Annotated in this window: 34 protein-coding genes (2 of these 34 running past the window's edge); 20 read left to right on the top strand and 14 right to left on the bottom strand. The window is 70.8% G+C overall.

Going from position 1 to position 57,671, the window contains the following annotated elements:
- From ACIHFD_RS06260 to ACIHFD_RS06220, 9 genes are all read left to right on the top strand, one after another.
- Window positions 1–8,814 carry the end of an SDR family NAD(P)-dependent oxidoreductase gene (locus ACIHFD_RS06260; RefSeq protein WP_397365849.1) on the top strand. 18,588 nt of this gene lie to the left of the window's left edge, so only the last 8,814 of its 27,402 coding nucleotides appear in the window; the start codon falls outside the window, past its left edge; its stop codon occupies window positions 8,812–8,814.
- 26 nt (window positions 8,815–8,840) lie between these two features.
- On the top strand, window positions 8,841–9,659 hold the full coding sequence (locus ACIHFD_RS06255; RefSeq protein ID WP_350742348.1) for a hypothetical protein: 819 nt from the start codon (window positions 8,841–8,843) through the stop codon (window positions 9,657–9,659).
- A gap of 2 nt (window positions 9,660–9,661) precedes the next feature.
- Window positions 9,662–12,739, top strand: a complete 3,078-nt coding sequence (locus ACIHFD_RS06250) for an amino acid adenylation domain-containing protein (protein ID WP_397365848.1) — start codon at window positions 9,662–9,664, stop codon at window positions 12,737–12,739.
- Window positions 12,740–12,870: 131 nt separating this feature from the next.
- Window positions 12,871–19,155, top strand: coding sequence for an amino acid adenylation domain-containing protein (locus tag ACIHFD_RS06245; RefSeq protein ID WP_397365847.1), 6,285 nt, complete (start codon window positions 12,871–12,873; stop codon window positions 19,153–19,155).
- Complete coding sequence (locus tag ACIHFD_RS06240; protein ID WP_397365846.1) at window positions 19,152–24,635, top strand: amino acid adenylation domain-containing protein; 5,484 nt, start codon at window positions 19,152–19,154, stop codon at window positions 24,633–24,635. Before ACIHFD_RS06245 ends, ACIHFD_RS06240 begins: the two co-directional genes overlap by 4 nt.
- Window positions 24,632–25,699, top strand: coding sequence for a saccharopine dehydrogenase NADP-binding domain-containing protein (locus ACIHFD_RS06235; protein WP_397365845.1), 1,068 nt, complete (start codon window positions 24,632–24,634; stop codon window positions 25,697–25,699). The genes ACIHFD_RS06240 and ACIHFD_RS06235 overlap by 4 nt, the downstream gene beginning before the upstream one ends.
- Window positions 25,696–26,730 (top strand): Gfo/Idh/MocA family oxidoreductase, encoded by a 1,035-nt coding sequence (locus ACIHFD_RS06230; RefSeq protein ID WP_397365844.1) that lies wholly within the window; start codon window positions 25,696–25,698, stop codon window positions 26,728–26,730. Before ACIHFD_RS06235 ends, ACIHFD_RS06230 begins: the two co-directional genes overlap by 4 nt.
- Window positions 26,727–27,470, top strand: a complete 744-nt coding sequence (locus ACIHFD_RS06225) for a thioesterase II family protein (RefSeq protein ID WP_397365843.1) — start codon at window positions 26,727–26,729, stop codon at window positions 27,468–27,470. The genes ACIHFD_RS06230 and ACIHFD_RS06225 overlap by 4 nt, the downstream gene beginning before the upstream one ends.
- Window positions 27,471–27,481: 11 nt before the next feature.
- On the top strand, window positions 27,482–28,456 hold the full coding sequence (locus tag ACIHFD_RS06220; RefSeq protein ID WP_397365842.1) for a methyltransferase: 975 nt from the start codon (window positions 27,482–27,484) through the stop codon (window positions 28,454–28,456).
- Between the two features lie 62 nt (window positions 28,457–28,518).
- On the opposite strand, the gene ACIHFD_RS06215 is transcribed toward ACIHFD_RS06220, so the two are convergent.
- The 5 genes from ACIHFD_RS06215 to ACIHFD_RS06195 all read right to left on the bottom strand — a co-directional run bounded on the left by ACIHFD_RS06215 (window position 28,519) and on the right by ACIHFD_RS06195 (window position 34,615).
- Window positions 28,519–31,023 carry a PEP/pyruvate-binding domain-containing protein gene (locus ACIHFD_RS06215; protein ID WP_397365841.1) on the bottom strand — a complete coding sequence of 835 codons (2,505 nt, stop codon included), beginning with the start codon at window positions 31,021–31,023 and terminating at the stop codon, window positions 28,519–28,521.
- Window positions 31,024–31,242: 219 nt separating this feature from the next.
- Entirely contained in the window at window positions 31,243–31,878 is a 636-nt protein-coding gene (locus ACIHFD_RS06210) for a response regulator (RefSeq protein WP_397365840.1), read from the bottom strand.
- Between the two features lie 3 nt (window positions 31,879–31,881).
- Window positions 31,882–33,183: a sensor histidine kinase gene (locus ACIHFD_RS06205; RefSeq protein ID WP_397365839.1), complete on the bottom strand. Its 1,302-nt coding sequence runs from the start codon at window positions 33,181–33,183 to the stop codon at window positions 31,882–31,884.
- Complete coding sequence (locus ACIHFD_RS06200) at window positions 33,180–33,902, bottom strand: ABC transporter permease (RefSeq protein WP_350728280.1); 723 nt, start codon at window positions 33,900–33,902, stop codon at window positions 33,180–33,182. Before ACIHFD_RS06200 ends, ACIHFD_RS06205 begins: the two co-directional genes overlap by 4 nt.
- A complete protein-coding gene (locus tag ACIHFD_RS06195) occupies window positions 33,899–34,615 on the bottom strand; it encodes an ABC transporter ATP-binding protein (RefSeq protein ID WP_350728279.1) in 717 nt (238 codons plus the stop codon). Before ACIHFD_RS06195 ends, ACIHFD_RS06200 begins: the two co-directional genes overlap by 4 nt.
- A 161-nt stretch (window positions 34,616–34,776) precedes the next feature.
- Here ACIHFD_RS06195 and ACIHFD_RS06190 point away from each other — a divergent pair, with 161 nt between their 5' ends.
- Entirely contained in the window at window positions 34,777–35,622 is an 846-nt protein-coding gene (locus ACIHFD_RS06190) for an ABC transporter ATP-binding protein (RefSeq protein WP_397365838.1), read from the top strand.
- The gene (locus ACIHFD_RS06185; protein WP_397365837.1) at window positions 35,619–36,470 is read left to right on the top strand and encodes an ABC transporter permease; all 852 of its coding nucleotides are present in this window, start codon (window positions 35,619–35,621) and stop codon (window positions 36,468–36,470) included. Before ACIHFD_RS06190 ends, ACIHFD_RS06185 begins: the two co-directional genes overlap by 4 nt.
- A gap of 221 nt (window positions 36,471–36,691) precedes the next feature.
- Here the strand turns inward: ACIHFD_RS06185 and ACIHFD_RS06180 are convergent, their stop codons facing one another.
- From ACIHFD_RS06180 to ACIHFD_RS06170, 3 genes are all read right to left on the bottom strand, one after another.
- A complete protein-coding gene (locus tag ACIHFD_RS06180; protein ID WP_350728276.1) occupies window positions 36,692–37,423 on the bottom strand; it encodes a 4'-phosphopantetheinyl transferase superfamily protein in 732 nt (243 codons plus the stop codon).
- Window positions 37,424–37,556: 133 nt separating this feature from the next.
- On the bottom strand, window positions 37,557–38,219 hold the full coding sequence (locus ACIHFD_RS06175; RefSeq protein ID WP_355199581.1) for a response regulator transcription factor: 663 nt from the start codon (window positions 38,217–38,219) through the stop codon (window positions 37,557–37,559).
- Entirely contained in the window at window positions 38,206–39,153 is a 948-nt protein-coding gene (locus tag ACIHFD_RS06170; protein WP_397365836.1) for a sensor histidine kinase, read from the bottom strand. Before ACIHFD_RS06170 ends, ACIHFD_RS06175 begins: the two co-directional genes overlap by 14 nt.
- Before the next feature lie 898 nt (window positions 39,154–40,051).
- On the opposite strand from ACIHFD_RS06170, the gene ACIHFD_RS06165 reads away from it, so the two are divergent.
- Window positions 40,052–42,796, top strand: coding sequence for an AAA family ATPase (locus ACIHFD_RS06165; protein ID WP_397365835.1), 2,745 nt, complete (start codon window positions 40,052–40,054; stop codon window positions 42,794–42,796).
- A 211-nt stretch (window positions 42,797–43,007) separates the two neighbouring features.
- Window positions 43,008–43,937 (top strand): aldo/keto reductase, encoded by a 930-nt coding sequence (locus ACIHFD_RS06160; protein ID WP_397365834.1) that lies wholly within the window; start codon window positions 43,008–43,010, stop codon window positions 43,935–43,937.
- Window positions 43,938–43,953: 16 nt separating this feature from the next.
- Here ACIHFD_RS06160 and ACIHFD_RS06155 read toward each other — a convergent pair whose 3' ends face one another.
- The gene (locus tag ACIHFD_RS06155; protein ID WP_397365833.1) at window positions 43,954–44,832 is read right to left on the bottom strand and encodes a UbiA family prenyltransferase; all 879 of its coding nucleotides are present in this window, start codon (window positions 44,830–44,832) and stop codon (window positions 43,954–43,956) included.
- A 209-nt stretch (window positions 44,833–45,041) separates the two neighbouring features.
- Between ACIHFD_RS06155 and ACIHFD_RS06150 the strand changes: the two genes are divergently transcribed.
- Window positions 45,042–46,709, top strand: coding sequence for a 2-isopropylmalate synthase (locus ACIHFD_RS06150; RefSeq protein WP_397365832.1), 1,668 nt, complete (start codon window positions 45,042–45,044; stop codon window positions 46,707–46,709).
- 258 nt (window positions 46,710–46,967) lie between these two features.
- On the opposite strand, the gene ACIHFD_RS06145 is transcribed toward ACIHFD_RS06150, so the two are convergent.
- Both ACIHFD_RS06145 and ACIHFD_RS06140 read right to left on the bottom strand, forming a co-directional pair.
- Window positions 46,968–47,177 carry a DUF5988 family protein gene (locus ACIHFD_RS06145; protein ID WP_350728269.1) on the bottom strand — a complete coding sequence of 70 codons (210 nt, stop codon included), beginning with the start codon at window positions 47,175–47,177 and terminating at the stop codon, window positions 46,968–46,970.
- Window positions 47,178–47,189: 12 nt separating this feature from the next.
- Complete coding sequence (locus ACIHFD_RS06140; RefSeq protein ID WP_397365831.1) at window positions 47,190–48,602, bottom strand: acyl-CoA carboxylase subunit beta; 1,413 nt, start codon at window positions 48,600–48,602, stop codon at window positions 47,190–47,192.
- A gap of 320 nt (window positions 48,603–48,922) precedes the next feature.
- On the opposite strand from ACIHFD_RS06140, the gene ACIHFD_RS06135 reads away from it, so the two are divergent.
- Window positions 48,923–50,131: an NADP-dependent malic enzyme gene (locus ACIHFD_RS06135; RefSeq protein ID WP_363979437.1), complete on the top strand. Its 1,209-nt coding sequence runs from the start codon at window positions 48,923–48,925 to the stop codon at window positions 50,129–50,131.
- An 83-nt stretch (window positions 50,132–50,214) separates the two neighbouring features.
- Here the strand turns inward: ACIHFD_RS06135 and ACIHFD_RS06130 are convergent, their stop codons facing one another.
- Window positions 50,215–50,643, bottom strand: a complete 429-nt coding sequence (locus tag ACIHFD_RS06130; protein WP_397365830.1) for a nucleoside deaminase — start codon at window positions 50,641–50,643, stop codon at window positions 50,215–50,217.
- Between the two features lie 54 nt (window positions 50,644–50,697).
- Window positions 50,698–51,555: a DUF4429 domain-containing protein gene (locus ACIHFD_RS06125; protein ID WP_397365829.1), complete on the bottom strand. Its 858-nt coding sequence runs from the start codon at window positions 51,553–51,555 to the stop codon at window positions 50,698–50,700.
- Window positions 51,556–51,592: 37 nt separating this feature from the next.
- Between ACIHFD_RS06125 and ACIHFD_RS06120 the strand changes: the two genes are divergently transcribed.
- The gene (locus tag ACIHFD_RS06120) at window positions 51,593–52,180 is read left to right on the top strand and encodes an HD domain-containing protein (protein ID WP_350728264.1); all 588 of its coding nucleotides are present in this window, start codon (window positions 51,593–51,595) and stop codon (window positions 52,178–52,180) included.
- Here ACIHFD_RS06120 and ACIHFD_RS06115 read toward each other — a convergent pair.
- Window positions 52,177–52,887: a FadR/GntR family transcriptional regulator gene (locus ACIHFD_RS06115; RefSeq protein ID WP_397365827.1), complete on the bottom strand. Its 711-nt coding sequence runs from the start codon at window positions 52,885–52,887 to the stop codon at window positions 52,177–52,179. The two genes, ACIHFD_RS06120 and ACIHFD_RS06115, sit on opposite strands and share 4 nt — an antisense overlap.
- A gap of 200 nt (window positions 52,888–53,087) precedes the next feature.
- Here ACIHFD_RS06115 and ACIHFD_RS06110 point away from each other — a divergent pair, with 200 nt between their 5' ends.
- The 4 genes in view from ACIHFD_RS06110 to ACIHFD_RS06095 are tightly spaced (each overlapping or abutting the next) and all read left to right on the top strand, a layout consistent with a single transcriptional unit that may run on beyond the window.
- Window positions 53,088–54,692: an ABC transporter substrate-binding protein gene (locus ACIHFD_RS06110; RefSeq protein ID WP_397365826.1), complete on the top strand. Its 1,605-nt coding sequence runs from the start codon at window positions 53,088–53,090 to the stop codon at window positions 54,690–54,692.
- Window positions 54,689–55,648, top strand: a complete 960-nt coding sequence (locus ACIHFD_RS06105) for an ABC transporter permease (RefSeq protein ID WP_397365825.1) — start codon at window positions 54,689–54,691, stop codon at window positions 55,646–55,648. Before ACIHFD_RS06110 ends, ACIHFD_RS06105 begins: the two co-directional genes overlap by 4 nt.
- The gene (locus ACIHFD_RS06100; protein WP_397365824.1) at window positions 55,645–57,582 is read left to right on the top strand and encodes a dipeptide/oligopeptide/nickel ABC transporter permease/ATP-binding protein; all 1,938 of its coding nucleotides are present in this window, start codon (window positions 55,645–55,647) and stop codon (window positions 57,580–57,582) included. The genes ACIHFD_RS06105 and ACIHFD_RS06100 overlap by 4 nt, the downstream gene beginning before the upstream one ends.
- Window positions 57,575–57,671: the beginning of an oligopeptide/dipeptide ABC transporter ATP-binding protein gene (locus ACIHFD_RS06095; RefSeq protein WP_397365823.1), read on the top strand. 938 nt of this gene lie beyond the right edge of the window; the window shows 97 of its 1,035 coding nt (coding positions 1–97); its start codon is at window positions 57,575–57,577; its stop codon lies off the right edge, out of view. The genes ACIHFD_RS06100 and ACIHFD_RS06095 overlap by 8 nt, the downstream gene beginning before the upstream one ends.

Here is a 57,671-nt window from a genome sequence, read left to right as displayed (position 1 = left end):
CTGTCGGCGCGGCCGTCGCTCTCGGTGTCGGACGCTGCTTGGTCGTTGGCCACGGGGCGGGCGGTCCTGGAGCAGCGTGCGGTCGTGGTGGGCGCTGACCGTGACGAACTGCTGGCCGGGTTGCGGGCGCTGGCTGAAGGTTCCCCGGAGGTGGCAACTGGAGGCAGGCTGGCGTTGCTGTTCGCCGGTCAAGGCAGCCAGCGGGTCGGCATGGGCCGACAGCTCGCTGAGGCGTTCCCGGTGTTCGCCGAGACGCTGGAGGAGATCAACCAGCTCCTGCCGGTCCGAGAGGTGATGTTCGATGACCCCGATGGGGTGTTGAACGAGACGGGGATGACTCAGCCGGCGTTGTTCGCCTTCGAGGTTGCGTTGTATCGGCTGCTGGAGTCCTTTGGCATCCGCGCGGATGTGCTGGTCGGGCATTCGATCGGGGAGATTGCCGCCGCGCACGTGGCCGGAGTGTTCTCGCTGGCCGATGCGTGTGCGCTGGTGGCGGCTCGGGCGCGGTTGATGCAGGCTCTGCCGACCGGTGGCGCGATGTTGGCGATCGCCGCACCTGAGGCGGAGGTTCTGCCCCTGCTGGAGGGCCAGGTCGGGATCGCAGCGGTCAACGGCCCCGCAGCGGTGGTGATCTCCGGAGATGCCCAAAAGATCGCTGAGATCGAGGGCCGGGTGAGCGTTCGGACGCGCAGGTTGCGGGTCTCGCACGCCTTCCATTCCCCGCTGATGGAGCCGATGCTTGCCGACTTCGAGCAGGCCATCTCCGGTCTGACCTACCACGAGCCCACTCTCGCGATCGTTTCCAACCTCACCGGCCAACTGGCCGAGCCGGGCCAGCTGACCACCCCGACCTATTGGGTGGAGCACGTGCGCCAGGCGGTGCGGTTCGCCGACGGGGTGACGGCTGCGGAGGCCGGTTGCTTCCTGGAGGTCGGCCCGGATGGGGTTCTGACGGGACTGGCTCAGCAGAGCATCGCCGATGGTGTGTTCGTTCCCGCCACGCGCAAGGACCGGGATGAGGTTCGCGCGCTGGTCGAAGCGCTCGGTCGGTTGCACACCCACGGCATTGCCGTGGACTGGACGGCGGTGCTGACCCCGGCCAGGCACGTCGATCTGCCCACCTACGCCTTCCAGCGGGAGCGGTACTGGGTGCCCGCTGCACAGGACACCGGCGATGTGGACGCCGCCGGGCTGGGTGCCATCGATCACCCCGTACTCCGTGCCGCCATCTCGGCGCCGGACTCCGACACTCACACCTTCACGGGTCGGTTGTCGCTGATAACGCAGCCCTGGCTGGCCGATCACCAGGTCAACGGCCGGGTGGTGGTGCCGGGTGCGGCGCTGGTGGAGCTGGCGGTGCGGGCCGGGCATGAGCTGGACTGCCCGCAGTTGCGAGAGCTGACCATCCAGGCGCCGTTGCTGGTGCCTGCCGAGGGCGGCGTGCACATCCAGCTGGTCGCCGGACCATCCGATGAGACAGGCGCGCGTCCGGTGAGCATCCATTCCCGCAGCAGCCAGGCGGGGGAGTGGGTGCAGCACGCGCAAGGCCTGCTCGTCGACCAGGCCGAGGAGCCGGTGTTCGACCTGGCTCAATGGCCCCCGGCCGGAGCAACTGCGATTGACGTCGAGCAGCTGTACGACGACCTGGCCGCCAGCGGACTGGAGTACGGGCCGCTCTTCCAAGGCTTGACCACCGCCTGGCAGCAGGGAAGCACGGTGTTCGCCGAGATCACGCTGCCGGAGCAGGCGCGCGCCGAGGCGGGCCGGTTCGGTTTGCACCCGGCCTTGCTGGACGCGTCCCTGCACGCGGCCGCGTTGGGCGACGTGGTGCCGAGAGCGGAAGCCGGGCGGCCGTATCTCCCGTTCGCCTGGAGCGGGGTGTCGCTGCACGCGGCCGGCGCGAGCGGCCTGCGCGTCAAGGTGAGCAAGGCCGGCGAGGCGAGCATCACGTTGAGCATCGCCGACGACACCGGCGCGCCGGTGGCCGAGGTCAACGCGCTCACCTTGCGAGCTCTGTCCGCCACCGAACTCAGCGCGTCCGAGACCCAGGGCTTGCTGCACCAGCTCGACTGGGAGGCGGTCCCGACAGCTCCCGCGCAAGAGGCGCACCGGTGGGTCGTGCTTGGGTCCGATGACCTGGGCACGGGGACCGAGACCCGGTCGGATCTGGCCTCCGTTCAGCCGCCCGAGGCGGTCCTGGTCGCGTGCCCGGCCGCCGGCCAGGACGTGCACGCCACGACCCACGCGACGCTGGAGCTGGTCCAGGAGTGGCTCGCCGACGACCGCCTGGCCTCGTCCCGGCTGGTCGTCGTCACGCGTGACGCGGTGGCGGTCGGTCCGGAGGATGCGCCGGATCCGGCCCAGGCGGCGGTGTGGGGCCTGGTACGGGCCGCGCAGGCCGAGCAGCCCGGCCGGTTCACGCTGCTGGACCTGGACGCGGAGCCGCTGCGCGCAGAGATGATCGACCAGGTCCTGGCCACGGGCGAGGCCCAACTGGCCGTCCGAGCCGGTCAACTGCTGACCCCGCGCCTCAAGCGGGCAGCAGGCCCGGTTTCGGAGCCGGAGCAACTCAGCGGACCGCTGTTCGGGGCCGAGGGGACTGTGCTGGTCACCGGTGGCACCGGCGGGTTGGGCGCGTTGGTGGCCCGGCATCTGGTGGTCGCGCACGAGGTCAGGCACCTGCTGCTGGTCAGCCGTCGGGGCTTGGAGGCGCCCGGTGCCGCCGCACTCGTGGTCGAGCTGGCCGAGCACGGCGCGAACGTGTCGGTGGCCGCCTGCGACGTCGGCGACCGAGACGCCCTCGCCCGCCTGATCACCTCGATTCCCGCCGAGCACCCGCTGATGGGTGTCGTCCACACGGCAGGTGTTCTGGATGACGGTGTCATCGCCTCCCTCACGCCGGAGCGCATCGACGCCGTCCTGCGGCCGAAGGCCGACGCGGCCTGGCACCTGCACGAGCTCACGCGGGATCTCGATCTGACCGCGTTCGTGCTGTTCTCCTCGGTCGCCGGGGTGCTGGGCAGCGCGGGCCAGGGCAACTACGGCGCGGCCAACGCATATTTGGATGCGCTGGCGCACGACCGCAGAGCGCAGGGTCTCCCGGCCACCTCGCTGGCCTGGGGTGTCTGGGCCACCGACGGTATGGCCGGCGAGCTCAAGGAATCCGACCTGCGCCGCATGGAACGCGCAGGCGTGAAGCCGCTGTCCATCGACGACGGGCTCGCACTCTTCGACACCGCAGTGTCGTCCGGGCAGGCGCTGCTGATCCCCGCACGGTTCGTACAAACCCGGACCAACGGGCGCACCCCCGTGCGTCGTGCCGGCAGCGCCAACGGCCTCGCCCAGCGTCTGACCGCGCTGGACCCGGCCGAACGCCGAGCGATGCTGACAGACCTGGTCCGCGGCAGCGCGGCCACGGTACTCGGGTTCGCAGACGGGTCCGCCATCGACCGGCAACGCCAGTTCCAGGATCTCGGCTTCGACTCGCTGACCGCGGTCGAGTTCCGCAACCAGCTCAACGCGGCCACCGGACTTCAGCTCCCGGCCACCCTCATCTTCGACTACCCGACGGCTGAGGCGGTGGCGGAGTTCCTGGCGGGTGAGCTGGTCGGCGGGCAGACCTCGCAGGTCGTGGCGGCCACCACGACGGCGACGGACGAGCCGATCGCGATCGTGGGGATGGCGTGCCGGTATCCGGGTGGCGTGACCTCGCCGGAGGGCCTGTGGGAGCTGGTGGCGCAGGCTCGGGACGCGATCGGAGACTTCCCGACCGATCGCGGCTGGGATGTTGAAGGGGTGTACGGGCCGGAGCCCGGCACGCCGGGCAAGACTTACACGCGCCTGGGCGGGTTCCTGTACGACGCCGCCGAGTTCGACCCTGTGTTCTTCGGAATTTCGCCGCGTGAGGCGTTGGCGATGGATCCGCAGCAGCGGTTGTTGCTGGAGGCCTCGTGGGAGGCGGTTGAGCGGGCGGGGATCGATCCGACGGGGTTGCGGGGGAGCCGGACGGGTGTGTTCGCCGGGGTCATGTACCACGACTACGGGTTGGGGACTCCGGCGAACAGCAGCGGTGGGAGTTTGGTGTCGGGTCGGGTCTCTTACACGTTGGGGTTGGAGGGCCCGGCGGTGACCGTGGACACCGCTTGCTCGTCGTCGTTGGTGGCGTTGCATTGGGCTGCTCAGGCGTTGCGGTCGGGGGAGTGTGATCTGGCGCTGGCCGGTGGTGTGACGGTGATGTCGACGCCGGGGATGTTCATCGAGTTTTCGCGGCAGCGGGGGCTGGCGGCGGATGGGCGGTGCAAGGCGTTCTCGGCCTCGGCGGATGGCACGGGCTGGGGTGAGGGTGTCGGTGTGCTGCTGGTGGAGCGGCTGTCGGACGCTCAGCGCAATGGGCATCAGGTGCTGGCGGTCCTCAAGGGATCGGCGATCAACCAGGACGGTGCGAGCAACGGGATCACGGCCCCGAACGGTCCTTCGCAGCAGCGGGTGATCCGGCAGGCGCTGGCGAACGCCGGGTTGTCGGCCGCCGATGTGGACGTGGTCGAGGCGCACGGGACTGGTACGACGCTGGGTGACCCGATCGAGGCTCAGGCTTTGCTCGCGACCTACGGCCAGGAACGGGACCAGCCGCTGTGGCTCGGTTCGCTGAAGTCCAACATCGGTCACACGCAGGCTGCAGCCGGTGTGGGCGGCGTGATCAAGATGGTCATGGCCATGCGGAACGGGGTTCTGCCGCAGACCTTGCATGCGGACGAGCCTTCGCCGCACGTGGACTGGACGGCGGGCGCGGTCCGGCTGCTCACCGACGCGCAGCCGTGGGAGCAGAACGGGCACGCCCGTCGTGCGGCAATCTCTTCGTTCGGGATCAGCGGTACAAACGCCCATGTCGTGCTGGAGGAGCCTCCCGCGCCGACAATCGAGACCGGTGGCGCGGAGCCACGGGTGGTGCCATGGCTGATCTCCGCGAGGAGTCGCGAAGCCCTTCAGGTTCAGGCGTCTCGACTGGCGTCGTGGCTGGAGGAGCGGCCGGAGCTGAAGACGACCGATGCCGCTTGGTCGTTGGCCACGGGGCGGGCCGTGTTGGATCAGCGTGCGGTCGTGGTGGGTGCTGACCGTGATGAGCTGCTGGCCGGGTTGCGGGCGCTGGCCTCGGATGGGGTTTCCGAGAGTGGCTCTGGTGGCAGGCTGGCGCTGTTGTTCGCCGGCCAAGGAAGCCAGCGGGTCGGCATGGGCCGTCAGCTCGCCGAAGCGTTCCCGGTCTTCGCCGAGACGCTGGAGGAGATCAACCAGCTGCTCCCGGTCCGTGAGGTGATGTTCGACGACCCGGATGGGGTGTTGAACGAGACGGGCATGACCCAGCCGGCGCTGTTCGCCTTCGAGGTCGCCTTGTATCGGCTGCTGGAGTCCTTCGGCATCCGCGCCGATGTGCTGGTCGGGCATTCGATCGGGGAGATCGCCGCCGCGCACGTGGCGGGGGTGTTCTCGCTGGCGGATGCGTGTGCGCTGGTGGCGGCTCGGGCGCGGTTGATGCAGGCCCTGCCGACCGGCGGTGCGATGCTCGCGATCGCGGCACCCGAGGCGGAGGTTCTGCCGCTGCTGGAGGGTCGGGTGGGGATCGCGGCGGTCAACGGTCCGGCTGCGGTGGTGGTCTCCGGTGATGCCGAGGCGATCGCTGAGATCGAGGGGCGGGTGAGTGTTCGGACGCGCAGGTTGCGGGTCTCGCACGCTTTCCACTCGCCGTTGATGGAGCCGATGCTGGCTTCCTTCGAGGAGGCCATCTCCGGTCTGACCTACCACGAGCCCACTCTCGCGATCGTCTCCAACCTCACCGGTCGGCTGGCCGAGCCGGGCCAGCTCACCCGTCCCGGTTACTGGGTGGAGCACGTGCGGCAGGCCGTGCGGTTCGCCGACGGGGTGACGGCTGCGGAGGCTGGCTGCTTCCTGGAAGTAGGTCCGGACGGGGTGCTGACCGGGCTGGCTCAGCAGAGCATCGCCGATGGGGTGTTCGTTCCCGCGACTCGTAAGGACCGGGATGAAGTCCGCGCCTTGATGGAGGCGCTTGGCCGGCTGCACACCCACGGCATCGCCGTGGACTGGACGGCGGTGCTGGCTCCGGGCAGGCACGTCGATCTGCCCACCTATGCCTTCCAGCACCAGCGGTACTGGGTGCCGGCCAGTCTGGAGTCCGGTGATGTGGACGCCGCCGGGCTGGGCGCCATCGAGCATCCGATGTGGAGTGCGATGACCGAGGTGGCCGGTGGCGCGTCGGTCATCCTCACCGGCCGCCTGTCTCTCACCTCCCAGCCCTGGCTGGCCGATCACCAGGTCAACGGCCGGGTGGTGGTGCCGGGTGCGGCGCTGGTGGAGCTGGCCGTGCGGGCCGGGCATGAGCTGGACTGCCCGCAACTGCGGGAGCTGACCATCCAGGCGCCGTTGCTGGTGCCGGCCGAGGGCGGCGTGCACATCCAGCTGGTCGCCGGACCATGCGACGAGTCAGGCACCCGCCCCATAAGCATCCATTCCCGCAGCAACCAGGCCGCGGAGTGGGTGCAGCACGCCCAAGGCCTGCTCGCCGACCAGGCCGAGGAGCCGATGTTCGACCTCGCTCAATGGCCTCCGGCCGGGGCGGCTCCGGTTGACGTCGAGCAGCTGTATGACGACCTGGCCGCGGATGGGTTGGAGTACGGGCCGCTGTTCCAGGGACTGACTGCGGCCTGGCGGCACGGAAGCACGGTCTTCGCCGAGATCACGCTGCCGGAGCAGGCGCACGCCGAGGCGGGCCGGTTCGGTTTGCACCCGGCTCTGCTGGACGCGTCCCTGCACGCGGCCGCGTTGGGCGACGTGGTGCCGCGACCGGAGGCAGGACGCCCGTATCTCCCGTTCGCCTGGAGCGGGGTGTCGCTGCACGCGGCAGGTGCGAGCGGCCTGCGCGTCAAGGTGAGCAAGGCCGGCGAGGCGAGCATCACGTTGAGCATCGCCGACGAGAGCGGCGCGCCGGTGGCAGAGATCGGCACCCTGGCCCTGCGTGCCCTGTCCACCACCGAGAACCGAAGCTCGCTGCACCAGCTCGACTGGATCGCGATCCCGCCCGCGGCCGGCTCGCAAGCACCGCAGTGGGCCGTGCTGGGTCCCGACGGCTTGGGCACCGGCGCGCGGACGTATCCCGACCTGGCCTCGATTCAGCCGGTGGAGGCGGTCCTGGTCGCGTGCCCGGCCGCCGGCCAGAACGTGCACGCCACGACCCACGCGACGCTGGAGCTGGTCCAGGAGTGGCTCGCCGACGACCGCCTGGCCTCGTCCCGGCTGGTCGTCGTCACCCACGGCGCGGCGGTCGCGACCGCGGACGACGTACCGGATGCGGCGCAGGCGGCGGTCTGGGGTCTGGTACGGGCCGCGCAGGCCGAGCAGCCGGGCCGGTTCGTGCTGCTGGACCTGGACGGTGACACACCTGAAGACGTGATCGGCCGGGCGCTGGCGTCGGGCGAGTCCCAACTCGCGGTGCGGGCGGGCGAGCTATGGGCACCGCGCCTGGGCCGGGCCACGGATCTGGAGGATCAGAGCCCGGTGTTCGGCCCGGAGGGCACGGTGCTGGTCACCGGTGGCACGGGCGGGCTGGGCGCATTGGTGGCCCGCCACCTCGTCACCGAACACGAGGTCAGACGCCTGCTGCTGGTCAGCCGTCGCGGCCCGGAGGCACCGGGCGCGGCCGAGCTGGTCGCCGAGCTCTCGGAACTCGGTGCCGAGGTGGAGGTGGCCGCCTGCGACGTGGCCGACCGCGAGGCGCTGTTCGGGGTGGTGGCCTCGGTGGCGGACTCGCTGACCGGGGTGGTGCACACGGCCGGCGTCCTGGACGACGGCGTGATCACCTCCCTGTCGGGCGAGCGGCTGGACGCGGTGCTGCGGCCCAAGGCCGACGCCGCCTGGCACCTGCACGAGCTCACGCGAGGGCTCGACCTGACCGCGTTCGTGCTGTTCTCCTCGCTGGCCGGCGTGCTGGGCAGCGCGGGCCAGGGCAACTACGCCGCCGCCAACGCGTACCTGGACGCCCTGGCGCACCACCGCAGAGCCCAGGGTCTCCCGGCGACCTCCCTCGCCTGGGGCCTCTGGACGACCAGCGGCATGGCGGGCGAGCTGACCGAGACCGACCTGCGCCGCATGGAACGCGCGGGCGTGCAGCCCCTGACCACTGAGGAGGGATTGGAACTCCTCGACCTCGGCGTCCGCTCCGGCCGCGCAGCTCTGGTCCCCGCGAAGTTCACCAAGGCCGGGACCCGTACCCGGCCACGCCGTGTCCGCCCGGCCCAGGGACTGGCGGAACGGCTGGCCACGATGGAGCCGGACCAGCTGCAGGACACCCTGTCGGAACTCGTCAGAGGCCAGGTCGCGGCGGTGCTCGGGTTCGCCGACGGGTCGGCGATCGAGCCGGGGCGCCAGTTCCAGGATCTCGGCTTCGACTCCCTGACCGCGGTCGAACTCCGCAACCAGCTCAACGCGGCCACCGGACTTCAGCTCCCGGCCACGCTCATCTTCGACTATCCGACTCCCCACGACCTGACGCGATTCGTACTGGAGCAGCTCTTCCCGGCCGCCGCGGCCAGGACGGCCGGGCCCGCCGCGGTCCGGAGCGACGCCGAGGTGCGGCAGCTCCTGACGACCATCCCGATCTCACGGCTACGTGAGGCCGGGCTGCTGGACAGCCTGTTCCGCCTAGCCGGCCCGGAGGAGGACGGAGAGACGAACGGCAGGACCGAGGAGATCGACAGCATGGACGCCGACCTCCTGATTCAGCTCGCCCTTGAAGGCGGGAGTTCCTAGGCAGAACTCCGATCAAAGGAATGATCATGACCCTGGTAACCACTTGGACGACGCTCAAAGCATCCAACTCGGCGGACCTCGTCCTCTGCGTCGACTTCACGGAGACCGGCCGCGCGGAGGCGGGCTTCCCCGAGCTGGTGGCGAACATTGACTATGACGCGACCTTCTGGCACGTGCGCCCGCCCGCCGTGGCGCCCGGTTGCGGGATCGACGGTGCCGCCTATGTCCGTTCCTGGGTGGAGCCCATCAAGGAGAGCGGCAGGAAGGTCCACGCGGTCATGGGCTACTGCGTGGGCGCCGTCTACGCGACCGAGCTCGTCGACCGGCTGGCCGAGCTGCAGGGCTCGACGCCCGAGCTGATCCTCTTCGACCCGGAGCCAACGAGCCTGGAGAACGTCTACTTCCAGTTCGGCAAGGTCTTCGGCATCCTCTCCTCGATCCTGAACGAGGAGGACGTCGCCCAGCTCCGGGAGACCATGGACACGACGCTCCAGGTCGAGGGGATCACGGTCGAGGGCTACGCCGCCCAGCTGTACGCCACCTTCCGCGAGGTCGGGCACCGCGCGTTCGAAAGGGCCGGGTTCGACCCGGAGTACTCCGAGGAGATGTGGGAGACGTTCAGCGCCTTCCTGGCCTTCCTCACCTACGCCGACCACCTGGACCCCTGGGAGGGGTGGCTGCGCGCCATCGCGGTGAGCTCGTCCAACCCGCGGAACGGCCTGAACCGGCTGCGTGACTCCGGTCGCACCGTCGTGGCCGAGGAGCTCAGGTTCGAGGAGGGCCACGACGTGCTGCTCACCTCGGACGAGGTCGCCAGGGCCGTCACCAAGCTGCTGGAGAGATGATCATGGAGCAGATGCTGGGTCAGCGCGCCTCGCGCAAGGAGCAGGCGCTGTGGATGCTGGAAGAGCTGGTCCCCGGTACCGGGGTGAACAACCTGGGCGTGGCGTTCAGCGTGGCGCGGCTGCCGAGCCGCACCCTCATGCTGGACGCGATCAACCACGTCCTGCGCCGGCACGAGATCCTGCGCACGGTCTTCGGGATCGAGGCCGAGGGCATGACGCGGGAGGTCCTGCCGCCCGAGTACGCCGAGCTGCGCTTCGAGGAGGGCGGCCGGGGAGCCACGCGCGAGTGGCTGACGGAGTTCGTGGCCCGGCCGTTCCGGCCGGACGGCGAGCTCCTGGTGCGCGCCGCCGTCCTGGAGGAGGAGGCGGGCGAGGTCTACTGCCTGGCGATCCACCACTCGATCTTCGACGGGCTGTCGTCCGCGCTGCTGATGAACGAGCTCGCCGCGACCTACAACGCCCTCGCGGCGGGCGAGTCGCCGCCGCGCGACACCGTGCCGGCCTGGGAGGAGCCGGCACCCGACCCGCGCAGCCGGGAGTTCTGGCACGACAAGCTGGACGGGTTCCGCGCCGACGAGTTGGACCTGTGGTGCGAGCAGCCGGAGGCCTCGCAGGTCACCCTCCTGGGCGACGTGGTCAACTGGGAGCTGTCCCCCGCCGCGCGCGACGCGGCGCGGCGGATGCAGCGCGAGCTGCGGGCGCCGGAGTCGGTCGTCCTCATGGCCGCGTACGGCGTGCTGCTCGCCGCCCATGGCGCCGGCCCCGACCTCACCATCGGCTCGCCCATCAGCGTGCGGACGCCCGAGGCCGCCACCCGGCTCGGCTACCACATCAACGTGCTCACCCTGCGCACCCGCGTGCAATGGGCGAACAACTTCCGCACGTACACGCGGCTCACCCGCCGCACGTTCATGGAGGCCATGTCGCACGCCGACCACCCGGTGGACGACCTGCTGGAGATCGTTCCGCGCGACGGCTGGCGCAACAACCTCTTCCGGCACACCTTCAACTACGTGCCCGCCGACCTGTCCGCCGAGTTCATGCTGGGCGGGCTGCGGGCCGGGCAGGTGGTGATCGAGAACGGCTTCAGCAAGTTCGACCTGGAGTTCTTCGTCACCTCCACCCCCGAGGCGATCAGGATCAGGACCGCGTTCTGCGTGGACGTCCTGGACCGGGCCGACGTGGAGCTGCTGCTGGCCCGCTTCGACGAGTTGCTCGTCACGCTCGCGGAGCAGCCCGACACGCCGCTCGCGGACCTGCCCGTCTGGTGCTACCAGGACCGGGCGGCCATCGAGCTGGCCAACGCCACCGAGCGCGCCGTGACGCCGGCGACCGTACTGGACAAGATCGCCCGCCAGGTCTCCGCCGCGCCGCCGGAGGACACCGACGCGGTGCTCGACGGCGAGCGCCGCGTCGGGTTACGCCGCCTGTGGGCCGCAGCCGAGGCCACCCGCGACGAGCTGCGGGCCGCCGGCGTGGGCAGGGGCGACGTCGTCGCGCTGCTCGCGCGGCGCGGTCCCGAGCTGGCCGCGGCCGCCGTCGGCGTGTGGCTCGCCGGGGCGGCGTACCTGCCGCTCGAACCCGACCACCCGCAGCAGCGGCTCGACTACCAGCTCGACGACGCGGGCGCCGCCGTGGTCCTCGCGGGCGAGGGGATCGTCGTCTCCGGCGACCGTACGGTCCTGCCGCTCGTGCCCGTCGACTCGGTGACGCCGGTCTCCGGCACGGTGACGGCGTTCAGCAGCGTCAGGCCGGAGGACTGCGCGTACCTCATCTACACCAGCGGCTCCACCGGGCTCCCCAAGGGCACGCTGATCGACCACTACAGCCTCGCCAACCTGATCGCGCACTTCGCGCACCAGCTGGCCGTGAGCGCGGAGGACACCGTGCTCTGGCTGACCACGTTCAGCTTCGACATCTCGGCCCTGGAGCTGTTCCTGCCCCTGACGACGGGCGCGCGGCTGGCCGTCGCGCCGGACGACGCCCGCACCCAGGGCGAACCCCTCGCGGAGGCGCTGCGGCGCTACGAGGTCACCGTCGCCCAGGCCACGCCGACCACCTGGCGGCTGGTCATCGACCAGGTGGCCGGGCAGCTGGCCGGCCGCCGCGTGCTCTGCGGCGGCGAGCCGATGCCCGCCGTCCTGGCCAAACGGCTGTCCGCGACCGGGTGCGAGCTCTACAACGTGTACGGCCCCACGGAGACCACGATCTGGTCCACCTCCGGCCGCATCGACCCGGCCGCCGACCGTGTCGACGTGGGCGTGCCCATCGCGAACACCAAGGTGTACGTCTCCGCCCCCGATGGCCGCCCGCTGCCGATCGGGACCCGGGGCGAGCTCTGCATCGCCGGCGACGGGGTGGCCATCGGCTACCACAACCGCCCGGAGCTGACCGCCGAGCGGTTCGGCGAGCACCCCGTGTACGGCCGGTCCTACCGCACGGGCGACCTGGCCCAGTGGACGTCCGACGGCCGGCTGGAGATCCTCGGCAGGCTAGACCGCCAGATCAAACTGCGCGGCAACCGGATCGAGCTCGCCGAGGTCGAGGGCGTGCTGCTGACCCACCCGGACGTCAGGGCCGCCGCGGTCGTGGTCGTCGGCGACCCCAGCGCCGACGCCGTCCTGTGGGCCTTCGTGGTGGCGCCGGAGCGCCCCGAGGTCACCTCGGAGCTGTGGGAGCACGCCAGCGCCTCCCTCCCGTACGCCGCGACCCCCCAGGAGTACGTGACCGTGGACGCGTTCCCGATGACGGGCAACGACAAGGTCGACTACCCCGCCCTCCGCCGCCTGGCCACGGAGCTGCGCGACGCCGAGAACAGCGTGGAGGAGGAACTCCCGTCCGAGAGCGGGGACGAGCTGGTCGACTCCCTGGTGGCGCTCTGGAAGGTCATGCTCAACCGCACCGATCTCGGCCCCAACAGCCACTTCTTCGCGCTCGGCGGGCACTCGCTGCTGGCGGTCAAGCTGCTGCAGGAGATCAAGAAGGAGACCCAGATCCGGCTCAAGCTCAAGGACATCTTCGAGGAGCCGACGCCGGCCGGCCTCGCCCGGCGGCTGCAGGCGGCCAACGCGAACCTCTGACGAACCCGCGGCCGGGTCCCGCACCCGGCCGCGGGCGTGATGCAGGCACTACTCGATAGGCGGGTTCTCTCGTGTCGGACAAAGCCGTCGTTCCCCATGCCCCTTCCACCTCTCCGCCGACCCTCGAATCGATGCGCGCGGACATCGCGGGCCAGCTCGACCTCGACCCCTCGGCGGTCACCGACCACGCCGACCTGATCAGCCTGGGGCTCGACTCGCTCCGCGCGATGCGGCTGGCCGGGCGGTGGCGGCGCGCCGGGGCCGGCATCGCGTTCAGCGAGCTGGCGACGGAGTTCACGCTCGCGGCCTGGTGGTCGCTGGTCGGCTCGCGACTGTCCCCGGCCGTGGAGGTCCCCGCGCCGGAGCCGGTCGTGGACGAGGCGGCGCCGTTCCCGCTCACCCCGGTCCAGCTGGCGTACTGGATCGGGCGCGGCGACGGGCAGGTCATCGGCGGTGTCGGCTGCCACGCGTACCTGGAGTTCGACGGCTCCGGCATCGACCCGGCGCGGCTGGAGCGGGCCGTACGCGCGCTGATCGGCCGGCACGGCATGCTGCGCGCGATCTTCCACGACGACGGCACCCAGCAGATCACGGACACCAGCCCCTGGCCCGGCCTGACCGTGCACGATCTGACGGAGCTCGGGGAGGAGGCCGCCGAGGCCGTCAGGGAGCGGCTGTCGCACCGCCGCTTCGACGCCTCCAGGGGCGAGGTCTTCGACGTGCGGCTGTCGCTGCTGCCGGGCGGCCGCTCCAGGGTGCACTTCGAGGTGGACTTCCTGGTCGCCGACGTGCTCGGGCTGCAGATCCTGCTGCGGGACCTGGCCATGCTCTACCTGGACCCGGACCGGCCGCTCCCTGAGCTGGCCTGCTCGTTCCCCCGATATCTCGCGGCCCGCGACGCCGAACGCGCGGCGCGGCGCGTACGGGACCAGGAGTACTGGCGCGGCCGCCTGGACGAGCTCCCCGGCGCGCCCCAGCTGCCGCTCGCCGTGGAGCCCGGCCGGGTCGCCCGGCCCCGGTTCGTCCGGCGCGAGAGGTGGCTGTCCCTCGACTCGTGGCGGCGGATCCAGGAGCAGGCCCGCGCGTACGGGCTGACCCCCGCCATGGTGCTGGCCACCGCCTACGCCGAGGTGCTCGCCGCGTGGAGCGGCGAGAAGCGCTTCCTCCTCAACCTGCCGCTGTTCGACCGGGACGAGACCGTGCATCCGGACGTGGCCCACCTGGTCGCGGACTTCACCAACCTGATCCTGGTGGCCGCCGACCTGTCCGAGGCGCAGCCGTTCGCCGAGCGCGCCAGAACCCTGCAGGCCCGCTTCCGCGCCGACGCGCGCCACACCGGGTACTCCGGCGTCGAAGTGCTCCGCGACCTCGCCCGCGGCGGCGAGCACACCGGGGCTCCGGTGGTGTTCGCCTGCAACCTGGGCACCGAGCTGATCGTCCCGGAGGTACGCGAGGCCTTCGGCGCTCCCGGCTGGATGATCACGCAGACGCCGCAGGTGTGGCTCGATCACCAGATCAACGAGTACGACCATGGGCTGCATCTGGCGTGGGACGCGGTGGAGGAGCTGTTCGCGGCGGGTGTGTTGGATGCCATGTTCGCCGCTTATGGGGGGTTGTTGGAGTGGCTGGCGGAGGGGGATTGGTCGGTTGCCGCTCCGGTGGGGTTGCCTGCTGGGCAGGTGGTGGTGCGGGAGCGGGTGAACGCTACTTCGGGGCCGTTGCCTGAGGGTGTTTTGCACGAGGGGTTCTTCGGGTGGGCCAGTCGTGAACCTGATCGTGCGGCGTTGATCGCTGACGGTCAGGTGGTCTCGTATGGCGCGCTGGCGGATCAGGCGTTGCAGGTCGCGGGGCATCTACGGGCGGCTGGGGTCTCGACAGGCGATGCGGTGGGGGTCGTGCTGCCCAAGGGACCGGACCAGATCGCCGCTGTCTTGGGTGTTCTTGCCGCTGGTGGGGTGTATGTCCCGGTGGGGGTGGATCAGCCGGTCGCCCGGCGGGAGCGCATCCTGTCGCGAGCGGGTGCGCGCCATGTCCTGACCGGTCTGCCTGGGGAGTCAGGGCGGCTGACCGAGCCGGTGATGGTCGCGCCGGATATGTCGGCGTATGTGATTTTCACGTCGGGTTCGACGGGGGAGCCGAAGGGGGTGGAGGTCTCTCATCAGGCGGCACTCAACACGGTCGAGGACATCAACCAGCGCTTTGGTGTGGGTCCGGACGATCGGGTCCTGGCGGTCTCGGCGTTGGACTTCGACCTGTCGGTGTATGACATCTTCGGCCTGCTGTCCGTGGGTGGCGCGCTGGTAATGCCCGAAGAGAGCGAACGGCGTGATGCCCAACGCTGGGCGGAGCTGTGCGCCGCGCACGGGGTGACGATCTGGAACACCGTCCCGACCTTGCTCGACATGCTCCTGCACACCACGGCTCCGAGTCTGCGCTTGGCGTTGGTGTCGGGTGACTGGGTGGGGCTGGACCTGCACGCGCGTCTGGCCGCTCAGAGCGAGTGCCGGCTGGTGGCGTTGGGCGGAGCGACGGAGGCTGCGATCTGGTCGAATGCGTGGGAGGTGGATCGGGTTCCGGCGCATTGGACGTCGATTCCTTACGGGTTGCCGTTGCGTAATCAGCGCTATCGGGTGGTGGACGGGCGTGGCCGGGACTGCCCGGACTGGGTGGCGGGGGAGTTGTGGATCGGCGGCGCCGGGGTGGCGGTCGGTTACCGGGGAGATCCGGAGACGACGTCGGCCAAGTTCGTCGAGAGCGGTGGCGAGCGTTGGTATCGGACCGGGGATCTGGGCCGGTATTGGCCGGACGGGACGTTGGAGTTCCTGGGGCGGGCTGATCTTCAGGTGAAGATCCGGGGGCATCGGATCGAGCTGGGGGAGATCGAGGCCGCTTTGGAGGCGTCTTCGCAGGTGGCCCGTGCGGTGGCGGTCGCGGTCGGGGATCGGCGGCAGCGCCGGTTGGCCGCTTTCGTCACGCCTGAGGACGTCGATCTCGACAAGTTGCGTTCGTTCCTGTCCGATCGGCTGCCCGGCTACGCCGTCCCGCCGACGATCGCCGCGCTGGACCGGCTGCCGCTGACCGCCAACGGCAAGATCGACAGAAGTGCACTCACCGCCCTGGTCATCGAGACAGCGGAGAGCACCGTCCAGGAGCCGCCCGTAGGACCGGCCGAGACCGTGCTCGCCAAGATCTGGGCCGACCTGCTCGAACTCCCGGCCGTACAGCGCACGGACAGCTTCTTCGCCCTCGGCGGCGACTCCCTGCTCGCCACCCGCATGATCGCGCGCCTGCGTGCGGAAGGCGTCGCCGACGCCAGGCTGAGCCTGCTGTTCGAGACGCCCGTGCTGGCGGACTTCGCGGCCACCTTCACCGTGGGGGAGGCGGTTGCGCCCGCTCCCGTGCTGGTCCCGGACGTCGAGCACCGGCACGACCCGTTCCCGCCCACCGAGGTGCAGCGGGCCTACTGGCTCGGCCGGGCCGAGCACTTCACGCTCGGCGGCGTCGGCTGCCACTTCTACACCGAGTTCGACGGCGACATCGACCTCGAACGGCTGGAAACGGCCTGGAACCTGCTGATCGAGCGGCACGAGATGCTGCGCGCGGTCTTCGACCAGGACGGGCTCCAGCGCATCCTGCCCGAGGTGCCGCGCTTCGCCGTCGTCGCCGTCGACAGCGTCGAGCAGCTGCGCGAGCAGATGTCGCACCAGGTGCTGGACGTGTCCAGCTGGCCGCTGTTCGACGCGCGGGCCGCCCGCCACGACGGCGGGGTACGGCTCGGCGTCAGCTTCGACAACATCATCGTCGACGCGCTCAGCATGATGGTCTTCTTCGCCGAACTCGACCAGCTCTATCACGACCCCGAGGCCGCCCTGCCGCCGATCGAGGTGTCGTTCCGCGACTACGTGCTCGCGCAGGAGCCCGATCCCGCGGTCTTCGAGACGGCCAAGGAATACTGGGCCGCCCGGCTGCCCGAACTGCCGCCCGCCCCGAGGTTGCCACTGCGCGTGGACCCGGCGATGATCGACCGGCCCCGGTTCGCCCGCCGCGAGCTCCGGATACCGGCCGAGCGGTGGCGTACGATCACGGATCTGGCCAGGCGGCACGAGCTGACCCCCGCCACCGTGCTGGCCGCCGCCTTCGGCGAGGTCCTGGGCAGGTGGAGCGGCCAGGAGGCGCTGACGCTCAACCTCACGCTGTTCGACAGGCGGGAGGTCCACCCCGACATCCACCGCGTGCTCGGCGACTTCACCTCCCTCCTCCTCGCCGGCTACCGGCCGGGAACCGGCTGGCTCGACGGGGCACGCGGGCTGCAGGAAGAGGTGTGGCGCGGGCTCGAACACGGCGAGGTGTCGGCGGTCTGGGTGATGCGGGAGCTGGCCAGGCGAAGCGACTCGATCGAGATGACCATGCCGGTCGTGTTCACCAGCACGCTCGGCGTCGCCGGCGGCGCCGCGTTCGGCCCCTCCTTCGCCGAGCAGGTCTGGGGAGTGTCGCAGACCCCGCAGGTCTGGCTGGACAGCCAGGTGGGAGAGGTCGAGGGCGATCTGCTGGTCCGGTGGGACGCGGTGGAGGAGCTGTTCGCGCCGGGTGCGCTGGACGCGATGTTCGCCGCCTACGGGGAGTTGCTGGCGTGGCTGGCAGAGGGGGATTGGTCGGTTGCCGCTCCGGTGGGGTTGCCCGTTGATCAGGCGGTGGTGCGGGAGCGGGTGAACGCCACTTCGGGGCCGTTGCCTGAGGGTGTTTTGCACGAGGGGTTCTTCGGGTGGGCCAGTCGTGAGCCCGATCGTGCGGCGTTGATCGCTGACGGTCAGGTGGTCTCGTATGGCGCGCTGGCGGATCAGGCGTTGCAGGTCGCGGGGCATCTACGGGCGGCTGGGGTCTCGACAGGCGATGCGGTGGGGGTCGTGCTGCCCAAGGGGCCTGGTCAGATCGCGGCGGTGTTGGGTGTTCTTGCCGCTGGTGGGGTGTATGTGCCGGTGGGGGTGGATCAGCCGGTCGCGCGGCGGGAGCGGATCTTGTCGCGGGCGGGTGCGCGTCACGTCCTGACCGGTCTGCCCGGGGAGTCACAAGGGTTGGCCGAGCCGGTGATGGTCGCGCCGGATATGTCGGCATACGTGATTTTCACGTCGGGTTCGACAGGGGAGCCGAAGGGGGTGGAGGTCTCTCATCGGGCGGCGCTCAACACGGTCGAGGACATCAACCACCGCTTTGGTGTGGGTCCGGACGATCGGGTCCTGGCGGTCTCGGCGTTGGACTTCGACCTGTCCGTCTTCGACATCTTCGGCCTGCTGTCGGCGGGCGGTGCGCTCGTCCTGCCGCAGGAGGAGGAGCGGAGGGATGCGCAGGCTTGGGCCCGATTGTGCGCCGCGCACGGGGTGACGATCTGGAACACCGTCCCGACCTTGCTCGACATGCTCCTGCACACCACGGCTCCGAGTCTGCGCTTGGCGTTGGTGTCGGGTGACTGGGTGGGCCTGGACCTGCACGCGCGTCTGGCCGCCCAAAGTGAGTGCCGATTGGTGGCGTTAGGCGGAGCGACGGAAGCGGCGATCTGGTCCAACGCGTGGGAGGTCGATCGGGTCCCGGCGCATTGGACGTCGATCCCTTACGGATTGCCGCTGCGTAATCAGCGCTATCGGGTGGTGGACGGGCGTGACCGGGACTGCCCGGACTGGGTGGCGGGAGAGTTGTGGATCGGCGGCGCAGGCGTCGCCATCGGTTATCGGGGAGATCCGGAGACGACGTCGGCCAAGTTCGTCGAGAGCGGTGGCGAGCGTTGGTATCGGACCGGGGACCTGGGCCGGTACTGGCCGGACGGGACGCTGGAGTTCCTGGGGCGGGCCGATCATCAGGTGAAGATCCGGGGGCATCGGATCGAGCTGGGGGAGATCGAGGCCGCCTTGGAGGCGTCTTCGCAGGTGGCCCGCGCGGTGGCGGTCGCGGTCGGGGATCGGCGGCAGCGCCGGTTGGCCGCTTTCGTCACGCCTGAGGACGTCGATCTCGACAAGCTGCGTTCGTTCCTGTCCGATCGGCTGCCCGGCTACGCCGTCCCGCCGACGATCACCGTACTGGACCGGCTGCCGCTGACCGCCAACGGCAAGATCGACAGGGGAGCTCTGTCCACCCGGCTGGAACCTCTGCCTGATGACGACCCCCCACGCCCGGGCACGGAGGCGCTGCTCGCCGAGCTGTGGGCCGAGCTGCTGGAGATCCCGCCGCCGGGCCGGGGCCAGAGCTTCTTCGCCCTCGGTGGCGACTCCCTGCTCGCCACCCGTTTCGCCGAGATCGTACGGCGGCGGCTCGGCGTGGAGCTGTCCCTGCGCCGCTTCTTCGCCACTCCCACCATCGCCGACTGCGCCGAGGCGATCGGTCTGACGGCGGACGACACCCAAGAGACGGAAGAGGGCGTGCTGTGACCCAGGCACCGGCCGTACACGAACTCATCGCCGACATGGAGGCCGCCGGGATTCGGCTGTGGGAGGACGACGGCAGCCTCCGCTTCCGGGCGCCCAAGGGAGCGCTGACCGAGGATCGGCGCGCGGCGCTGATCGGCGCGAAGCCCGAGATCATCGCGCACCTGCGCCGCGAGTCCGAGGCCGAGACGGTCCGGCCCGAGCCCGAACGCCGCCTCGACCCCTTCCCGCTGACCGACGTCCAGCAGGCCTACCTGCTCGGCCGCAACGACGCGTTCGGCTACGGCGGAGTCGCCTGCCACGGCTACGTCGAGGTCTCCTTCCCCCGGCTCGACCCGGAACGGGTGCAGGCCGCGTGGCGCGCCCTGATCGCCCGCCACGACATGCTCCGCGCCGTGATCCACCCCGACGGCCACCAGCAGGTGCTCGCCGAGGTCCCCGGCTACGAGGTCCGCGTGACGGACCTGCGCGGCACCGACCCGGAGGAGCGGCTCGCCGCCGTCCGCGAGGAGATGGCGAACACGGTCTATCCGGCGGGCAGCTGGCCCCTGTTCGAGCTGCGGATCTCGCTAACCGATCGCGGAGCCCTCCTGCACGCCTCGATCGACCTGCTCATCGCCGACTACGTCAGCATCCAGCTGCTGCTCGGCGAGCTGCACCTGCTGCACGAGAACCCCGACGCCGACCTGCCAACCGTCCCGGTCAGCTTCCGCGACTGCCTGCTGGCCCTGCGCGCGCAGCGCGAGAGCGCCCGTTACGACCGGGATCGCGCCTACTGGTGGGAACGGATGGACGACCTGCCGCCCGCGCCCGAACTGCCCGCGCTCGACCAGGCCGCCGTGGACGCCCGGTTCGGGCGGTGGGAGAGCAGGGTGGAGCCGGCGGAATGGGCGCGGTTACGCACCCGGGCCGCCGCGGCCGGCATCACGCCGTCGCAGGCCGTGCTGGCCGCCTATGCCGAGGTCATCGGGAGGTGGAGCCCGCGGCCCGGGTTCACGCTCAACCTGACGCTGCTCGACCGCCCGCCGCTGCACCCGTACATCGACCGGGTCGTCGGCGACTTCACCACGCTCAACCTGCTCGCCGTCGACACCACGCCAGGCCGGTCCTTCGCCGAGCGCGCCCACGCCATCGGCCGGCAGCTCTTCGCCGACATGGAACACCGCCGCTGCGGCGGCATCGAGGTCATACGGGAGCTGGCCCGCCGGCGCGGCCGGGACGCCGCGCTGATGCCGGTGGTGTTCACCAGCGCCATCGGGCTCGGTCGTGACGACGCCGAGCACGGCACGCCGGAGTACGGCATCAGCCAGACGCCCCAGGTGTGGATCGACTGCCAGGTCAAGGAGCACCGCGACGCGCTGCTGGTCAACTGGGACGTGCGCGCGGGGGTGTTCCCCGAAGGGCTCGTGGACGACATGTTCGCCGCGTTCACCGCGCTCCTGGACGGCCTGTCCTCGGACGAGGCCTGGTCGTCCGGGGACCCTGTCGAATTGCCCGGAGCGCAGGCGCGCCACCGTGCCCTCGTCAACGCCACCGCCGCGCCGCTCCCGGACGGGCTGCTGCACGAGGAGGTCGTGGCCCAGGCACGCCGCACACCGGAACGAACCGCCGTCGTCACGGGCGCCGGTTCGATCACGTACGGCGAGCTGCTGGGCCGGGCCGCCGGGGTGGCGCGGGCGCTGCGCGAGGCGGGGCACCGGCCCGGCGAGATCGTCGCCGTGGTCATGGACAAGGGGGTCGAGCAGGTCGTGGCCGTGCTCGGCACGCTGCTGGCCGGCGGCGCCTACCTGCCGGTCGACACCGGGCAGCCACCGGCGAGGCGCGACCGCATCCTCGCCGACGCCTCGGCCCGCCTGGTGCTCACGCAGTCCTGGCACGCCGAGCACGACTGGATCGCCGTCGACACCCTCCCGCCGACCCGCGCCGAACACGCCTTCTCGCCGGCCCACGTCGAGGACGGCGCTCGGCGGCACCCTGACGATCTGGCCTACGTCATCTACACCTCGGGCTCCACGGGCGTGCCCAAGGGCGTGATGATCAGCCATCGGGCCGCCCGCAACACCATCGACGACATCAGCGCCCGCTTCGGCGTCGGCCCGGACGACCGCGTGCTCGGGCTGGCCGGCCTGGGGTTCGACCTGTCGGTCTACGACATCTTCGGACCGCTCGCCGTCGGGGCGGCCCTCGTGCTGCCGGACCCGTCACGCCGGGGCGACCCGGCCCACTGGGCCGAGCTCGCCGCCGGGCACGGGGTCACCATGTGGAACTCGGTGCCCGCACAGCTCCAGATGCTCCAGCACTACCTGGACGCGGAGCCCGCGGCGGAGCTGCCCTCGCTGAGGCTGGCGATGTTGTCGGGCGACTGGATCCCGGTGGCGCTGCCCGGCCAGATCCGCCGCCGCGTGCCGGGACTGGACGTGATCAGCCTGGGCGGGGCCACGGAGGCAGCGATCTGGTCCATCTACCACCCCGTCGGCGACCCGCTGCCCGGCTGGGTGAGCGTCCCGTACGGCAAGCCGCTGGCCAACCAGACCTTCCACGTGCTCGACGCCGCCATGCGGCCCTGCCCGGACTGGGTGCCGGGAGAGCTGTACATCGGCGGCTCCGGCGTGGCCATGGGCTACCTCGGTGACGAGGGGAGGACCGCCGAGCGCTTCGTGCGACACGGCGGCGAGCGCCTCTACCGGACCGGCGACCTCGGCCGCTATCGGCCCGACGGCAACATCGAGTTCCTCGGCAGGGAGGACTCCCAGGTCAAGATCCGCGGCCATCGGATCGAGCTGGCCGAGGTGGAGACCGCGCTGCAGGCACACCCCGCGGTCGCGGCCGGGACCGTGATCGTGGACGGCGACCGCGCGCTGGAACGCCGCCTGATCGCCTTTGCGCAGGCCGCCGCCCGCAAGGACGACGGCACACCGGACGCGGAGGCTGACCGGGGCGACGCGCCGGAAACAAGGGCGGGGCGGGGCGACGTGGGGGCTGGGCGGGATGGCGAGCCTGATGTCGCGGGTGCGGCCGAGGCGGCGGCGGTCGCGGCCCTGGAGGGCGTCGATCTGGCGCGCGTCGTGGCGGTGGCCGAGACGCTCGACGAGATCGCGCTCGCGTCGATGGCGGCGGCGCTCCGTACGGGCGGCCTGTTCACCACCGAGGACGGCCACGGCCTCGAGGAGATCCTGGCCGCCGCGCGGGTCGCGCCGGACCACCACCGGCTCGTCCGGCGCTGGCTCACGGCGCTGCACGAGCGCGGACGGCTCGACCGCGACCCCGACGGGCGGTACCGGAACCTGCGCGGGGACACCGGCGTGGAGCCACTGTGGCGCCGGGTCGGGATCCTGGCCGAGGGGCTCGACTACGGGGCCGAGCTGATCAGGTTCCTGCGGGTCAGCACCACGCACCTGTCCGAGCTGATGCGCGGCGAGCTCGACGCCCGCGAGCTGCTGTTCCCCGAGGGTGACGTGGGGACGGCCGAGGGCGCGTACAAGGACAACGTGCTCAGCAGGTACGTCAACCGCATCGTGCGCGCGGTGGTCGGCCGCGTGGCCGAGCACCACACCGGCGGGCCGCTGCGCGTCCTGGAAGCGGGCGCGGGCGTGGGCGGCACCAGCGCCGAGCTGATCCCCGAGCTGGCCGGACACCAGGTCGAGTACGTCTTCACCGACCTGTCGCGGTTCTTCCTCACCCAGGCCGCCGAACGGTTCGCGGACCACCCGTGGGTGCGCTACGGCCTGTTCGACATCAACGCCGACTACCGCGCCCAGGGCTACGAGCCGAACTCCTTCGAGGTCATCCTCTGCGCCAACGTCCTGCACAACTCCCACGACGCCGCCGCCGTGCTGGCCAGGTTCCGCGAGCTGCTGGTGCCCGGCGGGTGGCTGGTGTTCATCGAGACCACCCGCGAACACGTCCAGATCATGAGCTCGATGGAGTTCCTGATGAACCCGCACGACTACGCCGACGTGCGGCAGGGCCGCGACAGGACGTTCGTCACCCGCGACGAGTGGCTCGACCTGCTGCGCGGGGCAGGCGCCCGTACGCTCGCCTGCCTGCCCGGGCCGGGCGACCCGCTGGCGTCCCTCGGGCAGTGCGTCTTCGCGGCCCGCTTCCCCGACGACCGGGAGCGGATCGACCTGGCGGAGCTGCGGGCGTTCCTCGCCGAGCGGCTGCCCGACTACATGCTCCCCGCCCACGTCCAGGTGGTCGACGAGCTGCCGCTGACGGACAACGGCAAGATCGACCGGGCGCGGCTGCGTACCCTCCTTCCCAGCACGGCCGGAGAGAGCGCGCCCGGCGGCGAGGAGCCGCGCGACGACCTCGAACGGCGGCTGGCCGCCCTCTGGGCCGAGCTGCTCGGGCTCCCGCGCGTCCACCGCGACCAGGACTTCTTCGCGCTGGGCGGCGACTCCCTGCTGGTCACCCGCCTGGCCGGGCGGGTGCGCGAGGAGCTGGAGGAGGCGAGCGGCTTCTACTGGGACAGCCTGGTCCGCCAGCTCGTCAACCAGCCGACCGTCGCCGCGCTGGCCGCCCACCTCCGCCAGGCCCGCGACGACCGCGAACAAGGGCTGCCGAGAACGCACGCCAGCCCGCTGGTACGCCTGTCCGGGGACGGGACGAAGGGCGGTTCGGTGCGGGTGCTGCTGCACGACGGCACCGGCACCCTGACCCCGTACCGGGCGCTCGTCCCCGAGCTCTCCGGGACGCCGCTGCTCGGCCTCGTGATCAACGACGCGGAGCGCTACCTGGAGCTGGACCCCGCGCAAACGGTGGAATCGCTGGCCGGATCGTACGCGCGGCTCCTGATCGAGGAGGGCGCGGCCGGCTACCACATCGTGGGTTACTGCATGGGCGGCCTCATCGCCACCGAGGTCGCCCGCCGGCTCACCGAGAGCGGCGCGGTGGTCGACGGGCTCACCGTCGTCAGCAGCTCCCGCTTCCCCTACCGGATCAGCGACGAGCTCATGCTGGAGTACGGCTTCGCGCAGGCCTGCGGCCTGGACCCGGTCCGGCTCGGCCACCCCGGCGGAGACCTCGCCGGGGCCCTGCGGGTGGTGCTGGAGTCGTCGCCCGGACACGTGCCCGAGGGCAGCCTGGCCGCGCTCGCCGGCAGCGCGGATCCCGGCCTCGCGCAGATCGGCCGCCACTTCGCCGAACTGGCCGCCACCTCACCCACGGACCGGCTGGCCGCCGTCGCCCGTGCCCTCGGCCAACCGCAGGAGCGGGTGGACCTGGCCTACCGGGTCTTCCGGCAGAGCTTCACGGCCGTCACCCACTACGACCCGGAGCCGTACGCGGGCGACATCACGTTCCTCCGCCAGCGCGGCGTCACCAACCTCGTGCCGACGCTGCAGGACGACATGACGGACTTCTGGCAGAACCTCTGCCTGGGCCGGCTCACCGCGCTGGACATCGAGGGCGACCACTTCAGCTGCCTCGGCGGGCCGTACGCGGCCGACGTGGCGAAGCTGGTGACCGAGGTGACCGCGTGATCGGCGTGCTCGGCGGCTACGGCGCGGTCGGCGGCACCGCGGCCCGCCTGCTCGCCGATCACCCGGGGCTGCGCGTGGGCGGGCGGGACGGGGCGGCGGCCCGGCGGTTCGTCGACGCGGAGCTGGGCGGGAACGGCGAGGCGTGGCAGGTGGACGCGCTCGACGCGGCCGAGCTCGCCCGCTTCTGCGCGGGCTGCCAGGTCGTCGTGAACTGCGCGGGCCCCTCCTACCTCCTGCGGGACCGGGTGGCGCGGGCCGCGTTCGCCGCCGGGGCCGACTACGTGGACGCCGCCGGTGACGCCGCCGCCTTCGCCCAGGCCGATGCGGGCGCGCAGGGACATACGGCGGTGCTGTCGGCGGGAATGCTCCCCGGCCTCACCGGACTCGTGCCCCGCCACCTGGCCGCCCTCGCCTCCCCGAACGCCGGGCTCCGGCTGGACGTCTACACCGGCGGGCTGGACCGGCTCACCCCCGCCGCCGCCGGTGACTTCCTGCTGGCCGGGCAGGAGGAGCGGGGCGCCGCGCTGGCCGCGTGGCGTGACGGCGCCAGGGTCGCCCGCGCCCTGACCCCCGTCCACGACGTCCAGCTCCCCTACTTCCCAGGACCGGTCACCGCCTACCCCTACCTGAGCGCCGAGGCGGAGCGGGTGGCCGGGGAGCTCGGGCTGGCGCAGGCCCGCTGGTACAACGTCATCACCGGCGACGGCGTCCTCGCCGCCGCGAGCACCGCCGGCCAGGCCGCGGACCTGACGCGCGCGGCCGAGCTCGAACTGGCCGGGCGCACCCCGTACTACGTCCTGCTCTTCCAGCTCAGCGGCCCGCACGGCACCCGCACCCTGGCACTGCGCACCCACGACTCCTACGCGCTCACCGCCGCGGTCGCCGCGCACGCGGCCATGGCGGTGCTTCGCGGCGAGGTCGCGGTGGGGCTCCACCAGGCCGACGCCGTGCTCGACCCGGCCCGGGTGCTGGCGGACCTGGAGCCCGTGGCGAAGATCGAGATCACCGAGGCGGTGGCGCCGATCGACCTGGTCGCGCCGGTGTTCGAGGAGGGCGCGCTGTGAAGCGGGTGGTGGTGTGCGGGACCAAGTTCGGCCAGATCTACCTCTCCGCGCTGCGGGACGGCCCCTTCGAGCTGACCGGCGTCCTCGCCCGCGGCAGCGCCCGATCCGCCGCGTACGCCGAGGAGTACGGGGTCCCGCTGCTCACGGACCCCGACCAGGTGCCCGAGCTCGCGGACCTGGCCTGCGTGGTCGTACGGTCGGGAGTCGTCGGGGGAGAGGGCAGCGAGCTGGCCGGCGCCCTGCTGGCCCGCGGCGTGCACGTGCTGCAGGAGCATCCGCTGCACGCCGACGAGCTGGCCCGCTGCCTGCGCACCGCCCGGGCCGCCTCCGCCGTGCACCACGTGAACACCCTGTACGTCCACCTCGACCCGGTACGCCGGTTCATCGAGACCGCCCGCCGCCTGTTCGAGCTCCAGCGGCCCCTCTACGTGGACGCCGCCTGCAGCGTCCACGTCGCCTACGCCCTGTTCGACATCCTCGGCCGGGCCCTGGGCGCGTTGCGCCCGTGGACGTTCTCCGCCACGGCCCCCGGCACGCCCTTCACCTGCCTCACCGGAACCGTCGGCGGCGTGCCGCTGACCCTCCGGGTGCAGAACCAGATCGCCCCCAACGACCCCGACGCCCACCTGCACCTGCTCCACCGCGTCACCGTGGGGACGGAGGGCGGCAGCCTCACCCTCGTCAACACGCACGGCCCGCTCGTGTGGAGCCCCCGCATGTACGTCGGTCGCGACGCCGACGACCGCTTCGACACCGGCGCGGACCACCTGCGCCTGCCCAGCGCCACCACCATCGGGCCGGCGCACGCGCCTACCTTCCATGACATCGTCACGTCCGTGTGGCCCGACGGCGTCCGGCGGGCGCTGTCGGAGCTGCGCCAGGACGTCGAGGAGGGGCGGGATCCGCTGCGCCAGGGCCAGTACCACCTGACGCTCAGCCGCCTCTGGCTCGACGCCACCGCCGCGATCGGCCGGCCCGAACTGCTGGTCCAGACGGCACCACGACCCCTGTCCGCCGCGGAGCTCACATGAACTGGTTCCACTGTTACCGGCCCAGGCCGTACGCCGGGCTGCGGCTGTTCTGCTTCCCGCACGCGGGCGGCTCCGCCAGCTTCTACCGGAGCTGGCACGGGGACGCGCCGCACTCCGTCGAGGTACGCGCCGTGCAGTACCCGGGACACGGCGATCACCGCGCCGCCCCGCTCGTGGACGACGCCGTCCACCTCGCCAAGCTCGTCACCGACGCCATGGCACCGCTGCTCGACCGGCCGGTGGCGCTGTTCGGGCACAGCATGGGGGCGCTGATCGCGTACGAGGTGGCCCGCGCGCTGGAGGCCAGGGGCAGGGGCGTGACGCACCTGTTCGCCTCCGGCCGGCACGCCCCTCACGAGCACCGCCCCGGCGACACGCACGCCCGCTTCGACGACGAGCTGGTGGACGAGCTGGTCCGGCTCGGCGGCGTGGACCGGGAGCTCATGGACGATCCGGACATCCGCGAACTCACCCTGCCCGCCGTACGCAACGACTACCGGGTCGACGAGACCTACCGGCACCGGCCGGGCGGCGTGCTCGCCTGCCCCGTCACCGCGCTGCTCGGGAGCGACGACCCCGAGGTGACCGCCGGGCAGGCGGCGCGATGGGGCGAGCTCACCAGGGACCGATTCGCCGTCCGCGTGATGGAGGGCGACCACTTCTACCTCGTGCCGCGGCAGGGCGACGTGATCGCGGAGCTGTCCCGCGCCGTCGCCACCGCGTGGCCGTCCACACCCTGAGGAAGGATTCGATGGAGCAGGATCTGATGCGCATCCTCACCGGAGGATGGGTGGCGCAGGCGACCTTCGCCGCGGTGCGCCTGGGCGTCGCGGACGCGCTCGACGGGCGGCGCCTGGCCCCCGAGGAGATCGCCGAGGAGGTCGGCGCGCACCCGGGCGCGCTGCACCGCCTGCTACGGCTGCTGGCCGGCGTGGGCCTGGCCGACGCCGACGGCGACAACAGGTACGGGCTGACCCCGATGGGGGCGCAGCTGCGCGGCGACGCGCTGGGCCCGCTGGCCACCCTCTACGGCGAGGACTATTTCGCCTCCGCCTGGGACGGCCTGGCACACGCGGTCCGCACCGGGGAGCCGGCGTTCGAGCACGTCCACGGCGAGCCCGTCTTCGCGCACCTGGCCGGCGACCCGGGCAAGGCGGCCGTCTTCAACCGGGGAATGGCGGCGGGCGCCTCGTTCTTCCGCGGCGTCCCCGACGCCTACGACTTCTCCGGCGCGCGCCGGGTGGTCGACCTGGCCGGCGGCACCGGCGCCCTGCTGGCCACGGTCCTGCGGAGCAGCCCCGCGGCACGCGGCGTGCTGTTCGACGTGCCGGACGTGGTCGAGGCCGCGCCCGCGCACCTGGCGCGGATGGGCGTGCTGGACAGGTGCGAGCTGGTCGGCGGCGACCTGTTCGACGCCGTGCCGGAAGGCGGCGACGTCTACGTGCTCTCGCGCATCCTGCACGACTGGGACGACGAGCGCTGCGCCGTCCTGCTGGCCAACTGCGCCAAGGCGATGGAGCCGGGGGCCGAGTTGCTCGTCGTCGAACGCGTCGTCGGCCAGGACTCGTACCTGCCGCTCGCGTACGACCTGCACATGATGGTGATGACCGGGGGACGGGAGCGCACCGAGGCGGAGTACCGCGCGCTCCTGGAGGAGGCCGACCTGACCCCCGGCAGGCTGCTCGACCTGCCGCTCGGGATGCGGCTGCTCACCGCCACCCGCTGAAACCGGGCCGAACACCACGAAGGCGCCGGGCTCCTGGAGAGCCCGGCGCCTTCCGCGTGGCCTCAGCTCAGGACGAGCGCCTCCTCCCGCTCCCGCGCCGACTCGCCGATCACCTCGACGCTGCCCTTGCTGCCGTCGACGCGGATCCGGTCGCCGTCCCGCACCAGCATCGTGGCGTTCCTGGTCCCGACGACGGCGGGGATCCCCAGCTCACGGGCGACGATCGCGGCGTGCGACAGGGGAGCGCCGACGTCGGTGACGACCGCCGCCGCGCGCGGGAAGAGCAGCGTCCAGCCCACGTTCGTCACGGTCGTCACGAGGATCTCGCCCTCGCCCAGCCGGTCGCCCTCCGCCACCGACGCCAGCACCCGGGCGGTCCCCTCGACCACGCCGGCCGCGCCGGGGAAGCCGCTGATGGTCTGCGACGGGGGCGCCGCCGTGTCCTCGGCGTCGAACACGTCGCCGCGCCGGTGCGGGTCCGCGGCCCACCGCTCGGGGTCGAACCGGCCGCGGATGATGCCCGGGTACGGCGGCAGCGCCCTGTACAGCTCGTACGTGGCCCGACGCCTGGCGACGTACGACAGCGGCCGGTTCCAGCCGCGCAGCACGCCCAGGATCTCCTCGACCGTCAGGAAGAACAGATCGTCACCCTGCCCGGTCACCTCGCCGGCACGCAGGACGAAGTCGCGCACCATCCAGAAGCCGCGCATCATCTCCGACCGCGTCTCCTCGCGGGAGCGGACGATCGCCTCCCAGCGGTCGATCTGGCGGCGGAACTTCTCGGCCTGCCTCGGGTGGCGCTCGCGGAAGCGCCGCCAGGCCGCCGCGCTCGCCGCCTCCTGGCGTTCGAGCAGCTCGGTGGGGTCGACCGTGAGGGCGACGAGCTGCTCGTCGATCCACGCCGGGTCCTCCACCGGCCGGGCGGCCGAGACCTCGAACTCGTCCGGGCAGCGGTGCCCGTACCTGCGGACGTACTCCTCGCGGGAGATCTCGCCGCGCTTGAGCCGGGCCAGCCCGAGCAGCGGGCCGAGGCTCTCCAGCCGGCCGTCCCTGGCCTGGATGCCGGACATCAGCACGGTGGCGTCCGCCTCTCCGACCAGCTTCGTCAGCCGGGCGCCGAGGTAGACCAGCGAGCCGGCGTCCTGGCGGGCCGCGGCGGCCAGCATGCGGTTGCACTCGTCGAACCTGGGCTCGATCTCGCTCTGCCAGAGTGCGACCAGGTCGTCGCTCTCGGCGATCATGGCGCGGAGCTCCTCCGTGCGGCGGGGCGCGTCCGCTATGTACTCGGGGATCCGCTCCACGAGCTTCTGGATCTCGCGCCGGCCGCCCGCCATCGGCCTGGCCGCCCTGAGGGTCTGCCAGCGCGACATCGGCAGCAGCGGGGTCCCCACACCCTCCGGCAGCCTGCCGTAGATCGGCTCCTGGGAGTCCTTGATCTTCTTGGTCATGCCGAGCGCCTTGCCGAGCGAGGCGGTCAGGCTCATGTTCATGTAGACGCGGCCGCCGATGTTGCCGCAGATGGGGTGGCCGCCGAGGTCGCCGACGACCATGATCTCGGCGATGAACGCCTGCACGAGCGACCAGGTGCACGGCGTCATGACGCTGGGGATGGCCTCGCCCAGGTTGCCGTTGGTCCACAGGTAGTCGCCCTTGAGCGAGTCGTTCCACACCTCGCGCTGGCCGGTGATCGGCCTGGCCTGGAGGATGTGCGGGCGCCCGTCGTGCAGGGCCCACTCGATGTCCATCGCGCGGCCGTACAGCTCCTCGATCGCCAGGCCCAGCTCGGCCAGCCGGGTCGCCTGCGCCGAGGTCAGGACCGGCTCGTCGCGCCTGGCGGGCGGGACGGGCTCCTCCCGGGTGCCGTCCGGGGTGCGCACGGTCATGACGGCCTTGGACGCGATGCGCTCCTCGACGACCGTGAGGCCGGCGCGGTCGACGGTGATCGTGTCGGGCGTGACGAGGCCGCCGACGACCGCCTCGCCCAGACCCCATGCGGCGTTGATGGTCAGCCGGTCGTGGGGGGAGACCCGGTCCTCGGTGAACAGCACGCCCGCGGCGTCGGCGGGCACCAGCTCCTGGACGACGACGGCGATGGCCACCTGGTCCCGCGGGATGTCGTGGCGGTCGCGGTAGGCGATCGCCCGGTCCGTCCAGAGCGAGGCCCAGCAGCGCCTGACCGCGTCCAGGAGCTGTTCGGCGCCGCGGATGTTGAGATAGCTGTCCTGCTGCCCGGCGAACGACATCCCCGGCAGGTCCTCCGCGGTCGCCGACGACCGGACGGCCACCGCGGCGTCCTCGCCCAGCGCGGCGTACGAGGCCAGAATGTCCTCGGCGATCTCCGGCGGGATCTCGCACCCGGCGAACAGCGCCTGGATCTCCTCGGCGTCCCCGGACAGGATCGCCTCACGCAGACCATGGCGGGCCACGAAGTCGCGGTAGGCGCCGGTGGTGACGTGGAAACCCGCCGGCACGGGCAGCCGAGCCCTGGCCAGGCGCGCCAGGGACTCCCCCTTGCCGCCGACGATCTCCAGCTCGGCCCTCGGGTCGGCCAGGGCAAGCGTGTTCATGAGCTCATCTCCAAATCCTTCCGGACGATCTCCAGGAACCGATTCGGCGGCACGCGAAAGAATTCACCAGGGGAAAAGGAAATGCGGTGGCCACATTTGACACACCGCTTGACTCGTCACGTCCGGGGCAGGAAAGGTGCCCTCGGGTAGAGATGGAACGGCCGCCTGTTCCACGGTACGAAGCGGCCGGAGGGGCGGCACACCCCTAGGCGCCCTTAATCAGCTGTCGGTGCCCGGCCTGAGCAGGCCCGTCTCGTAGGCGGCGGCGACGGCGGCCGCACGGTCGTTGACCTCGAGCTTGGCGAAGATGTGCAGCAGGTGCGTCTTCACGGTGGCCTCGGTGATGAACAGCCGCTTGGCCACGTCGCGGTTGGTGGCGCCCCGGGAGATGAGCGACAGGACCTCCAGCTCGCGGCGGCTGAGAGGCTGCTGGCGCGGCGCGCGCAGCTTCTGCGTCAGCACGCCGGCCACGGAGGGGGACAGCACGGTCTCGCCGCGCGCCGCCGCCTGCACGGCGCGGCGCAGCTCGGCGCGCGGGGTGTCCTTGAGCAGGTAGCCGGTCGCCCCCTCCTCGATGGCCGGCAGCACGTCCACGTCGTCGTCGAACGTGGTCAGCACGAGCACGCGGACGTCGGGCGCCTGCTCGCGCAGCCGGCGGATGAGCTCCGCGCCCTTCATCCTCGGCATGCGCAGGTCGGTGAGCACGACGTCGGGATTGGTGCGCTCCACCACGGCCAGCGCCTCGAACCCGTCACCCGCCTCCCCGACCACCTCGAACTCGTCGTCGGTGAAGATTCCGCGCAGCCCGTCGCGGACGACCGGATGATCGTCCACGATGATCAGCCGAATCGGCATGTCTCACCCGGCGTTTCTGGATCGGTCGGATGGCTCGAGGCCCGTTTCGGCGGGGATGGCGGGGACGGCGGCGGAGATGCCGGTGCCCTCGCCGGGGGCCGACTCGATCTGGAAGTCGCCCGCCAGCCTGGTCACGCGCTGGCGCATGGACAGGAGGCCGAAACCGCCCGCCTCGGAGGCGTGCGCGGCCGGCAGGCCCGGTGGCTCGGGGGCGAAACCGGCTCCGTCGTCGCGTACGTCCAGCACCACGACATCTTCCATGTACGACAGAGTGAGGGCAACTCGTCCGGCGGAAGCGTGCTTGGCGACGTTCGCCAGCGCCTCCTGCGCCACCCGCAGCAGGGTGATCTCCACCTCCGCGTGCAGCGGCCGAGCCTCGCCCGTGACCTCCAGGGACGAGGCCACGCCGCTGGCCTGCGACCATTTGCCGGAGACGTCCTGGAGCGCGGCCGGCAGCTGCGACTCGGCCAGTGGCGCGGGGCGCAGGGCCTGCACCGACCGGCGGGCCTCCTTCAGGCTGTCCCTGGCCAGCATGCGAACCGTGTCAAGGCGGGCACGAGCCGCCTTGACGTCGTCGAGCGCCTCCTCGGCGGCCTCCACCTGGGTGACGATGGCGGTCAGACCCTGCGCGATCGTGTCGTGGATCTCCCTGGCCAGCCGCTGCCGCTCCCCGACCACTCCGGCCTCGCGGGCCTTGGTCAGCAGCTGGGCCTGCAGGTTCGCGTTCTCGGCCGCGAGGGCGGCCAGCCTCGCGCCGGTCTCCTGGAGCTGCGCGATCATCACCCTGCGGCTCTCGTTCTGGTCGGAGATGGTCTGGACGACCAGGCCGACCGCGGAGGCGACCAGCGCGGCCACCAGGAACGAGAAGAGCATCTGGCCCGGGCTTCGCCCGGCCTCCGGCCGCATCGAGACCAGCACCCCCGCGGTCGCGACCACCCCGGCGTAGGCCCACCAGCGGGGCAGCAGCGCGAAGGACTGGATGAACACCGCCGGGCCGGCCACCGTGAACACCGAGTCGATGCCGACCAGCGCCCCGATGGCGGCGAGCAGGACGGCGAAGTAGACGAGCGCGACGAGGTGGTGCTTGATCCACTCCGGGTGCGCGCCGACCATGAACCAGTGCCAGGCCATCGCGAACAGCGCCAGGACCAGCGTGTCCGGCCGCCAATTCTGCAGCAGGGAGAAACCTGCCGGAAGCAGGATGAACAGGTAGGGCAGATAGGGCCAGACCCGGTCCCATCGCGAAGGGCCGGGGCCGGTGGAGGTGACCACCGGCCCCGGCCCTTCACGGTCGACGCTGCTCACCACCGGAAGGCCTTGATGGCGACACCGCCGGCGACGAGGCAGATCCCGAGCATGACGGCCAGCGAGATCGGGGACATCGCGCTGCCCTCCCAGCCGGCGCGGATGGCCTGGACGGCGGGCGCCATGGGGGTCAGGTCACCGATCGCCCGCATCGAACCGCCCATGCTCTCGCGGGGGATGATGGCGCCGGAGATGAAGACCATCGGGAAGAACAGGCTCAGCCCGATCACGGTCGCGCCGCGGCCGGAGGGCACCACCGCGCCGAGCAGGAAGCCGATGGCGCTGAGGCTCAGTGCGGCGAGGAGCCACGCCACGACCACGCCGCCCACGTTGGCGGGGGCCGACGCGCCGTAGACGAAGAAGCCGATGGCCACCAGCAGCGCCGTGCCGAACACGGCCAGCAGCATGTGAGCCACCCACTGGGCGCCGAACAGCATGCCGGGCGAGGCCGGCGTGGCCCGCAGCCGCTTCAGCACCAGGCGCTCCCGGTACTGGGCGACCGTGGCCGGCAGGATGACCAGCGCGGCCATGCCGATGACGAACGTGGTCAGCATGGGCACGTTGGCGTCCGCCAGCGACAGCCCGCTGGGAAGGGACCCGCCGTTGCGCAGCTTGACCCAGAGCATGATCGCGGGGAAGGCCAGCGCGAAGAACGCCGACATGGGGTCCCGTGCGATCAGCTTGAGCTCGACCGCGATGACCTGAGTGATGCCTCTCATGCCGCCTGCCCTCCCGTCAGAGCGAAGTACGCGTCCTCGAGCGATTCGGTACGGCCCTGGGCCTTCAGCTCGCCCGGGGTGCCGTGGGTGATGACGCGGCCCTGGTCGATGATCGCCATGCGGTCGCACAGCGCCTGGGCCTCGTCCATGAAGTGGGTGACCAGCACGACGGTCACCCCGCGGTCGCGGATCTCGCGGACCAGGCCCCACGTCATGCGGCGGGCCGAGGGGTCCAGGCCGGTGGTGAGCTCGTCGAGGAAGACGACCTCCGGGTTTCCGACCAGGGCCAGCGCAATGAACAGGCGCTGCTTCCAACCGCCCGACAGGCTCCTGAAGCTGGAGCGCTGCCGCTCGGTCAGCCCCCACTCGTCCATGAGCGCCCTCCAGTCGGCGGGCTTCTCGTAGAAAGAGGCATACATCTTCAGCGCCTCGCCCACCTTGAGCGCGTCCGGCAGGGCCGCCTCCTGCAGTTGGACGCCGACACGCGGAAGGAGCCGGCGCCGGTCGGTCTGCGGGTCGAGGCCCAGCACGCGCAGCACACCGCCGTCGCGCTGCCGCAGGCCCGCCATGCACTCCACGGTCGTGGTCTTGCCCGCGCCGTTGGGGCCGGCGATCCCGAAGATCTCGCCCTTTTCCACCTTCAGGGATACGCTCTCGAGAACCTGCTTGCCTCGGTAGCTCTTACTCATGCCCTCGATTTCGATGACTGTCATGTTTACAGAATCATCGGTGGCCGCGACTTCCGACATCCTCCGAACGGTTGATAGGGGGTCAGCTCCTTGATTTGGGGTCCGACCTGCGGCTTAGACGTTTGACCAGGTGAAACCCTAAATAGGGGTGTCGGTGGCGGAGCCGATCCCCAACCCTGATGGGTATGAGCGATACAGCGGTGCGGGTACGTGAGCTGCGCAAGCGATATGGCGATGTGGTCGCCATTGACGGCGTCGACCTGGACATCGCCAGGGGTGAGGTGTTCGCGCTCCTCGGCCCCAACGGCGCAGGCAAGACGACCACTGTTGAGATCCTCGAAGGGCACCGCCGCCGCGACGCCGGCGACATCAGCGTGCTCGGCGAGGACCCCGGCCAGGCCGGCAGGGCCTGGCGCGCCAGACTCGGCATCGTGCTGCAGTCGGCCACCGACGCCGCGGAGATGACCGTCCGGGAGATGGTGCACCACTACGCCACCTACTACCCGAGCCCGCGCGACCCCGACCACGTGATCGAGCTCGTCGGGCTCACCGGCAAGGCCGACGTCCGCACCCGCCACCTCTCCGGCGGCCAGCGGCGCAGGGTGGACGTGGCGCTCGGCGTCGTGGGCAATCCCGAGCTGGTCTTCCTGGACGAGCCCACCACGGGGTTCGACCCCGTGGCGCGCCGCCAGTTCTGGGACCTGATCTCGCAGCTGTCCGACGAGGGCACCACCATCCTGCTGACCACGCACTACCTGGACGAGGCCGAGGCGCTGGCCGACCGGGTGGGTGTGATCGTGGGGGGCAAGGTCGTCGCGCTGGGGGAGCCGGCCACGCTGGCCGGCCGCGCGCAGGCGATGGCCACCGTCAGCTGGGCCGGCCCGGACGGGGAGCGCAGCGTGAAGACGGCGACGCCCACGCAGGTCGTCGCCGAGCTGGGCCGCCAGTTCGAGGGGGAGATCCCGGAGCTGGCCGTGACCCGGCCGACCCTCGAAGACATCTACCTCGGCCTGATCGGAGACCAGCCGTGACAACCACGATGTCGAGACCGACGACTCGCATCCCCGCCGCGAACTCGGTGAGCCTGCCCGGTGCCTGGGGCCTGGCGTTCAAGCGCGGCGGGCTGGAGCTCAGAAGCTTCTTCCGCACCAAGAGCCAGTTCATCGTCATCTTCTCGCTTCCGGCGATCATGCTGATGTTGCTCGGCGCGATGCAGATCAACAAGCCGGCCATCGCCGGGATCACGGGCGCCCAGATCCTCACGGCAGGCATGATCGGCGCCGGCGTGATGGGCACGTCCTTCCAGAACCTGGGCATCAACATCGCCCTGGAACGCCATGACGGGACCTTGAAGAGGCTCTACGGCATGCCGCTGCCACGGATGGCGTATTTCGGCGGGAAGGTCATCCAGGTCCTGGTGTGCATGGTCGCCGAGGTGGCCATCTTGGTCATGGTGGGAGCGCTGCTGTTCGGCATCCAGGTGCCCACCTCTTTCGACCGGTGGCTGACGTTCACCTGGGTCCTGCTGTTGGGTGGTACGGCCTGCGCGCTGCTGGGCATCGCGGCCGGCAGCCTGCCGAAGTCGACGCGCGGGGCCAACGCGGTGATCACGCTGCCCTTCCTCATCGTGCAGTTCTGTTCCGGCGTCTTCATGCCCTTCTCCGACGTGCCGGGCATTCTCCAGTTCTTCGCGTCGCTGTTCCCACTCAAGTGGATCACCCAGGGCATGCGCTCGGTGTTCCTGCCGGAACACGCGGCGGCGCTGGAGCCCTCCGGCTCGTGGCAACTCCCGATGACCGCCCTCGTGCTCGGCGCCTGGTGCGTCGGCGCGCTGCTGCTGTGCCTGAAGACGTTCCGCTGGACGGCCAAGGACAGCTGACCTCGAATCCTCGTGACGGTGGCGGGTCGCCTGAACGCCACCGTCAATCGCATGCCCGGCCTCTGTGCCGGGCTTTCGCGTCGGTGGGTCCTCACGTGCCGCCGCCGGAGCCGTTCATGCGCCTAGTGGTCGCGGGGAGAGGAGGGCGCGCGACACGCCCGGTACCCGGCCGGAGGTACGGAATCGGGCGCGGCAGGAGTGGGCCGCGCCGTCCGGCCGGGTCAGGCCTTGACGGGCTGGGCGGCGGGGCGCCTGTGCGCCGCGCGGTGGCGGCGGGTGGCGGGGCCGGAGGCCTTGACGATGGCGGTGACGATGAGGCCGTCCTGGGCCTTCCACGTGCCGGAGAAGCCCATCAGCTGCCGGCCCTCCACGTGCGGCCCGGTCACCAGGAGCCGGGCGGAGAACGTGCCCTGCACCGGGTTGAAGGTGAGGATCGCGTCCTCGAAGTCGAGCCACCGCTTCGCCAGCGGGAACCAGGCCTTGTAGACCGACTCCTTCGCCGAGAACAGCAGGCGGTCCCAGGCGACGTCCGGGTAGTCGGCGGCGAGCGCGCTCAGCGACTTGCGCTCCTCAGCCAGGGAGACCGCTTCCAGGACGCCGTAGGACAGCGGCTGGTTGGGCTCGGCGTCGATGCCGATCGTGATGGTGTCGGTGCCGGGGCTGAGGACGGCGCCGCGGTAACCGGCGCAGTGGGTGATGCTGCCCACGAAGCCCGTCGGCCACTGAGGTTCGCCGCGCACGCCCGGCAGGATGGGCTGCTCGGGCAGGCCGAGCAGCCCCATTGCGGTCCTGGCGCACATGCGTGCCGTGGCGAACTCCTTGCGCCGGCTCTCCACCGATCGGCTGATCACCTCTTCTTCCGCAGGGAAGAGCACCGCGTCGTGGTCGTCGAACGTGTCGACCGCCACCACCCACGGCGGGAGGATGCTCCCGATGAATGCATTGGTGTTCACAATTCCACGCTAGGCAGGGCCTTCGCGGAAGAAAATGTTCGGGCGCTTCTTCTCGGGCTCTCCGGAGACGGTTGCGGGGTGAACCTTCCCCGGGAAGGGGGTCTGATTTATACAGATATATGGCGATTTAGGGTTAATTGTCGGATCGTGTCCGTGATGGTGTGATCAGTGAGGCGTCGATCGCCCGGTTGACGGCGTCGATGCGCGAGGCGGCCCCGAGCTTGACGAAGATGTTGCGCAGGTGGCGCTTCACCGTGGCTTCCGTGGTGTTGATGCGGGCGGCGATCTGCCGGTTGCTGAGCGCCTGCGCGGCCAGCTCGAGGACCTCCCGCTCCTTGCTCGTCAGCACCTCGGACGGTGTGCTCTCCATCTGGGCGAGGCTCTCGCGGGAGACGGCGAGCACGACCCGTTCCGGCTCGTCGTGCACGCTGCGGATGGCCGACACCAGCTCGTGCCAGTGGACGCTCTTCAGTAGGTATCCGCGGATGCCGGCGGCCAGGAGCCGGTGCAGCAGCTGCGGTCCGTCGTACATGCTCAGGATGATGATCTGCGTGTTCGGTGACTGGATGCGCAGGCGGGTCACGGTGTCGGTGGCGGAGTCGCCGGGGATCTCCACGTCGAGCAGGAGAATGTCCGGCTTCTTGTCGGCCACCATCTTGAGCGCGCCGCTGGAGGTGCCGGCCTCGCCCACCACGACCAGCCCCTCCTGAGACTCCAGGATCTCCCTGAGGCCCTCGCGGAAGAGCGCGTGGTCGTCCACGATGGCCACTGTGGTCGGTTGTTCACTCCTGATCATCGGGTCGCCTCTGGATGGGCACCGCGAGGTCGACCCTTGCCCCCTTGCCGGGTTCGCTCACGATGTTGACCGTGCCGCCGAGCAGCTGGGTGCGTTCCCGGATGGAGGACAGGCCCAGGCTGCCCTTGGGCGCCTGCTGGCTCGGGTCGAAGCCGCAACCGTCGTCGATCACGGAGGCGATCAGCTCGTGCGGCGCGACGTCGATCCTGATGAAGATGGTCGAAGGGTCTCCGTGGGTGAGCGCGTTGCGGGCCGCTTCGCGCAGGATGAGCAGGCACTCCTCGCTGACGATCGGGGGCGCCCAGCTCTGGTCGCCGTTGACGACGAGCTCGACCTGTACGTCGTCGGTCCCGATCACGTCCAGGTAGCCGAGCAGTCCCTTCTCCAGGGTCCTCCCGTCGGGAGGGTGGAGGTCGGAGGTCACCTGGCGCAGGCTGCACATCGTCTCCTGGATGGCCTGCTGCGCCATTTCCAGCTTGGCCAGCGCCTTGGCCGGCTCGGACGGCCGGTAGAGGTTCGACAGCTCCAGCTGGCGCTGGGCGACGCTGAGGCTGTGGCCGATGCGGTCGTGTAACTCCCTGGCGATCCGGCGGCGCTCGGCCATCTGCGCCTCGGTCACCTGGTTCAGCAAGAACCCGGTGTAGCTGCTTGAGGCCTCTCTGATCCGCAGGGAGATGCTCTGTTCCAGAGCCGTCACCACAAGCCTGAGCAGCCTGGCGGCCTGGGTGTCGTCCTGAAGTCGGTGACTAAGAGTAGTGAATGCGGCGCGGAAGAAGACCGACGCGGCCAGGAGGGACTCTCTCGGGTGGATACGGGCGGACGCTCTGGACACGCCGATGTCCCAGGACAGGAAACGGGACGTCTCGTCGTCGAGCAAGCGACCTGCTCGCAGCGTGCCGGCCATCTCCGTCAGGATCTCGCCCGCGTTAGCCATGACCTGGGCTTTCGTGTGCTGATCCCTGATCAGAACGCTGCCGATCGAGGCCAGTCCCTGCTCGTACTTGCTCAGTATGTCGGCTCGACACTCCTCGATAAGATTCGCCGTCCCCGTGGCATCATGCTCGCCCCTTTGCGCAATTTCTCCCACCATGTCCCCTTGGAAATGCACGAATGCTTACATCTTGGGTCAACACTGATGAGTAGGCAACTGTATGAACATAGGCCCCGATGCGCCGCGGGGCTGCGCTCCGGGCCCGCGAGCCCTGTGACCAGTGGGAACGCCTGCGACGTAGGAAATGTCAATATTTCGTGACTTAGGGTGCCCTATCTCATGGCGGCTCGGCGGGGGCCTCCGGGGCCGGGAGGCGGGGTCGATCCTGTGCTCACCGTCCAATAGGGGGCGTTTGTGAGATGTGAAGCTCCCGCGGTCGGTAAGGCCCAGATCGACATGAGCACGGCTCGCATTGGCGCTGCTCGGCCAATGTTGACGCGTGGGTAATAAATGATTCAAGCGCTTCGCCGGGACGGCCGGGCCCCGGCCCACCCCTGGGCCAGGGCCGCGGACGGTGGCCCAGGGCCTGGTGCCGCACCGAGGCGCCGCACCGAGCCGACCGCCCGGCCGATCGACTCGGACCACCCGTTGGTCCGAAAGTTGGAGACGGACTGGTCCGTGTGGAGCGGCGGACGTTATTAAGGATAAGCCATATTGTGGGCACCCCGAACTGACACCTAACGTGATGACCGTCAACCCATAACCGGATACGGAAGAGGTTGAGGGTCATGCGGCAAGTCCGACGGATCGTGAATTCGAAGCCGAAAAAAGAGCTGAATGGCTCCTTGGACCTCAGAACCCCTTCCGGCCGGAAATTGCCTTTCTAAAAGGGGTGTCCAACATGGGGCTGTACGAAAGAGACACCGCCATGGCCTCCATGCAAGGTCTCCTCGCCGAGGCCGTGGGCGGCAAGGGCCGGGTCGCAATGGTGACGGGAGTCGTTGCGACGGGCAAGAGCGAGCTCCTGCACGCCTTCGCCGAGCAGGCTCTGGAGCACGGCGCGCTGCCGCTGGTGGCCTCCGCCACCCGGGCGGAGAGCGACCTGCCGCTGGGCGTGCTCGGCCAGCTCTTCCAGAACGCGCCGCTACAGGAAGACGTACGCGCGCTCGCGGCTGACCTGCTGCGAGAGGGCGCGCAGATGGCCTCCCCCGCGAAGGGGGAGAGCTTTGAACAGGTGGACGCCCAGATCGTCCACTCGTTGTCCGCGGTGCTGCTCTCGCTCGCCGAGCGCCACCCGCTGGTGATCGTCGTCGACGACGTCCACCTCGCCGACAGGGCCTCGCTGCTCTGCCTGTCCTACCTCGTCCGCAGGGCCAGATACTCCCCGCTCATGGCGGTGTTCGGCCAGACCGACTACCGGCCGCACACCCACGGCTTCTTCGCCACCGAGATGCTGCGCCAGCCGCACTGCACGGCCGTCAGGCTGGCGCCGCTGTCGTACGACGCGGTGGTGAGCATGGCGTCCGAGCACCTGGGCGAGGCGGCGGCCGAAGCCGTGGCACCGGACTGGTACGCGCTGAGCGGCGGCAACCCGCTCCTGCTCAGAGGCCTGATCGAGGACTTCGGGACGAGCGGCGGCGCCCCGGCCGAGCGTTACGGCGAGGCCGTGCTGTCCTGCCTGCACCGGGCCGACCCCGCGCTCCTGCAGGTCGCCGGCTGGCTCGCGGTGCTGGACGACCCTGAGCTCCTGCAGCGCCTGGTCGACGCGGACGGCACGACGGTCGCCCAGGCCACCCGCTGGCTGGAGACCGCCGGCCTGCTGGAGTCGGGCCACTACCGGGCCGAGATCGCCAGGGAGACGGTGCTGGCCGAGCTGGGCGACGAGACGCGGCGCAGCGTGCACCGCAGGGCCGCCGAGCTGCTGCACCTGGAGGCGGCCGACGACGTCGCGATAGCCGAGCACCTGGTCGGCGCCGACGCCACCGACCTGCCGTGGGCCGTCCCCGTGCTGGAGGCCGCGGCGCTGCACCGGCTGGACGACGGGTTCGTGGACGAGGCCGTCGACTATCTCAAGCTCGCCTGGCGCTGCTGCACGGACGAGCGGCGGCGTACGACCATCGCCACGCTCCTGATGCGCGCGGAGTGGCGCATCAACCCCAGCACCCCGGCCGAGCACATCGCCGAGCTGACCGACGCCCTGCACAACGGCACCCTGCGCGGCAGCGACGCGGTCGTGCTGGCCAGGGCACTGCTCTGGCACGGCAAGGTCGATGACGCCTGCCAGGTGCTCGAACACCTGAAGGAGAGCGGCGACACCGAGCCGCAGACCGTGGCCGAGCTCGTCGGCACCCGGTTGTGGCTGCGCGCCTCGGCGCCGCCGTTGCTCGCCCACGTCAACAGGGCGACCACCGAGCAGAACAAGGAGGCCGTCCTACCGGTGCGGGTGAGCCGGCGGCTGGAGGCGATCAACGCTCTGACCTCGGTGCTCACCCGCGGTCCCCGCGAGCGCACCCTGTCCACGGTGGAGCGGATCCTGCACAGCTCCCGGCTGGACGAGATGTCCATGGACACGGTGGAGAGCTCGCTGCTCGCGCTCACCTACGGCGGCTGGCCGGACAAGGCGGCGCCGTGGTGCGACGCCTTCATCGAGGAGGCGCAGTCCCGCAGCGCGCCGGCCCGCCGGGCCCGGCTCACCGCGATCCGCGCCGAGATCGCCATGCGGCGCGGCGATCTGGAGACCGCGGCCTCGTCCGCGCGCCTGGCCCTGGAGCTCATCCCGCCGGCCAGCTGGGGCGTGACCGTGGGTTCCCCGCTGGCCAACCTGATGCTGGCCAGCACGGCCATGGGGCAGTACGACCAGGCGCTCGCCCAGGTCAACACCGCGGTCCCGGAGGCCATGCTGCGCACCCGCTTCGGGCTGCACTACCTGCACGCCCGCGGGCGCTACCACCTGGCCGTGGACCATCCGGCGGCGGCGCTGCGGGACTTCCGCTTCTGCGGTGAGCTCATGGGCGAGTGGGAGATGGACACGCCGGGCTTCATCGCCTGGCGTGCCGACGCGGCCGAGGCGCTCATCCGGATGGGCGAGCACGACGAGGCCCGTTCCCTGGTCGAGGAGCAGTTGTCGCGCTGCGGCCCCATGGCCTCCCGTACGCAAGGGATCGCGCTGCGCCTGCTGGCCGCCACGAGCGAGCTCCGGCACCGGCCCATGCTGCTGCGGCAGTCCACGGACCGCCTGCAGGCCTGCGGCGACCGCTACGAGCTGGCCCGGTCGCTGTTCGAGCTCACCGAGGCGTTCCACAGCGTCGGGGAGTTCCGCAGGGCGGGGATCATCGCCAGCCGTACGCGCATCCTCGCGCAGGAGTGCGGCGCCCAGCCGCTGAGCCAGGCGCTGGCCGGTGACGGCTCCTCCGCCGGCGACGGGCAGAACGCGGAGATCAGCAAGGTCGTGGCGATCCTCAGCGACGCCGAGCGCCGGGTCGCCGGCCTGGCCTCGGTCGGCTACACCAACCGGGAGATCGCGGCCAAGCTGTTCATCACGGTGAGTACGGTGGAACAGCACTTGACGCGCATCTATCGCAAGCTCGGAATCACTCAGAGATCGGATCTTCCCACCGATCTGGAGCTGAGCCCGACCGTCCGCTAACCCCTCCCAGATCCTGCCCACCGCGCGGAGTCCGCGCGGTGGGCAGCTCCATTAACTGGGTGTATAACTGGTCGTTGCGTTCTGTGTCAGGCGGCTTAAACGGGAAAGATTCTCCCCTTATTCATCCGCCCGCAGGGGGGATAGGGGTTGTGGCACAATCACGGCCCGCAGATCGTATGTATAACGTGACGGCCAAATGGAGGGGAGTGTCGTGGACAGCAGAAGGCTGGGCGATGCGGGGCTGATCACCTCGTGTCTGGGCTTCGGGTGTCTGGCCCTCTCAGGCGTGTACGGCGACGTGGACCGCTCGGAGTCCCTGGCGTTGATCCACTACGTTCTCGACGTGGGCGTGACGCTGCTCGACATGTCCGACGACCAGGCCGACGGGGAGGTCGAGCGGCTCGTCGGCGAGGCCGTCCGGCCCTGGCGCGAGGACGTGCTCCTGGCGACGCGGACCGTCCGGCGCGGCACCGGTTGCGGTGAGCTGGCGCAGTCGTGCGACGCCTCGCTGAAGCGCCTGGGCGTCGACTACGTCGACCTCTACATCGCGAGCCACGAGGAGCCGTCCGTACCGGTCGAGGAGACCGCCCACCAGCTGGCGGACCTGGTGACCGCGGGCAAGGCCCGCCACGTAGGCCTGTCGGGGGTGACGGGGGACGAGCTCCGCCGGGCGCACGCGGTCCATCCGATGGCCGCCCTGGCGATGGAATACTCCCTTTGGCACCGTACGGTCGAGCTCGACCAGTTGCCGGTGGCGCGCGAGCTCGGGATCGGCGTGCTGGCCGGACGGCCGCTGGGCCGCGGCTTCCTGACCGGGCGCAGCCTGTCGCCCTCGCGGCTCGGCCCGGCCGACCCTCGCCGGGCGGATCCCCGGTTCTCGCCGCACAACCTCCCGCGCAACGGCGCGATGCTCCGGCGGCTGCAGGCCGAGGCGGCGAACATGGACGTCAGCACGGGCCGTCTGGCCCTGGCCTGGTTGCTGTCGCGGGGGCCGGACGTGGTGCCGGTGCCCAGCACGCGCGACCCGGTCCACCTGGAGATGAACGTGGGTTCTGTCAGGCTCCTGCTGACCGAGACGGTGTGCCGGCGGGTGGAGGAGGCCTTCCCGCCCGGCTCGACCGGCGCGGACTGCGCGGTCTGATCGGCCGGTCCGCCTGTCAGATGAGGAGGAGCGGCAGGATCGCCAGGCCGTGCAGCGCGTACTGGGTGGCCATGAAGGCGCCGTACGGCTCGCGGCGGCGGCCCTTGAAGCACAGGACCGTGATGACCAGTGCCCCGCCGATCATGGCGAGCGCGGACGGCCACAGCGGGAGCTTCAGCAGCAGGACGGCCGCGGTGAAGGCCAGCGCCAGCCCGATCGCCGTGCAGCAGATCGTCAGCCGCAGGACGCGCTCGCCGTGCATGACCGCGAAGGTCATCCGCCCGGCGCGGGCGTCGCCCTCGATGTCGGGCAGGTCCTTGGTCGTCGAGCCCACGAGAGCGGTCCACAGCGACGCGGCGAGCACGAAGACGACCAGCATCAGCGAGCTCCTGATCTCGCTCGCGTAGGAGAAGGCGCCCCCGTAGTAGGTGAGCAGGGTGGCCACGCCTCCGGTCAGGACCGTGCCGCCGGAGCTGCGCTTGAGCGGGAACGGCGGGCCCGAGTAGAGGTAGCCGAGCGTCAGTACGACGGCGAGCATGCCGCCCATCAGCGGCGCGAGCGCGAAGCCGGCCGCGAGCGACAGCAGGGCCGCCCCGATCGCGACCGCGCTGGCGAAGCCCGGCGGCAGGTCGCCGCGGACGATGGGCCTGCGTGAGCCGTTGAGCCGGTCCTCCGGTACGTCCATGACGCCGTTGAAGAGGTAGACGGCGAAGATCATCATCACCCATGCCGCGGCGCCCCAGACCGTTCTGCCCAGGTGGCCGTCGTCGCCGGCGACCGAGGCGCACAACGCCGTGCCGGTGAGGAAGCGCAGCAGGAAGATGAACTGCACTGTAGGCCGCGCCTCCGCGAAACACAGACCGCCTCGCCGGATCGCCGGTTCGATAGTCGCCATGATCGGAGTGTGCAGGGCCGGCAGGGGCCGGAGAAGGGGGGTGCGTCGAAAGATACCGGGGGCGCGCACTCTCGATACCCCTGCGGAATCCCTTGGTCAGGACCGGCGCTCTCATGATCCCCGACCTGTTCGCGGGCCCGTCGCCGCTTGTACGTTGAGTGCGGAGATCTCCTAGAGCCACACCATGAGACCTGCGAAGGAGATTCACGATGGCCCCGACCCGTCCCGTCGAGCGCTATTCGAACTTCACCCCGCTGGCCCTGCCCGACCGTACCTGGCCGGACAAGAGGATCGTGGCGGCGCCCCGCTGGCTGTCGACGGACCTCCGCGACGGAAACCAGTCGCTGGCCAACCCGATGTCGCCGGCCCGGAAGCTGCGGATGTTCGAGCTGCTCGTCGACCTCGGCTACAAGGAGATCGAAGTCGGATTCCCCGTGGCCAGCCAGGACGACTACGACTTCGTCCGGATGCTCATCGAGCAGGACCGAATCCCGGACGACGTATGGATCTCGGTGCTCGTACCGGCGCGGGACGAGCTGATCGAGCGCTCGGTCACCGCGCTGGCCGGCGCCCCCCGCGCCACCTTCCACCTCTACAACGCGACCGCGCCGTTGTTCCGGCGCGTGGTGTTCAACATGGACCGCGCCCAGTGCAAGGACCTGGCCGTGCAGGGCACCCGGCTGATGATGAAGTACGCCGAGCGGGACCTGGCGGACTGCGACCTGCGCTACCAGTACTCGCCCGAGCTGTTCAACGAGACCGAGGCGGACTTCGCCCTCGAGGTCTGCGAGGCGGTCATGGACGTGTGGGAGACCGGCCCCGGCCGCCCGATCATCCTGAACTTCCCCACCACCGTGGAGCGCTCCCTGCCCTCGGTGTTCGCCGACCAGATCGAATGGCTGGACCGCAACCTCTCCCGCAGGGAGCATGTCTGCCTGTCCATCCACCCGCACAACGACCGCGGCACGGGGGTGGCCGCGTCCGAGCTGGCGCTGCTGGCCGGGGCCGAGCGCATCGAGGGGTGCCTGTTCGGCAACGGCGAGCGGGCGGGCAACGTCTGCCTGGTGACGCTCGGCATGAACATGTTCACCCACGGGGTGGACCCGGGGATCGACTTCTCCGACATCGACCGGATCCGCGACACCGTCGAGCTCTGCAACGAGATCCCCGTGCACCCCCGGCACCCTTACGGCGGCGAGCTCGTGTACACCGCCTTCTCCGGTTCGCACCAGGACGCGATCAAGAAGGGCTTCGACGACCTGGAGCGGGCCGCCGGCGAGAGCGGCGTCGAGGTCGACGAGATGCCGTGGAGCATGCCGTACCTGCCGGTGGACCCCAAGGACGTCGGGCGCACGTACGAGGCGATCGTGCGGATCAACAGCCAGTCGGGCAAGGGCGGCATCGCGTACGTCATGAGCGCCTGGCACGGGATGCGGCTGCCCCGCGAGCTGCAGCGGGAGTTCGCCGGGCTGGTCCAGGCCCGGGCGGAGGCACGGGGCAGCGAACTGACGCCCGACGAGATCTTGGCGCTGTTCGAGCAGGAGTACCTCACCGGCCAGGCCCGGACCGACACCCTGGGGCGGGGCGACCGGATCACCGCGACGCTCCACATGGACGGCCAGCAGGAGCAGGCCGTGCGGGCCATCGGCGCCACGATGGCGCCCTGGGGCGTCGACGTGCGGGCGGTGCACCGGGCCGACGGCACCGAGCGCGTCACGAGCATGAAGACGACGGTCTACGCCGAATGCAAGGTGGACGGTACGACGGTCTGGGGCGTGGGTGTGGACACCAACGTGGTCGACGCGACCCTGGCCGCGGTCGGCTCGGCCGCCAGGCGGAGCGGCCGGACGGGGGTCACGCTCGCGAACGCCAGCTGATGCCGGAGGACACGCCGACGGCCGCCGAAAGGCGGCCGTCGCGGCGTTTTTTCGTGAAAAGCAAGAACGAGAGCCACCGTCCATTTGATTTAGGGCGGTGGCTCTCGTTCTGCTGGGGGCTTCGCAAAAGGGGAAGTGCCGTCTAGTTCAATGCCTCACCTCTCCGGCGGGATAAACATCCGTCAAACCCGACTACTCATATTGAATCGCCGGTCCGGCTGTTTTCCCACCCCTAGCGAACCCTTAGGCGGTCACCCGTCACTCGGCAATGGCCGTCCGCATGATCCAGTGGTAGGCGGGCACCTCCTGCCCGTCCACGCGCGTGCGCTCGCCATTGTGGAGAAAGTGCTCGTACCCGCTGCCGAAAGGCAGTTTGATCTTCTCGCAGAACTTCGCGAGGGTCACGATCCGCTGCTCGGCCGGGAGGTGGTTCGGTCCGCCGACGAGCATTACCTTGATGTTCGACATGGTCTCCTCGATTCAGAGCGGGATATTGGAGTGGCAGCCGCGGTCCTGCGGTGCCGATGCCAGTGCTTCCGCCAGCCGGAGCCGGGTCTCGAGAGGCGAGACGACCGCGTCGACCACGCCGAGCGACATCGCCCGCTCGACCCCGCCGGCCGTCCGCCGATGCTCTTCCACCAGTCGCGCGTGCAGGTCCGCCTGCTCGGACTCGGGCACCGCGGCCAGTCGCTTGCGGTGCAGGATGCCGACCGCCGCCTCGGCCCCCATGACCGCCACCTCCGCGTCGGGCCAGGCGTACACCGCGGTCGCGCCCAGCGACCTGGAGTTCATGGCGATGTAGGCGCCGCCGTACGACTTGCGGGTGATGAGCGTGACGCGGGGGACGACCGACTCGGCGAAGGCGTGCAGGAGCTTGGCGCCCCGCCTGACCACGCCGCCCCACTCCTGCTGGACGCCGGGCAGGTAGCCGGGCACGTCGACCACGACCACGAGCGGGACGCCGAGCGAGTCGCACATCCGCACGAAACGCGAGGCCTTCTCCGCCGAGAGCGAGTCGAGGCAGCCGCCCTTGCGCAGCGGGTTGTTGGCGATCACGCCCACGGCCCGCCCGCCCAGCCGGCCGAGCCCGACCACCATGTTGGGGGCCCAGCGGGGCTGGAACTCCAGGAACTCCGGGTCCAGGAGCTCGCGGAGGACCGGCCGGACGTCGTAGGCGCGGCGCGGCTGCTCGGGGAGGAGGGCCCGCAGGTCGCGCGGCTCGCTCAGCGCGGCGAAGTCGAACCGGCCGGGCCGGGTGAAGAACCCCGTCAGCAGGCGGGCCCGGTCGTAGGCCGCCTGCTCGGAGTCGACCGTGATGTGCGCGACCCCCGATTTGGGGCCGTGCGCCTCCGGGCCGCCGAGGCCCGCCATGTCGATCTCCTCGCCGGTGACGCTGCGGACGACGTCGGGACCGGTGATGAAGACCCGCGCGACGTCCGACATGATGATCACGTCGGTCAGCGCGGGCCCGTAGGCGGCCGCGCCCGCGGCCGGTCCGAGGACGACCGAGATCTGCGGGATCAGGCCGGAGGCCGCGGTCATGGCGGCGAACATGCGGCCGACGCCGTCCATCGACTCCACGCCGTCGGCCAGCCGGGCACCGCCGGAATGCCACAGGCCGATCACCGGGCAGCGCCGGCGGACGGCCAGCTGGATGGCCTCGACGATGCGATTCGCGCCTGCCCAGCCCAGCGCGCCGCCCATGCGCGTCGCGTCCGTGCAGTAGGCGATGACCGGCGAGCCGTCGATCAGACCGTGTACGGCCTGCACGCCGCTCTCTTCGTCGCCGGGCATCGGCACCATGGAGCCGGGATCCAGGAGCCGCGAGAGGCGTGCCGATGGCGTCCGCGGATCGAGTGGTGCTTCCGTGGGAAAAGCGGTCAGGACCGTCATCGTTGTCCTTTCGCAGGTATCTGTCCTTCGAATTTCCCGACCGACCCCTATCCCGGACAACCCCTACTGCCTCGTACCTCTTACCAGGGGGCGGCTCCGATATAGGGGGGACATGGGGTAACCGGGAATGGCCGCCCGTGTGACACTCGAGCTGTGTTGTTAATCACATCGACGTAGCGGACGGGGCCGCGCAGAAAGGCATGGACGTCATGAAACGTGCACAGCTCAAAAAGGCGCGCCCGGCGCGTACCACGGTGCGGAACGAGGTGCCTGACTTACGCACCCCGTCCGGCCGGATGCTGCGGTTCTAGGAGCTCCGGATGACGACCGAAATCACCGCGCCGGCCATCAGCCTCGCCACGCTTCTCGACCAGGACCCGGCTTTCCGCCTGCACGAGGGTGGCAAATTGGAGACACGCCCGTCGGTGCCGGTGCGTGACGCCGGCGACCTGTCGCTCGCGTACACGCCGGGAGTGGCCCGCGTGTGCACGGCCATCGCCGAGCGACCGGAGCTGGCCGACGACTACACCTGGCGGTCCAACGTGGTCGCCGTGGTCACCGACGGCACCGCCGTGCTCGGGCTCGGCGACATCGGCCCCACCGCGGCCATGCCGGTCATGGAGGGCAAGTCGCTGCTGTTCAAGCAGTTCGGGGGCGTGGACTCGGTGCCCATCTGCCTCGACTGCACGGACGTCGACGAGTTGGTGGAGACGATCGCTCGGATGGCCCCGTCCTTCGGCGGCATCAACCTCGAGGACATCAGCGCCCCGCGCTGCTTCGAGGTGGAGCGCCGGCTCAAGGAGCGGCTGGGCATCCCGGTCTTCCACGACGACCAGCACGGCACGGCGATCGTGGTGCTGGCCGCGCTGCGTAACGCGGCACGGCTGACCGGGCGGAGGCTGTGGGACCTGCGGGCCGTCGTGGCCGGCGCGGGCGCCTCCGGGCTCGCGGTCACGAGCATGCTGCTCAAGGCCGGCATCTCCGAGGTCATCGTGTCCGACAGCAAGGGTGTGATCCACCAGGGCCGTGGCGACCTCAACACGTACAAGGCCCTGATCGCGACCTGCACGAACCAGTCGGGCCACACCGGCACGACCGAGGAGGCCATGGCCGGGGCGGACGTCTTCATCGGCCTGTCGGGCTCGACGATCAGCGAGCGGGCCATCGCGTCGATGGCGCCGGGCTCCATCGTGTTCGCCCTGTCCAACCCCGAGCCGGAGATCCACCCGGGGATCGCGCTGGAGCACGCCGCCATCGTGGCCACCGGGCGCAGCGACTTCCCCAACCAGATCAACAACGTGCTCGCCTTTCCCGGTGTGTTCAGGGGCGCCCTGTCGGCGCGGGCCGTGGAGATCACCGAGAACATGAAGATGGCCGCCGCGCACGCCCTGTCCAGCGTGATCGAGGAGGAGCTGTCGGCGGAGCGGATCATCCCGGAGCCGTTCGACCCCCGGGTGGTGCCCGCGGTCGCCGCGGCGGTGGCCGACCAGGCCCGCCGCGACGGCGTGGCCCGCCTGCGCGGCCTCTGAGGCGCACCGGCCGGGGCGCCCGGCTCCGCGGTCACACCGCGGAGTCCGGTCGCGTCCCGGCAGGCCACTCGTCGCGGGAAGGGTCAGACGTAATAGCCCTCGACGGGTACGCGCGCCTCGTCGTACAGGGCCGGGCCTTCGACGGGCGGGTCCACGAAGGCGCTGCCCGGCGGCTTGAGGCCGTTGAGCTGATCGCCGGACAGCGCGTAGACGACGCGGCCCAGGCCCGAACGGGCGATGGCCCCCGCGCACATCCCGCACGGCTGGCAGCTGGTGTACATGGTGGTCGTGGCCGCGGCCGCGGGGTCGAGCTCGCGGGCGGCCCAGCGGGCCAGCTTCAGCTCCGGGTGCGCGGTGATGTCGCGGTCGGTGAGCGAGCTGTTGCGCTCCTCGACCAGGATCGAGCCGTCCGGGCCCGCCAGCAGCGAGCCGAACGGCGGGTTGCCGCCGGCACGGGCCTGCGCGGCCAGCTCGATGGCGCGGCGCAGGAGCTTCTCTTCGTCGTGGGTCACGCTAGGTCCTCCGATAATGGGCATCTGGCCACATTTTGCCCCGCTCGGGCGGGGTCACGTCTCCTGGAGGCGGCGGATCATGGCCTGCTTGGCCGCCGCGAACTCCTCGTCGGTCAGCACCCCGGACCGGTGCAGCTCCCCGAGCTCCCCCAGGCGGCGCAGGACCGCGTCGTGCACGTCGTCGGAGACCAGCGGGGGAGGCGGCGGCAGCTCGGCCTCCCTCGGGAGCCGGGCCAGCACGGCCGCGGCGACCAGGGCGGTGGTCCCGCCGAAGCGCTGGATGCCCCACGACACGCAGTGGAGGTCCTTCTGCGGCGGCTGCGCGGCCCCCTCGCCCTTGACGCGGAACCGCAGCGTGCCGTAACCCATGCCGGACTGCGGCTTCCACTCCACGCCGATCACGTCCGTCAGCGGGAACTCCTGCGGCCCGGCCTTCTCCTTCTCCGTGCTCGCGAACCCGGTCCACTCCAGCCGCACCCGCTCCCCGTCGAAGAGCGCGGTGCCGTCGCCCGCCGTGGCCGAGACGGGCACGGAGGGCCCGGCCAGGAGGTAGTCCTCGCAGGCGGCGGTGGGCGTCTGGTAGACGAGCAGGGTGTCGCGGACCTCGTCGGCGAAGTATTCGGCCGCGCCGGCGCGGCTCTTGGGGACGGTCAGCCGGTACGGGTCGGCGGGCGGGCCGAGCAGCCCCGCGACCGCGTCGGAGAGCGGATCGGCCCCTTTGCGCAGCCGCATCCGCACGTGGCCGCCCTTGCGCGACGGCTCGAAGGCCATGCTCGCGATCGCCTCCAGCGGCACCACGACTTCGCCCAGCGTCCTGCGCAGCTCGTGCACGCCCTTGTCGCTTCCGGGGACGATGCGCAGGAACTCGCCGTTGAACGTCCACGAGCCGTCGGCGACGGCGATCTCGGCCATATTCTCAGCCTAGGACACGCGGGACGAGAGGAGCGGGATGGAGATCTTCACGAGCTGGTCGTCCTGGGCGCAGGCGGAAGGCCCTTTGAGCGAGGCGCTCCCGCCGGGGACCACGGAGTCCCTTCGTGACGCGGTGGCGTTCGCCCGCGCGCAGCACGGGGTGCAGCAGCGGCCGACCGGGCGCCCGTACGTGGAGCATCTGCTCGAGGCGCTGGAGGTGGCCGTGGTCGGCGCCGAGCTGACCGACCGGGACGTGCTCGTGGCGATCGTGCTGCACGACGTGCTGGAGGACACACCGTGCACCGAGGCGGACATCGCGCGCAGGTACGGCTCCGGCGTGGCCGAGCTCGTGCGGTGGGTGACCAAGCCGCGCGGGGTCGCGAAGGTCGACTACCTGAGCACCCTCGTGCAGGCGCCGCTGCACGCGGTGTTCGTGAAGCTGGCCGACCGGGTGAGCAACGTGCAGGAGCTGCAGCGGATGCCGTGGCGGTTCCAGCGGCGCTACTACCTGGAGACCGTGGCCTACATCATGCCGCTGGCCGGCGCCCACCCCTGGTTCGCCCGGTGGTTCGGGGAGTGGCGCACGCGCTGGCATCCCCGCGTGGAGCGGCTCAGCGCGTACTAGCCGCCGATCCTGGCCACGCGGTTGCGCACCCCCTCGAAATGGGCGTGTACGGCGGCCACGGCCGCGCCCCGGTCGCCGGCCAGCACGGCCGTGTAGATGTCGCGATGGCGCCTGACCACGTCGCCCGGCGGCTCGTCGGGCGCGCCCAGCTCGTCGCGCAGCTGGTAGTAGACGTCCCAGAACGCCCCCAGGAGCTGGCTCACCAGCGGGTTGCCGAGCGGGCGGTAGAGGAGGTCGTGGAAGAGGCGGTCGGTCTCGGGGGAGACCGGCCCGATCGGCGCCTCGGCCTCCATCCTGGCGATCACGTCGGCGACCGGCGTCAGGTCGGCCTCGGGGCCCAGCTCGATGAGGCGCTCGACGAGGCCGCTCTCCAGGATCTCGCGGATCTCGATCAGGTTGGCCAGGTGGTTCTTGCCGTTCTGCAGCGTGATGCGGCTGTGGAAGGTCAGCTCGTCCACCAGCCCCGCCAGCGACATCCGGCCCACGAACATGCCGAAGCCGTGGCGGATGTCCACGATGCCGACCGCCTGCAGGGCCTTGAGCGCCTCCCTGACCGAGTTGCGGCTGACCCGCAGCTCCTCCATGAGCTCCGACTCGGTCGGCAGGGGGTCCCCGGCCACCAGTCCACGCCGGACGATCAGGTCCTTGACGCCCTCCTGGGCCTCGACGGCACGGCTCGGCCGCGCCGGACGCGGGACTGTGGTCATGAGGCCTCCTTCGTCGGCCTCATGACCAAGGTGCTGTGTCCATTGATGCCCGAACTGCGTTCGGTCATGAAAATTCCTTTCGCCCTATGTAACATTCCGGAAATCTTCTGTTGACCTCAAGCGGTGGCACCATCTAGCGTCCACGTTACGGCAAAGATAGGACATGGGATGTCCCACGTGCTACGTCCCAGGAGGATTCCGTGAGCTCTGAGTTCAGCCGCCGCGACTTTCTGCGTTACAGCGGGGCTACGGGTGCGGCAGCGTTCGTCGCGGCGACGCTCTCCGCGTGTTCCGGCGGTCCGGCGTCGACCGGATCGGTCGGCGCCGGATCCAACAAGGATCTGATCACCGCCGTCATCGGGTACGGCAACGACCAGAGCTGGGATCCGACGCAGACCGCGTCGGCGTTCGCGATGGCGGGGATCAGCCACATCTACGAGGGCCTGCTCGACACCGACCCGATCACGCGCGAGCCCTACCCGGCCCTGGCCACCGCCCTGCCCACCGACCTGAACGCGACCTCCTGGAAGTTCACGCTCAGGGACGGCGCCAAGTGGCACGACGGCCAGCCGGTCACGGCCGACGACGTGGTCTTCACCTTCGAGCGGATCCTGGGCCCCGACAACGTCCTGACCGGCAACTTCTTCAAGTCCTGGCTCCAGGAGGTGAAGAAGGTCGATGACAAGAACGTCGAGCTGGTCTTCAAGTTCCCCTTCCCCGACGCCGCGCCCAGGCTGACCATCGCCAAGATCATGCCGAAGCACGTGTTCAGCCAGGCGGGCGCGTGGGACAAGGCCAAGAGCGGCATGACGATGGGCTCGGGGCCGTACAAGCAGACCGCGCACAACCCCAAGTCCAACACCACCTTCGAGGCGTTCGACGGCTACAACGGGCCGCGCCCGGCCACGGCCAAGAAGATGAACTGGCTGACGATCGTGGACGCCGCCGCCCGCGTCGCCAAGATCTCCGGTGGCTCGGCCGAGGCGCAGATCGCCGACAACATCCCGTACGCCAACGTCGAGCAGCTCAAGCAGCAGGGCCTGACGGTCGAGGGCGGCAAGGGCATGAACCACATGTTCCTGATGTTCAACACGGGCGCCAAGCCCTTCGACGACGTACGGGTCCGCCAGGCCCTGCACTACGCGATCGACAAGCAGAAGATGATCGACGTGGCGCTCAAGGGCCACGGCACGGCCTCCAGCTCCTTCCTCAACGAGGGCAACCCCACCTACAAGCGGGCCTCGGTCGTCTACGACTACGACCCAGAGAAGGCCAAGGCGCTGCTGGCCGAGGCCGGGGTCAAGAACCTCACGATCAACCTCATGGCCGTGAACGTGAGCTGGATCGCGGACTGCCTGCCCACCATCGCCGCCTCCTGGGAGGCCATCGGCATCAAGACCACGCTGGAGCCGCAGGACACGGCCGCGTTGTTCGCCAAGATGGACCAGTTCCAGGACTACCAGGTGGTCGCCGCCGCCTCGAACCCCAACCAGTTCGGCATGGACGCCGACCTGATCCTGCACTACAACTACGTGCCCGGCGGCCTGTGGATGAAGTACAGCCACTGGGACGGCACCGCGGACGCCAAGAAGCTGTTCGCGATGATGGACGAGGCCAGCAAGGAAACCGACAAGGCCAAGCGGACCGAAGTTATCCACAAATATCTGGACTTTGTGGCTGAGCAGGCCATCCTCTACCCCGTCGTCCACAATGAGCTGATGACCGCCTGGGACCCGAAGAAACTGTCCGGCATCCGCGCCCAGCCCTACCCCGGCATCAACCTGCTGCAGGCCAAGAGGACATGACGCTCGTCGCCAGGATGCTGCTCCGGCGGCTCCTCATGCTGATCCCGCTGCTGCTCGGCGTGGTCGCGTTCGTGTTCATCGTGATGCGCTTCTCCAACAGCAAGCCGGAGTACGCGTACTTCCAGGGCGCGAACCCGACCCCCGAGCAGATCCACCAGTTCCAGCTCGAGAACGGCCTGCTGGACCCGTTGCCCCTGCGCTATGTCCGCTTCGTCGCGGACCTGGCCCAGGGCGACATGGGCACCAGCGTGCTCACCAAGAAGCCGGTGGTGGAGTCCATCGCGACCGCACTGCCGCTGACCCTGCAGCTCACGTTCCTGGGCCTGGCCGTCGCGGTGGTGCTGTCGCTGGTGTTCGGCGTCGCCGCGGCGCTGTACCGCGACCGCTGGCCGGACCAGGTGATCCGTGTGGTGTCGCTGGTCGGGGTGGCGGCGCCGTCGTTCTGGCTGGCGCTGCTGATGATCCAGTACCTGGCCGTCGGCGAGGGCCTGTTCCCGACGGGCGGCTACATCAACCCGGCCGACTCCACGGCGGGCTGGCTGCAGTCGATGACGCTGCCCGCGCTGTCGCTGTCGCTGCCGATCGCGGCCCAGCTCACCCGCATCATCCGCACCTCGATGGTGGAGGAGCTGGACCGCGACTACGTACGCACCGCGATCGGCAGCGGCCTGCCGCCGATCGTGGTCGTCGGCAGGAACGTGCTGCGCAACGCCCTGATCACCCCGCTGACCGTGCTCGGCCTGCGCATCGGCTACCTGATCGGCGGCACCGTCGTCATCGAGACCATCTACGGCCTGCCCGGCATGGGCCAGCTCATGATCAACGCTGTGCGCGACGGCGACCCGGCCGTCGTCCAGGGCGTGGTGCTGACCATCGCGGTCGGCTTCATGGTCGTCAACCTGGTCGTGGACGTCCTCTACCTGCTGGTCAACCCTCGCCTCAGGAGCGCCGCATGAGACGTGGACTGACGGAACGGCTGTCCGTGCCGAAGAAGGGGCCGGGCATGACTCTGCGCCGCCTCAAGCCCCTGTCGTGGGTGGCGGTCGGCATCGTGGCCGTGGTCGTGCTGGCCGCGCTGCTGGCGCCGTGGATCGCGCCGCACTCGCCGTACTTCCAGGAGGTCACCGGCGGCGGCCCGTCGGCCGCGCACTGGATGGGCCTCGACAGCGCCAACCGCGACATCCTGTCCAGGCTCCTGTACGGGGCCCGCTGGTCGCTGATCATCGGCCTCGGCGCGACCGCGCTCGCCCTGGTGGCCGGGGCGGTCGTCGGCGCCATCGCGGCCACCTCGCGCCGGGCCGTGGACGAGACCATCATGCGCCTGCTCGACGTCGTCATGGCCTTCCCCGGCATCGCGCTGGCGGCCGTGCTCGTGGCGGTGTTCGGCGGCAGCATCCCGGTGCTGGTCATGGCCATGGCCTTCCTCTACATGCCGTCCGTGGCCAGGGTCGTGCGGGCCAACGTGATCGCCCAGTACGGCGAGGACTACGTGGCGGCCGAGCGGATCATCGGGGCGCGCACGCCGTACATCGTCGTCAAGCACGTCGCGATCAACTGCGCCGCGCCCGTGCTGGTCTTCTGCACGGTGATGGTGGCCGACGCGATCGTGTTCGAGGCGTCGCTGTCGTTCATCGGCGCCGGCGTGCGCCCGCCGAACCCCTCCTGGGGCAGCGTCATCGCCGACGGCAAGAACCTGGTGCTGCTCGGCGGCTGGTGGGCCACCGTCTTTCCCGGCCTGCTGATCCTGCTGACCGTGCTCGCGCTCAACATCCTCTCGGAGGGCATCTCCGACGCCTGGGCCGCGCCCGCCGCCCGCAGGGCGGTCCCGAGGAAGGACGACGCGTTCGAGCGGGCCAGGCCCGGCTCCGGCGAGGTCGTCGAGCTCCCCGGGCTGGCCGAGGCCGCCCGCAGGCTGGCCGAACGCGCCCGCCCGCTCCCGCAGGGGCCACCGATCCTCTCGGTGGAACGGCTGCGGATCGGGTTCGCGGACGGTGTGGACATCGTGGACGGCATCGGCTTCGAGGTGCACCCGGGCGAGGTGCTCGGCCTGGTCGGCGAGTCGGGCTGCGGCAAGTCGCTGACCGCGCTGACCATCATGGGCCTGCAACCGCGCAACGCCCGCGTCAGCGGCCACGTCCGCTTCGACCAGCGCGAACTGCTCGCGGAGTCGCGCCGCGCCCGCCGCCGCCTGCTCGGCCACGAGATGGCGATGATCTACCAGGACGCCCTCTCGTCCCTGAACCCGGCCATGACCATCAAGGCCCAGATCAAGCAGCTCACCCGCCGCGGCGGCCGGCGTACCCCCGCCGAACTGCTCGAACTCGTCGGCCTCGACGCCCGCCGCACCCTGTCCGCCTACCCGCACGAGCTGTCGGGCGGGCAGCGGCAGCGGGTGCTGATCGCGATGGCGCTGTCGCGCGACCCGAAGCTGATCGTCGCCGACGAGCCCACCACCGCGCTCGACGTGACCGTCCAGGCCCAGGTCATCGAGCTGCTGCTGAAGCTGCGCGAGGAGCTGGGGTTCGCGCTGATCCTCGTCTCGCACGACCTCGCGCTGGTCGCCGACGTCACCGACCGCGTGGTCGTCATGTACGGCGGCCAGATCGTCGAGACCGGCGCCACGGCGACCCTGGTCGGCGCGCCCGCTCACCACTACGCCCGCGGCCTGCTGGGCTCGGTGCTGTCGCTGGAGTCGGGCGCCGAGCGGCTCACGCAGATCCCCGGCGTGGTGCCCGCCCCGGCCGACTTCCCGCCCGGCTGCCGGTTCGCCGACCGGTGCCCCATGGCCACGGACGTGTGCCGTACCGAGGCTCCGGTGCTGACGGGGGACACCACGCACGCGGTGGCCTGCCATCACCCGGCGCTCGTAGGAAGTGAGCAGCATGCTTGAGCTGAAGGACGTGCACGTCGTGCACAAGGCCCGCTCGGGCGGCCTGTTCTCGCGCGACCGCGTCCACGCGCTGACCGCGGCGGACCTCA

It is taken from the genome of Nonomuraea sp. NPDC051941, from assembly GCF_044593615.1.
This window is presented reverse-complemented; position numbering and strand designations above follow the sequence as displayed.

What these genes read in the sequence shown, in the direction of transcription:
- ACIHFD_RS06255 (WP_350742348.1), top strand. Translation starts at nt 8,841, where the DNA reads ATGACCCTGGTAACCACTTGGACGACGCTCAAAGCATCCAACTCGGCG.
- ACIHFD_RS06250 (WP_397365848.1), top strand. Translation starts at nt 9,662, where the DNA reads ATGGAGCAGATGCTGGGTCAGCGCGCCTCGCGCAAGGAGCAGGCGCTG.
- ACIHFD_RS06245 (WP_397365847.1), top strand. Translation starts at nt 12,871, where the DNA reads ATGCGCGCGGACATCGCGGGCCAGCTCGACCTCGACCCCTCGGCGGTC.
- ACIHFD_RS06225 (WP_397365843.1), top strand. Translation starts at nt 26,727, where the DNA reads ATGAACTGGTTCCACTGTTACCGGCCCAGGCCGTACGCCGGGCTGCGG.
- ACIHFD_RS06220 (WP_397365842.1), top strand. Translation starts at nt 27,482, where the DNA reads ATGGAGCAGGATCTGATGCGCATCCTCACCGGAGGATGGGTGGCGCAG.
- ACIHFD_RS06215 (WP_397365841.1), bottom strand. Translation starts at nt 31,023, where the DNA reads ATGAACACGCTTGCCCTGGCCGACCCGAGGGCCGAGCTGGAGATCGTC.
- ACIHFD_RS06210 (WP_397365840.1), bottom strand. Translation starts at nt 31,878, where the DNA reads ATGCCGATTCGGCTGATCATCGTGGACGATCATCCGGTCGTCCGCGAC.
- ACIHFD_RS06200 (WP_350728280.1), bottom strand. Translation starts at nt 33,902, where the DNA reads ATGAGAGGCATCACTCAGGTCATCGCGGTCGAGCTCAAGCTGATCGCA.
- ACIHFD_RS06195 (WP_350728279.1), bottom strand. Translation starts at nt 34,615, where the DNA reads ATGACAGTCATCGAAATCGAGGGCATGAGTAAGAGCTACCGAGGCAAG.
- ACIHFD_RS06190 (WP_397365838.1), top strand. Translation starts at nt 34,777, where the DNA reads ATGAGCGATACAGCGGTGCGGGTACGTGAGCTGCGCAAGCGATATGGC.
- ACIHFD_RS06175 (WP_355199581.1), bottom strand. Translation starts at nt 38,219, where the DNA reads ATGATCAGGAGTGAACAACCGACCACAGTGGCCATCGTGGACGACCAC.
- ACIHFD_RS06170 (WP_397365836.1), bottom strand. Translation starts at nt 39,153, where the DNA reads ATGGCTAACGCGGGCGAGATCCTGACGGAGATGGCCGGCACGCTGCGA.
- ACIHFD_RS06165 (WP_397365835.1), top strand. Translation starts at nt 40,052, where the DNA reads ATGGGGCTGTACGAAAGAGACACCGCCATGGCCTCCATGCAAGGTCTC.
- ACIHFD_RS06155 (WP_397365833.1), bottom strand. Translation starts at nt 44,832, where the DNA reads ATGGCGACTATCGAACCGGCGATCCGGCGAGGCGGTCTGTGTTTCGCG.
- ACIHFD_RS06150 (WP_397365832.1), top strand. Translation starts at nt 45,042, where the DNA reads ATGGCCCCGACCCGTCCCGTCGAGCGCTATTCGAACTTCACCCCGCTG.
- ACIHFD_RS06145 (WP_350728269.1), bottom strand. Translation starts at nt 47,177, where the DNA reads ATGTCGAACATCAAGGTAATGCTCGTCGGCGGACCGAACCACCTCCCG.
- ACIHFD_RS06140 (WP_397365831.1), bottom strand. Translation starts at nt 48,602, where the DNA reads ATGACGGTCCTGACCGCTTTTCCCACGGAAGCACCACTCGATCCGCGG.
- ACIHFD_RS06135 (WP_363979437.1), top strand. Translation starts at nt 48,923, where the DNA reads ATGACGACCGAAATCACCGCGCCGGCCATCAGCCTCGCCACGCTTCTC.
- ACIHFD_RS06125 (WP_397365829.1), bottom strand. Translation starts at nt 51,555, where the DNA reads ATGGCCGAGATCGCCGTCGCCGACGGCTCGTGGACGTTCAACGGCGAG.
- ACIHFD_RS06120 (WP_350728264.1), top strand. Translation starts at nt 51,593, where the DNA reads ATGGAGATCTTCACGAGCTGGTCGTCCTGGGCGCAGGCGGAAGGCCCT.
- ACIHFD_RS06115 (WP_397365827.1), bottom strand. Translation starts at nt 52,887, where the DNA reads ATGACCACAGTCCCGCGTCCGGCGCGGCCGAGCCGTGCCGTCGAGGCC.
- ACIHFD_RS06105 (WP_397365825.1), top strand. Translation starts at nt 54,689, where the DNA reads ATGACGCTCGTCGCCAGGATGCTGCTCCGGCGGCTCCTCATGCTGATC.
- ACIHFD_RS06100 (WP_397365824.1), top strand. Translation starts at nt 55,645, where the DNA reads ATGAGACGTGGACTGACGGAACGGCTGTCCGTGCCGAAGAAGGGGCCG.